The 57,671-nt window shown below is 44.3% G+C and carries 55 protein-coding genes and 1 pseudogene (1 of these 56 running past the window's edge); 30 read left to right on the top strand and 26 right to left on the bottom strand.

What is annotated here, in order from left to right:
• From QWZ07_RS05080 to QWZ07_RS05065, 4 genes are all read left to right on the top strand, one after another.
• Positions 1 to 905, top strand: the 3' portion of a protein-coding gene (locus QWZ07_RS05080; RefSeq protein WP_192853760.1) for an iron-containing alcohol dehydrogenase. The gene continues 301 nt to the left of window position 1, outside the view; the window shows 905 of its 1,206 coding nt (coding positions 302-1,206); its start codon lies off the left edge, out of view; the stop codon is at positions 903 to 905.
• Between the two features lie 160 nt (positions 906 to 1,065).
• A complete protein-coding gene (locus tag QWZ07_RS05075; RefSeq protein WP_192853759.1) occupies positions 1,066 to 1,482 on the top strand; it encodes a tetratricopeptide repeat protein in 417 nt (138 codons plus the stop codon).
• Positions 1,483 to 1,571: 89 nt separating this feature from the next.
• On the top strand, positions 1,572 to 3,317 hold the full coding sequence (locus tag QWZ07_RS05070) for an arylsulfatase (protein ID WP_192853758.1): 1,746 nt from the start codon (positions 1,572 to 1,574) through the stop codon (positions 3,315 to 3,317).
• A gap of 119 nt (positions 3,318 to 3,436) precedes the next feature.
• Complete coding sequence (locus QWZ07_RS05065; protein ID WP_192853757.1) at positions 3,437 to 4,684, top strand: anaerobic sulfatase maturase; 1,248 nt, start codon at positions 3,437 to 3,439, stop codon at positions 4,682 to 4,684.
• Positions 4,685 to 4,810: 126 nt separating this feature from the next.
• On the opposite strand, the gene QWZ07_RS05060 is transcribed toward QWZ07_RS05065, so the two are convergent.
• Positions 4,811 to 5,389 (bottom strand): TetR/AcrR family transcriptional regulator, encoded by a 579-nt coding sequence (locus QWZ07_RS05060; protein WP_192853756.1) that lies wholly within the window; start codon positions 5,387 to 5,389, stop codon positions 4,811 to 4,813.
• A 320-nt stretch (positions 5,390 to 5,709) separates the two neighbouring features.
• Between QWZ07_RS05060 and QWZ07_RS05055 the strand changes: the two genes are divergently transcribed.
• The 9 genes from QWZ07_RS05055 to QWZ07_RS05015 all read left to right on the top strand — a co-directional run bounded on the left by QWZ07_RS05055 (position 5,710) and on the right by QWZ07_RS05015 (position 13,189).
• The gene (locus tag QWZ07_RS05055) at positions 5,710 to 6,366 is read left to right on the top strand and encodes a Qnr family pentapeptide repeat protein (protein ID WP_017111199.1); all 657 of its coding nucleotides are present in this window, start codon (positions 5,710 to 5,712) and stop codon (positions 6,364 to 6,366) included.
• Between the two features lie 119 nt (positions 6,367 to 6,485).
• A complete protein-coding gene (locus QWZ07_RS05050) occupies positions 6,486 to 6,917 on the top strand; it encodes a GNAT family N-acetyltransferase (protein WP_102352001.1) in 432 nt (143 codons plus the stop codon).
• A 536-nt stretch (positions 6,918 to 7,453) separates the two neighbouring features.
• Positions 7,454 to 7,897 carry a PTS sugar transporter subunit IIA gene (locus tag QWZ07_RS05045; protein WP_061021001.1) on the top strand — a complete coding sequence of 148 codons (444 nt, stop codon included), beginning with the start codon at positions 7,454 to 7,456 and terminating at the stop codon, positions 7,895 to 7,897.
• Positions 7,898 to 7,926: 29 nt separating this feature from the next.
• Complete coding sequence (locus QWZ07_RS05040) at positions 7,927 to 9,339, top strand: PTS mannitol transporter subunit IIBC (RefSeq protein WP_020477289.1); 1,413 nt, start codon at positions 7,927 to 7,929, stop codon at positions 9,337 to 9,339.
• 47 nt (positions 9,340 to 9,386) lie between these two features.
• Positions 9,387 to 10,658 carry a zinc-binding dehydrogenase gene (locus tag QWZ07_RS05035; RefSeq protein WP_192853755.1) on the top strand — a complete coding sequence of 424 codons (1,272 nt, stop codon included), beginning with the start codon at positions 9,387 to 9,389 and terminating at the stop codon, positions 10,656 to 10,658.
• A 56-nt stretch (positions 10,659 to 10,714) separates the two neighbouring features.
• Entirely contained in the window at positions 10,715 to 11,233 is a 519-nt protein-coding gene (locus QWZ07_RS05030; RefSeq protein ID WP_192853785.1) for an MltR family transcriptional regulator, read from the top strand.
• Positions 11,234 to 11,241: 8 nt separating this feature from the next.
• Positions 11,242 to 11,976, top strand: coding sequence for a nucleoside/nucleotide kinase family protein (locus QWZ07_RS05025; RefSeq protein WP_192853754.1), 735 nt, complete (start codon positions 11,242 to 11,244; stop codon positions 11,974 to 11,976).
• 18 nt (positions 11,977 to 11,994) lie between these two features.
• A complete protein-coding gene (locus QWZ07_RS05020; RefSeq protein ID WP_192853753.1) occupies positions 11,995 to 12,741 on the top strand; it encodes a phosphatase in 747 nt (248 codons plus the stop codon).
• A 187-nt stretch (positions 12,742 to 12,928) separates the two neighbouring features.
• Entirely contained in the window at positions 12,929 to 13,189 is a 261-nt protein-coding gene (locus QWZ07_RS05015) for a DUF5062 family protein (RefSeq protein WP_004732406.1), read from the top strand.
• Between the two features lie 133 nt (positions 13,190 to 13,322).
• Here QWZ07_RS05015 and melB read toward each other — a convergent pair whose 3' ends face one another.
• Positions 13,323 to 14,750, bottom strand: a complete 1,428-nt coding sequence (gene melB, locus QWZ07_RS05010) for a melibiose:sodium transporter MelB (protein WP_192853752.1) — start codon at positions 14,748 to 14,750, stop codon at positions 13,323 to 13,325.
• A 72-nt stretch (positions 14,751 to 14,822) separates the two neighbouring features.
• Positions 14,823 to 16,175, bottom strand: a complete 1,353-nt coding sequence (locus QWZ07_RS05005) for an alpha-glucosidase/alpha-galactosidase (protein ID WP_192853751.1) — start codon at positions 16,173 to 16,175, stop codon at positions 14,823 to 14,825.
• A 327-nt stretch (positions 16,176 to 16,502) separates the two neighbouring features.
• Here QWZ07_RS05005 and melR point away from each other — a divergent pair, with 327 nt between their 5' ends.
• Positions 16,503 to 17,510: a transcriptional regulator MelR gene (gene melR / locus QWZ07_RS05000; RefSeq protein ID WP_192853750.1), complete on the top strand. Its 1,008-nt coding sequence runs from the start codon at positions 16,503 to 16,505 to the stop codon at positions 17,508 to 17,510.
• A gap of 90 nt (positions 17,511 to 17,600) precedes the next feature.
• Here the strand turns inward: melR and QWZ07_RS04995 are convergent, their stop codons facing one another.
• Entirely contained in the window at positions 17,601 to 19,826 is a 2,226-nt protein-coding gene (locus QWZ07_RS04995) for a hypothetical protein (RefSeq protein WP_290254030.1), read from the bottom strand.
• A 316-nt stretch (positions 19,827 to 20,142) separates the two neighbouring features.
• On the opposite strand from QWZ07_RS04995, the gene QWZ07_RS04990 reads away from it, so the two are divergent.
• Both QWZ07_RS04990 and QWZ07_RS04985 read left to right on the top strand, forming a co-directional pair.
• Positions 20,143 to 20,298: a DUF5993 family protein gene (locus QWZ07_RS04990; protein ID WP_029223582.1), complete on the top strand. Its 156-nt coding sequence runs from the start codon at positions 20,143 to 20,145 to the stop codon at positions 20,296 to 20,298.
• A 9-nt stretch (positions 20,299 to 20,307) separates the two neighbouring features.
• Positions 20,308 to 20,847 carry a disulfide bond formation protein B gene (locus QWZ07_RS04985; protein WP_192853748.1) on the top strand — a complete coding sequence of 180 codons (540 nt, stop codon included), beginning with the start codon at positions 20,308 to 20,310 and terminating at the stop codon, positions 20,845 to 20,847.
• A gap of 119 nt (positions 20,848 to 20,966) precedes the next feature.
• On the opposite strand, the gene QWZ07_RS04980 is transcribed toward QWZ07_RS04985, so the two are convergent.
• From QWZ07_RS04980 to QWZ07_RS04970, 3 genes are all read right to left on the bottom strand, one after another.
• Entirely contained in the window at positions 20,967 to 21,596 is a 630-nt protein-coding gene (locus QWZ07_RS04980; protein ID WP_192853747.1) for a bifunctional 4-hydroxy-2-oxoglutarate aldolase/2-dehydro-3-deoxy-phosphogluconate aldolase, read from the bottom strand.
• A gap of 3 nt (positions 21,597 to 21,599) precedes the next feature.
• Positions 21,600 to 22,568 carry a sugar kinase gene (locus tag QWZ07_RS04975; RefSeq protein ID WP_192853746.1) on the bottom strand — a complete coding sequence of 323 codons (969 nt, stop codon included), beginning with the start codon at positions 22,566 to 22,568 and terminating at the stop codon, positions 21,600 to 21,602.
• A gap of 108 nt (positions 22,569 to 22,676) precedes the next feature.
• Positions 22,677 to 24,110 carry a PTS transporter subunit EIIC gene (locus QWZ07_RS04970; protein ID WP_017111183.1) on the bottom strand — a complete coding sequence of 478 codons (1,434 nt, stop codon included), beginning with the start codon at positions 24,108 to 24,110 and terminating at the stop codon, positions 22,677 to 22,679.
• Between the two features lie 260 nt (positions 24,111 to 24,370).
• Between QWZ07_RS04970 and QWZ07_RS04965 the strand changes: the two genes are divergently transcribed.
• A complete protein-coding gene (locus QWZ07_RS04965; RefSeq protein WP_102559943.1) occupies positions 24,371 to 25,570 on the top strand; it encodes an enolase C-terminal domain-like protein in 1,200 nt (399 codons plus the stop codon).
• A gap of 102 nt (positions 25,571 to 25,672) precedes the next feature.
• Here the strand turns inward: QWZ07_RS04965 and tnpA (QWZ07_RS04960) are convergent, their stop codons facing one another.
• The 3 genes from tnpA (QWZ07_RS04960) to QWZ07_RS04950 form a co-directional block, all read right to left on the bottom strand.
• Positions 25,673 to 26,110, bottom strand: a complete 438-nt coding sequence (gene tnpA, locus QWZ07_RS04960) for an IS200/IS605 family transposase (RefSeq protein ID WP_192854767.1) — start codon at positions 26,108 to 26,110, stop codon at positions 25,673 to 25,675.
• A 131-nt stretch (positions 26,111 to 26,241) separates the two neighbouring features.
• Positions 26,242 to 26,955, bottom strand: coding sequence for a GntR family transcriptional regulator (locus tag QWZ07_RS04955; protein WP_102559942.1), 714 nt, complete (start codon positions 26,953 to 26,955; stop codon positions 26,242 to 26,244).
• 232 nt (positions 26,956 to 27,187) lie between these two features.
• Entirely contained in the window at positions 27,188 to 28,435 is a 1,248-nt protein-coding gene (locus QWZ07_RS04950; protein ID WP_102559941.1) for a membrane dipeptidase, read from the bottom strand.
• A gap of 256 nt (positions 28,436 to 28,691) precedes the next feature.
• Between QWZ07_RS04950 and QWZ07_RS04945 the strand changes: the two genes are divergently transcribed.
• Positions 28,692 to 29,627 (top strand): helix-turn-helix domain-containing protein, encoded by a 936-nt coding sequence (locus QWZ07_RS04945; protein WP_102559940.1) that lies wholly within the window; start codon positions 28,692 to 28,694, stop codon positions 29,625 to 29,627.
• A gap of 213 nt (positions 29,628 to 29,840) precedes the next feature.
• Complete coding sequence (locus QWZ07_RS04940; protein ID WP_102559939.1) at positions 29,841 to 30,680, top strand: hypothetical protein; 840 nt, start codon at positions 29,841 to 29,843, stop codon at positions 30,678 to 30,680.
• A 63-nt stretch (positions 30,681 to 30,743) separates the two neighbouring features.
• Here the strand turns inward: QWZ07_RS04940 and QWZ07_RS04935 are convergent, their stop codons facing one another.
• Both QWZ07_RS04935 and add read right to left on the bottom strand, forming a co-directional pair.
• Positions 30,744 to 31,319 (bottom strand): sugar O-acetyltransferase, encoded by a 576-nt coding sequence (locus QWZ07_RS04935; protein ID WP_102559938.1) that lies wholly within the window; start codon positions 31,317 to 31,319, stop codon positions 30,744 to 30,746.
• A gap of 296 nt (positions 31,320 to 31,615) precedes the next feature.
• Positions 31,616 to 32,614, bottom strand: a complete 999-nt coding sequence (gene add / locus QWZ07_RS04930; protein WP_192854259.1) for an adenosine deaminase — start codon at positions 32,612 to 32,614, stop codon at positions 31,616 to 31,618.
• Positions 32,615 to 32,734: 120 nt separating this feature from the next.
• Here add and QWZ07_RS04925 point away from each other — a divergent pair, with 120 nt between their 5' ends.
• The gene (locus QWZ07_RS04925) at positions 32,735 to 33,670 is read left to right on the top strand and encodes a LysR substrate-binding domain-containing protein (protein ID WP_102559937.1); all 936 of its coding nucleotides are present in this window, start codon (positions 32,735 to 32,737) and stop codon (positions 33,668 to 33,670) included.
• Positions 33,671 to 33,806: 136 nt separating this feature from the next.
• Positions 33,807 to 35,258 carry a glutathione synthase gene (locus QWZ07_RS04920; RefSeq protein WP_192854260.1) on the top strand — a complete coding sequence of 484 codons (1,452 nt, stop codon included), beginning with the start codon at positions 33,807 to 33,809 and terminating at the stop codon, positions 35,256 to 35,258.
• Between the two features lie 116 nt (positions 35,259 to 35,374).
• Here the strand turns inward: QWZ07_RS04920 and QWZ07_RS04915 are convergent, their stop codons facing one another.
• The 7 genes from QWZ07_RS04915 to QWZ07_RS04885 form a co-directional block, all read right to left on the bottom strand.
• On the bottom strand, positions 35,375 to 35,755 hold the full coding sequence (locus tag QWZ07_RS04915) for a hypothetical protein (RefSeq protein ID WP_102327953.1): 381 nt from the start codon (positions 35,753 to 35,755) through the stop codon (positions 35,375 to 35,377).
• Between the two features lie 64 nt (positions 35,756 to 35,819).
• Entirely contained in the window at positions 35,820 to 37,868 is a 2,049-nt protein-coding gene (locus QWZ07_RS04910; RefSeq protein WP_192854261.1) for a glycoside hydrolase family 3 protein, read from the bottom strand.
• A gap of 272 nt (positions 37,869 to 38,140) precedes the next feature.
• Positions 38,141 to 38,644 carry a YgjV family protein gene (locus QWZ07_RS04905; protein ID WP_192854262.1) on the bottom strand — a complete coding sequence of 168 codons (504 nt, stop codon included), beginning with the start codon at positions 38,642 to 38,644 and terminating at the stop codon, positions 38,141 to 38,143.
• Positions 38,645 to 38,772: 128 nt separating this feature from the next.
• Positions 38,773 to 39,396 carry a bifunctional 4-hydroxy-2-oxoglutarate aldolase/2-dehydro-3-deoxy-phosphogluconate aldolase gene (locus tag QWZ07_RS04900; RefSeq protein WP_054545964.1) on the bottom strand — a complete coding sequence of 208 codons (624 nt, stop codon included), beginning with the start codon at positions 39,394 to 39,396 and terminating at the stop codon, positions 38,773 to 38,775.
• A 9-nt stretch (positions 39,397 to 39,405) separates the two neighbouring features.
• Positions 39,406 to 40,398, bottom strand: coding sequence for a sugar kinase (locus tag QWZ07_RS04895; protein ID WP_192854263.1), 993 nt, complete (start codon positions 40,396 to 40,398; stop codon positions 39,406 to 39,408).
• A gap of 3 nt (positions 40,399 to 40,401) precedes the next feature.
• Positions 40,402 to 41,814 (bottom strand): glucuronate isomerase, encoded by a 1,413-nt coding sequence (gene uxaC, locus QWZ07_RS04890; protein ID WP_192854264.1) that lies wholly within the window; start codon positions 41,812 to 41,814, stop codon positions 40,402 to 40,404.
• 12 nt (positions 41,815 to 41,826) lie between these two features.
• Positions 41,827 to 43,290 carry a fructuronate reductase gene (locus QWZ07_RS04885; RefSeq protein WP_192854265.1) on the bottom strand — a complete coding sequence of 488 codons (1,464 nt, stop codon included), beginning with the start codon at positions 43,288 to 43,290 and terminating at the stop codon, positions 41,827 to 41,829.
• Between the two features lie 159 nt (positions 43,291 to 43,449).
• Here QWZ07_RS04885 and tnpA (QWZ07_RS04880) point away from each other — a divergent pair, with 159 nt between their 5' ends.
• The gene (gene tnpA, locus QWZ07_RS04880; RefSeq protein ID WP_192854770.1) at positions 43,450 to 43,887 is read left to right on the top strand and encodes an IS200/IS605 family transposase; all 438 of its coding nucleotides are present in this window, start codon (positions 43,450 to 43,452) and stop codon (positions 43,885 to 43,887) included.
• A 118-nt stretch (positions 43,888 to 44,005) separates the two neighbouring features.
• Here the strand turns inward: tnpA (QWZ07_RS04880) and QWZ07_RS04875 are convergent, their stop codons facing one another.
• On the bottom strand, positions 44,006 to 45,313 hold the full coding sequence (locus QWZ07_RS04875; protein ID WP_054542885.1) for a TRAP transporter large permease: 1,308 nt from the start codon (positions 45,311 to 45,313) through the stop codon (positions 44,006 to 44,008).
• A 15-nt stretch (positions 45,314 to 45,328) separates the two neighbouring features.
• Positions 45,329 to 45,841, bottom strand: coding sequence for a TRAP transporter small permease (locus QWZ07_RS04870; protein ID WP_048609952.1), 513 nt, complete (start codon positions 45,839 to 45,841; stop codon positions 45,329 to 45,331).
• A 299-nt stretch (positions 45,842 to 46,140) separates the two neighbouring features.
• Between QWZ07_RS04870 and QWZ07_RS04865 the strand changes: the two genes are divergently transcribed.
• The 3 genes from QWZ07_RS04865 to uxuA all read left to right on the top strand — a co-directional run bounded on the left by QWZ07_RS04865 (position 46,141) and on the right by uxuA (position 49,410).
• The gene (locus QWZ07_RS04865; RefSeq protein WP_054546316.1) at positions 46,141 to 47,124 is read left to right on the top strand and encodes a TRAP transporter substrate-binding protein; all 984 of its coding nucleotides are present in this window, start codon (positions 46,141 to 46,143) and stop codon (positions 47,122 to 47,124) included.
• 107 nt (positions 47,125 to 47,231) lie between these two features.
• Positions 47,232 to 48,014: an FCD domain-containing protein gene (locus QWZ07_RS04860; RefSeq protein ID WP_050643471.1), complete on the top strand. Its 783-nt coding sequence runs from the start codon at positions 47,232 to 47,234 to the stop codon at positions 48,012 to 48,014.
• A gap of 208 nt (positions 48,015 to 48,222) precedes the next feature.
• Complete coding sequence (uxuA, locus tag QWZ07_RS04855; RefSeq protein ID WP_192854266.1) at positions 48,223 to 49,410, top strand: mannonate dehydratase; 1,188 nt, start codon at positions 48,223 to 48,225, stop codon at positions 49,408 to 49,410.
• Between the two features lie 99 nt (positions 49,411 to 49,509).
• Here uxuA and QWZ07_RS04850 read toward each other — a convergent pair whose 3' ends face one another.
• Positions 49,510 to 50,283 carry an AraC family transcriptional regulator gene (locus QWZ07_RS04850; protein ID WP_192854267.1) on the bottom strand — a complete coding sequence of 258 codons (774 nt, stop codon included), beginning with the start codon at positions 50,281 to 50,283 and terminating at the stop codon, positions 49,510 to 49,512.
• A 97-nt stretch (positions 50,284 to 50,380) separates the two neighbouring features.
• Between QWZ07_RS04850 and QWZ07_RS04845 the strand changes: the two genes are divergently transcribed.
• The 4 genes from QWZ07_RS04845 to QWZ07_RS04830 all read left to right on the top strand — a co-directional run bounded on the left by QWZ07_RS04845 (position 50,381) and on the right by QWZ07_RS04830 (position 54,571).
• On the top strand, positions 50,381 to 51,502 hold the full coding sequence (locus QWZ07_RS04845) for a multidrug effflux MFS transporter (RefSeq protein WP_192854268.1): 1,122 nt from the start codon (positions 50,381 to 50,383) through the stop codon (positions 51,500 to 51,502).
• A 167-nt stretch (positions 51,503 to 51,669) separates the two neighbouring features.
• On the top strand, positions 51,670 to 52,188 hold the full coding sequence (locus tag QWZ07_RS04840) for a TetR/AcrR family transcriptional regulator (protein WP_192854269.1): 519 nt from the start codon (positions 51,670 to 51,672) through the stop codon (positions 52,186 to 52,188).
• A complete protein-coding gene (locus tag QWZ07_RS04835; protein ID WP_192854270.1) occupies positions 52,185 to 53,240 on the top strand; it encodes an alcohol dehydrogenase family protein in 1,056 nt (351 codons plus the stop codon). The genes QWZ07_RS04840 and QWZ07_RS04835 overlap by 4 nt, the downstream gene beginning before the upstream one ends.
• A gap of 236 nt (positions 53,241 to 53,476) precedes the next feature.
• Positions 53,477 to 54,571 (top strand): HDOD domain-containing protein, encoded by a 1,095-nt coding sequence (locus QWZ07_RS04830; RefSeq protein ID WP_192854271.1) that lies wholly within the window; start codon positions 53,477 to 53,479, stop codon positions 54,569 to 54,571.
• Positions 54,572 to 54,716: 145 nt separating this feature from the next.
• Here the strand turns inward: QWZ07_RS04830 and QWZ07_RS04825 are convergent, their stop codons facing one another.
• The 4 genes and pseudogenes from QWZ07_RS04825 to QWZ07_RS26465 all read right to left on the bottom strand — a co-directional run bounded on the left by QWZ07_RS04825 (position 54,717) and on the right by QWZ07_RS26465 (position 56,539).
• Positions 54,717 to 55,115, bottom strand: coding sequence for a DUF1090 domain-containing protein (locus QWZ07_RS04825; RefSeq protein ID WP_192854272.1), 399 nt, complete (start codon positions 55,113 to 55,115; stop codon positions 54,717 to 54,719).
• Positions 55,116 to 55,178: 63 nt separating this feature from the next.
• Entirely contained in the window at positions 55,179 to 56,084 is a 906-nt protein-coding gene (locus tag QWZ07_RS04820; protein WP_192854273.1) for a homocysteine S-methyltransferase family protein, read from the bottom strand.
• A gap of 108 nt (positions 56,085 to 56,192) precedes the next feature.
• Positions 56,193 to 56,342 (bottom strand): annotated as a pseudogene (locus QWZ07_RS26470) (tyrosine-type recombinase/integrase); the annotation flags it as partial.
• Entirely contained in the window at positions 56,321 to 56,539 is a 219-nt protein-coding gene (locus QWZ07_RS26465; RefSeq protein ID WP_435433704.1) for a site-specific integrase, read from the bottom strand. The gene QWZ07_RS26465 and the pseudogene QWZ07_RS26470, both read right to left, overlap by 22 nt.
• 340 nt (positions 56,540 to 56,879) lie before the next feature.
• Here QWZ07_RS26465 and QWZ07_RS04805 point away from each other — a divergent pair, with 340 nt between their 5' ends.
• A complete protein-coding gene (locus QWZ07_RS04805) occupies positions 56,880 to 57,545 on the top strand; it encodes a DUF4145 domain-containing protein (RefSeq protein WP_192854274.1) in 666 nt (221 codons plus the stop codon).
• Positions 57,546 to 57,671 lie beyond the last annotated feature (126 nt).

Raw genomic sequence — 57,671 nt, 5'->3', positions numbered from 1 at the left:
CCGACGCTATTTTGTCTGTCGGTGGAGGCAGTGTGATTGATGCTTCTAAGGGCGTGAAATATGCACTTCATAAGCAGATTGATGATATCCGTACCGTGATTGCTGGCGGTGGCTTCATGGAAGTTTGGCCAAACAATGAAGACATTCGAGTGCCTCATATTGCCGTACCAACAACGGCTGGCACAGGCGCTGAAGCTTCTCCGATTGCGGTTTTTTACAACGAGCATGAAAACATCAAGGCAAGTTTAGTGGCATCTGGTTTGGAGGCTGACATTGCGATTCTTGATCCAACGGTCACCACCAAGCTGCCTGCTCATCTGACTCGCTCAACCGCGATGGATGCACTCACGCACGCCGTTGAGGCCATTGTGTCTCCGATGAGTAATGCGTTCACCGATGCTTATGGCATTCAGGCTGCAAAACTGATTGTTGAAAACTTACCCGTGGCACTTAGAGAACCAGAAAACCTGACGGCACGTGGCAATCTTCTTCAGGCGAGCACGATGGCGATTTCTGCGTTTTATTCATCGCTAGGTGGTATTCCAATTCATAACTGCGCCCATGCCTTTGGTGCGATTAGCCACATTCCACATGGCGATGCCAACACGGTACTGATGCCGGTTGTGATTGAAGCACTGCCGGAATTCTATATGCCGAATGCGGCGAAGTTAGCTCAAGCTTTCTCGGTCGATACTACCGGAACCGATGAGATGGTTTACCTGAGAGTGTTGGATTTCTTAAACAACTTCCAAACCAGTGTCGGTGCGATGAAACGTTTCAGCAGCTGGGACTTTGATGAGCAAGAGAAGAGCAACATTGCAGAAGCGATTGAAAAAGACATCTGTTTTCAGTTCTACCCAATCTCGAAACAAACGATTGAACAGATTATAGAAAAAGCGATTTAGTCGTCTCATTAAGCATTCAAAAACTCACTGTAAATCGAGGACAAATTATGAAGATTGAAAACGTATTGCTATCGAGCTTGTGCATCATCGCGCCATTCCTACTTTTCGCTTAATTCACTCGACAGGGACGTTGTGACCTTTATTCCCGAGGAGGAAATAAATGCTCAATAAACGTTTAACTACCGTGATTCTGACTGGTGCTTTGGCTGTTCTGCTTTTTGCTAAGGCAAGTGTGGGAAGCGAAAGCTCCACGGCTTTATCTGAACAGCATCAAGATGCTGTTCAGCTGTTGGATGAAGCCTATGAAGGACAGTCTGAAGCGCAACTTGCTCTCGCTTATCGGTATTTGAGCGGTGATGGTGTTGAGCAGAATGACGAGAAAGCGGCGGAATGGTTTGAAACCGCAGCCAGTGCAGATAGCCCTGAAGCTCAAACGCAGCTTGGCTTAATGTACTTCTCTGGAAGTGGCGTTCAGGTTAGCCAAGCGGACGCTGTCACCTGGATCGGTTTGGCAGCTGCTCAAGATTATGACCCTGCGCTCGACTTATTACATTGGATGTCCCAAGCCGCGCACTAATTCAGATTCTAACCAAAGTTAATCACAGAAAGGTTAGTCACAGAAAAAGTTAATCACAAAAAATTATTCACAGCTATTGGAGACGTCTTATGCAGACATTCAAGAAATCCCTACTATTCACAGCGATGGCCGCCGCAAGTAGCGCCGCCTTCGCCGCCGAATCAGACAAGCCGAACATCGTTGTTATTGTCGGTGATGATGTTGGCTTTGCTGATACCCAGCCTTATGGCTCAGAAGCCGAAACCCCCAACTTGATGGCGTTGGCTGAAGAGGGGGTTAAATTCACTAACTTCCATGCCTCACCAACCTCATCAGTGACTCGCTCAATGATGTTAACTGGAGCGAACAGCCACGAAGTTGGGCTAGGCACTTTCGATTATGCTGTCTATCCGGGTGCGATTGGCAAGCCGGGCTATGAAGGCTACCTGACCAAGAAGGGCGTAACAGTGGCTACGCTGCTCAAAGAAAATGGCTATAACACGTATTTATCGGGTAAATGGCATTTAGGTCATGATGATGGGTTCCTGCCCGATGACCGAGGTTTTTCGGAAAGTTACGGTATTTTAGCGGGTGGTTCGAATCACTTTAACCGCGACATGATGTTCCCAGCCAAAAACGCGGCTACCGCTGAAGCGCTTCAAAAAGGCGACATTCCCGGCGTTGAAGTTGAGCCTACTTACAGAAACGGTGAAGTCGTTGAGGACAAATACAAAGGCGAATACTCAGACCAAGTTTACACCAACGAACTCATAAAGATGATTGATGGCAAGAAAGACGACGGTAAGCCTTTCTTCGCTTATCTTCCTTTCACTGCGATACACCTTCCGCTGCAAGCACCAGAATCAGCGTATCAAGATAAAGTTGATTACTACGTCGAGCATGGTTGGGATTCGATTCGTGAAGACCGCTTTGAACGTATGAAGGAGATGGACGTCATTCCTAAAGATGCCGATATCTCAAATCGTAATGCATTAAGTCGCCCCTGGGACTCTTTGTCTGAGAAACAACAAGAGTGGTATGGCAAGAAGATGGCGGTGGCGATGGGCATGATGGAGATGCAAGATCAACAAGTCGGTCAGGTTGTCGATTACCTAAAAGAGATCGGTGAGTACGACAATACCTACATTATGTATCTGGCGGACAACGGTCCTGAAGCCGCAGATATTACCGGTGAAAATATCAGTGATTTGATTCGCACATGGACGGCACATCACTTTGACAACTCGACGGAAAATTTAGGGAAAGCTAACTCTAGCGTTTCATTAGGCCCAGAATGGGCAAGCGCATCAACCGGTGGCTTGTCTTGGTATAAAGCGTACACGGCAGAAGGCGGTATTCGAGTGCCGTTTATCGTTAAGCCTGCGAAAGCGCTTTTAGAGGGCGATCAAGCGCTGCAACCCGGCACTCAAACCGATGACTTGTCACAAGTAAAAGACATCGCAGCCACCATTCTTGAAATCGCCGATGTTGAGCACCCAGGAACAGAGTACCAAGGTCGAGAAGTGGCACCAATGAGCGGAGTCAGCTTACTTCCTTACTTTAAGGGCGAAACCACAGAGGTTCACAGTGCCGATAATGCGATTCCATTTGAATTGTTTGGTAGCGGAATTTTGCTCAAAGGGGATTACAAGATCATCCGAATCTCTACAGGCATGGGCGGTGACAGTGAATGGCACCTATACAACACAAAACAGGATCCGGCTGAGCAGCATGACTTAAGAAACCAAAAGCCAGACTTGTTCCTAGAGATGGTCGCTGAGTATCAAGAGTACGAAAAAGATCAAAACATTGTGCCAGTTGATGAAGCGTGGAACCCGTTTGAGAACGTCAAATAGAGGAAACAAACCACTCGGCCAACCTAATGCCATCAGGTTTGGTTGGCCGATGAACACCGTGTAAAGGAATTACGAATTGTTTTGGCTAATACAATAACTTTTACATCGAGGAATTCTTCATGACGACCTTATCACTATCAAACCTGAGTTCGGTTCCGCAGTTTAATGGCAAGGCGCACAGCAAGCTTCAAGCGTTGGCAAAACCCATTGGTGCCGTGTGCAATATCAGCTGTACTTACTGTTATTACTTAGAGAAACAGCAGTTGCTTGAATACCCAAAAGGATCTCAATATGTGATGGATGAAGCGCGGCTAGAGCTCTATATCAAGCAGTATATTGAGGGGCAGAATACGCCGGAGATTATCTTTTCTTGGCATGGTGGAGAGCCAACTCTGCTCGGCATTGAGTACTTTGAAAGGGTCGTGGCGTTACAGAAAAAATACTGCCCTAACCATAGCAAGATCAGCAACGACCTTCAAACCAACGGTACCTTACTGAATGATGCGTGGTGTGAGTTCTTTAAGAACAATGATTTTATCATTGGCGTGAGTATTGATGGCCCCGAGCATCTACATAATCATTACCGTACTAATCGAGCAGGCAAAGGCACTTTTGCTCAAACCATCCGCGGAATCGGTTATTTAAAAAAACATAACGTTGAGTTTGCGACCTTAACCTGTGTGAATGATGTGACGGGCAAATACCCGTTAGAGGTTTATCGTTTTCTGCGTGACGAAGTGGGTTCAAAGCAGCTGCAGTTCATCCCAGTGGTGGATAAGCGCGAGGCTCACACCAACAATCAATGGTTGAGCAACCAACAGGCGATCATTCCGGTCTCTGGCGAAGTGGAGTCGTGGAGTGTCGGTTCAGCGCAATGGGGAGAGTTTCTCTCGACGGTTTTTGATGAGTGGTTCGAACACGATTTTGGCCGAGTGCTTGTACCTTACTTTGAAAACTTCATCGGTGTGTGGATGGGCAGAGAAAGCACCATGTGCACCTTGAGTGAAATCTGTGGAAAGGGGTTAGCGGTTGAGCCAAATGGCGATGTGTATTCGTGCGATCATTACGTCTTTCCTGAGTTTCAGTTGGGCAATATTAATGAGAAGCCGCTATCGACGCTGGCATTTTCACCCGCTCAGCAAACCTTTGGATTCGCGAAGCAAAAGTCGTTGCCAAAGCAGTGCCAAACTTGCGAATTTAAATTTGCTTGTCATGGTGAGTGCCCTAAGAACCGAATTATCAACAGTCGTGATGGTGAAGCCGGGCTAAATTACCTGTGTGAAGGGTGGTTCAAGTTCTTTCAACATATCGACCCGGTACTCAATGCTTTGCTAAAAGCCAATAACCTAGCGCCACGGATGGGATAATCGAATCAATGACGTGATAAGCAAAAGCTTAGGTCGAAAAAGAATAAGCCTAGGTAGAAAACGAACAAGCCTGAAAACAAAAGAGGCTCGCTATATAAAGCGAGCCTCTTAGTGTGTAGGAACAGGTTAATCTTTTGAGCTCATCGCAAGCAATGTCTCTTCCATGGCATTGTTCAAAATCGAACGGTTGCGCTGCATCGCTGCCATTAGCGTAGAGCCTAGCCATAAGCCATAAAGCGTGCGAGATAGTGATTCAGGATCTGCGATATTGAAATCACCGGCCTCATTGCCTTCTTCAAACAGCTTCGCCATACGCAGGATGATCTTTTCAGCGCCTTCTGCCATGGTCGATTGCAACGGATTAGCAGACCCAGACACTTCACCTGCTAGCTTGACCACAAGGCACTGAATATTGAAGTCTTCGGTTAGTTTCGACGCACACCAAAACTCGAAGTACGCTTTAACGCGGTTGCGGCGAGATAGAGTCTCATCACTTAGAAAGTCATCAAGCTTAACTAGGTGCTCATCAAAATAGTCGGCTAGAAGGATCTCGCCAAAGTGCTCTTTGGATTTGAAGTAATGGTAAAAAGAACCTTTAGTCCCTTCGGCTTGGTTGATGATTTTCATCAGGCCAACACCAGCAAATCCGTGTTCATTAATAAGGCTAAACCCTGCATCGAGCATAGCTTGTCGCATGTCTTTCATTGATCTTACTCTTTATGCCGAGAATGATGATTAGTGTAGCGATATGCATACCAACCGTCCAGTCTAGAGCGTTAGGATGTTGTCGATAATTGATTCGTTTCGTCAAAGTGGCTTTATCTTCTATTTATACCTCTAAGCCACAAAACTTTTTTCACGATAAGCGCATGCCATAAAACGAAAATAACAACCTTAAAGGGCTTGTTTGGTGCCTTAAAATGGCCAAATCGTGGCGTTTTAAGTGGCTGTTTTTATTGGTTTTTAATTTAATGTTTTCTTAAGATCACAATGGTAGTCTTAGCTTGATTTCTTTAGGGGGCTAAATGGACACCAATAACAGCACTTATCATCAGCACAGTTTTGCTCAGCAAGATCTATCAGAGCTTACATTTACAGCCTGTACGTTTATCCGATGTGACTTCAGGCGTTCGAACTTGCGTGATGCGACGTTTATTAATTGTAAGTTCATCGAACAAGGTGATATTGAGGGATGCCACTTTGATATTGCAGACTTACGAGATGCAAGTTTCCAGAACTGCCAGTTGGCGATGGCCAATTTTAGTAACGCCAATTGCTATGGGATTGAGCTACGTGAATGTGACTTGAAAGGGGCGAACTTTACTCGTGCGAATTTTGCCAATCAGGTGAGTAATCGCATGTATTTTTGCTCGGCATACATCACGGGTTGCAACCTGTCTTACGCTAATTTTGAACAGGCTTGTTTAGAGAAGTGTGAGTTATTTGAAAACCGCTGGATAGGTACTTATCTTGGCGGAGCGTCATTAAAAGAGTCCGATCTTAGCCGAGGCGTGTTCTCGGAAGATGTATGGGGGCAATTCAGTATGCAAGGGGCGAATTTGTGTCATGCAGAATTAGAAGGGTTAGACCCTCGCAAAGTAGATACAACAGGAATCAAAATTGTGGCTTGGCAGCAAGAGCAACTGCTTGAAAGCATGGGTATTGTGGTGATGCCTGATTGATAGGGCTAGCGAAGTGAGTAAATCGTATAAGCAAGGCCGTTGTTTTGTTTTTCTTACCACTGATAAACTACTAGCTCGCGGCTGCACATGTTTATATTCAGTTTAATCTAGAGAAAATTATGACTATAGAAAATGTACTTCCTGAGAATTACGCAGAAATGCTTAAGGTTTGGGAAAATTCAGTCCGAGCAACTCATGACTTTATTACAGAAGAAGATATTGAGTTTTTTAAACCTATCATCATGGAACATGCGTTCCCTGCGGTTTTTTTGAAATGCGTTAAAAATGAAAGTGGCTCGATTGTTGGCTTCGTGGGTGTCCATGATGCAAAGGTTGAGATGCTTTTCGTTTTGAATGAAGTTCGAGGACAAGGAGTAGGTACTGTGTTGTTGCAACATGCGATTGAGCAGTTAGCAGCCACCAAAGTTGACGTCAATGAGCAAAATCCACAAGCAGTAGGTTTCTATCAGCACATAGGGTTCAAAATTGAATCACGCTCTCCACTTGATGACTTGGGAAAACCATTTCCAATTCTGCATATGACGCTGTAAGCCTCGGTTGTAATCAACCACAGTCGCTAGAAGAAAAGCCCAAAGCTAATAACTTTGGGCTTTTCCGTATCTGGTGTCTCGTCTGACTTTTTTATGCAAGTCGTTTGTATGTCGTAAGCTGGATGAGTGAGTTAGCAGTTTGTTATGTCGTAAAATTTCAGTTGAATGGTGTTTGTATTTCATACGGGATCTTGGTCACTGATTTAAGCGCATCAAACCATTCAAACGCTCAAGTTAAATTCAACCATCATCACAATTAATACTTGGTCAATATGCATAAGTAGATCTTCATCACGCTTGTGCTATTTAAATTTAATTCTTAATTTGATTGTTTTGTCAAATTTACAGTATTGACTTGTTGTTAATAATAAATTTGTAATTAAATTTCATAATAAATATGAGAGGCAGAGAACAACTAATCGTTTGACAGTGAAGTTTAAGTGATAGAAGTCTCATTTTGTTGCCATTTCTCTATTCCTCAACTTCCATTGATAATAATCCCAACAACAACGAACAAAGAATAACTGGGATATATTATGCTTTATGACCTTATTGACCACGACTTAATTGATGTCATTAACCATTCTGAATATAAGTGGGAAGATGCAGTTAAAGAAACGACTCGTTATTTGCAAGACAAAGGTTACGTTACCAATAACTACGCAGACGCGATCATTCAGTCAACGCATGATAATGGACCTTATTATGTTCTTTGTCCAGGCATTGCTATGCCTCATGCCCGTCCAGAAGCAGGTGTACTAAAGACTGGGTTGGGTATCCATGTTTTTTCAACCCCAGTTGATTTCGGTTCAGAAATGGGACCAGCGAATGTCTTATTAACATTAGCTGCAAAGGATTCAGATACACACATCGAGGTTATTCAAGCACTTAGTGAAATGTTAGTTGATGAAGAAAACATTGCCAAGCTGGCTGCTTCATCTTCAAAAGCTGACGTACTTGAAATTATTAAAAGTTACTAAGAATAACCTTTGAAAATAAGGAATATACCGTGTCTACAAATATAAGAGCAAAAGTGCAATCTTTTGGTGGTCATCTGACCGCGATGGTATTGCCAAATATTGGAGCCTTCATCGCATGGGGCTTTATTACTGCATTATTTATTCCAACAGGTTGGATGCCTAACGAATATTTTGGTGAATTAGTGGGTCCGATGATCACTTATTTACTTCCTCTGCTTATTGGTTATACCGGCGGACAAATTGTCGGGGATAAGCGTGGTGCAGTTGCTGGTGCGATAGGTACCATGGGTGTTATCGCTGGCGCTGAGATTCCAATGTTTGTTGGCGCAATGATCATGGGTCCATTGAGTGGCTGGGTGATCGTTCAAATCGATAAACGCTTACAAGACAAGATACCTTCAGGTTTTGAGATGGTGGTAAACAACTTCTCGCTAGGCATCTTCGGCATGTTGATGTGTCTATTTGCTTACGCGATTGTTGGTCCTGCTGTGACTGCTGCGAACCTATTCGTTAAATCGGGTATCGAAGCGCTTGTGGCAACAGGTTTTCTACCGTTACTTGCCATTATTAATGAACCAGCAAAAGTACTGTTTCTAAACAACGCTATCGACCAAGGTATTTACTACCCACTAGGTCTACAAGCGGCGGCGGAAACGGGCAAATCGATCTTTTTTATGGTGGCGTCAAACCCAGGCCCTGGTCTAGGTATGCTTTTGGCTTACGCGAAATTTGGTCAAGGTCTAAGTAAGAAATCAGCACCAAGTGCAATCATAATTCACTTTTTCGGTGGTATCCATGAGCTGTACTTCCCATACGTGCTAATGAAGCCAATCATGATTGTTGCGATGATTGCTGGTGCGGCGACAGGTATTGCCACGTTCAACCTACTTGATGGTGGTCTGGTTGCTGGCCCTAGTCCTGGCTCGATTTTCTCTTACTTAGCACTCACACCAAAAGGTAGCTTCTTCGCAACCATCGCAGGTGTGGCTTCAGCAACGGTTGTGTCTTTCCTTGTCGCAAGTGCAATCCTGAAAGTGAGCAAGAAAGAACAATCAGAAGACGAGTTTGAACAGTCGATAACCGACATGAAAGATATGAAAGCAGAAGGTGTGGTAGCAAAAGCATCAGCTCAGGCTTCAACAGAACAGCCAAAAGAAGTAAAGAACATCAAATTTATTGCCTTTGCATGTGATGCGGGAATGGGCTCAAGCGCCATGGGAGCATCGACTTTCAAACGCAAACTAGAAAAGGCTGGCTACGATGTTCAAGTTAAAAACTTTGCCATCGAAAAAGTCCCAACTGATGCCGATGTGGTGGTGACTCACGAGAGCTTAGAGAATAGAGCAATTAAGGCTACGGGCTTACCAGTGGTCACTATCAAGAACTTCTTACATGACCCTGCATTAGACAACCTAATGAACACCATTGGTCAACAAGCTTAATTTAAATTTTGGGGCCACTCAGTGGTCCCACTTTCGGAGAGAAAATCATGACTCAAACAACTGCTGCTGTTATCCGTGGTGAAAAAGACGTTCAACTTAGAACGTTCGATCTTCCAAAAATTTCTGATGATGAACTATTAGTTAAAAATATCTCAAACAGCATCTGTCTTTCTACTTACAAAGCAGCACTGTTAGGCAGCAACCATAAACGTGTACCGGAAAATATTGCTGAAGTTCCCGTAATGACAGGCCACGAATACGCAGGTGTGATTGTTGAAGTGGGTGCAAACCTGAAAGGTCGTTTTACGGCAGGTGAACCTTTTGTACTGCAGCCAGCAATGGGTCTGCCAACAGGCTACTCGGCAGGTTATAGCTATGAAACGTTCGGTGGCAATGCGACGTACTCAATTATCCCTAAAGTAGCAATCGACTTGGACTGTGTATTGCCTTACAAGAGTTCGTACTACGCTAATGCCTCTTTAGCTGAACCTATGTCATGCATCATTGGTGCGTTCCATGCAAGCTACCATACAACGCCTTACGTATATGAACATCAAATGGGCATTAAAGAGGGTGGCTCTCTTGCATTGTTAGCGTGTGCAGGCCCGATGGGTATTGGTGCCATCGACTACGCGATTAATGGTCCAGTCAAACCAAGTCGAATCGTTGTCACCGATATTGATGAAGCGCGCCTAGAGCGAGCTGAGAGCCTAATTCCTGTATCAAAAGCAGCAGAGAACGGTATCGAACTTTTTTATGTGAATACCGCTAAGTTAGAAGATCCTGTTTTACACCTTAAGCAGCTGAACGGTGGTAATGGGTATGATGATGTCATGGTGTATGCTGCGGTTACACAAGTGCTTGAGCAAGCGGATGAGTTGCTAGGCAATGATGGTTGCTTAAATTTCTTTGCTGGCCCAACGGACAAGCAGTTCAAAGTACCATTCAACTTCTATAACGTTCACTACGAAGCGACTCACATTGTTGGCACTTCCGGTGGCTCTACGGGTGATATGGTCGAGTCTATTGAGCTTTCAGAAGCGAATAAAATCAACCCTTCATTTATGCTGACACACGTTGGTGGTCTAGAAGCGGCACCGCATACGATTCTCAATCAGTTAGATATTCCGGGTGGCAAGAAATTGATTTACCCACATATCGACTTACCGCTGACAGCGATTGACCAATTCCATACATTGGCAGAGCAGTCTCCATTCTTCCTGGAGCTTGATGAAATCTTGAAAGCCAATAATTACGTTTGGAATGAATTGGCAGAAAAAGCGTTACTTGAATTTTATGATGTGAGCTTAACCGTTTAATATGGTTCATTATTGTGGTGGCGAGCTAGCCACCACAGCTTCATGAGGTAATTGATATTTTGTTGCAAGATGAATTATTGGATGCATTGGAACAGTGTGATTCCGCGACGAGTTTGATCGAAGCGTCTAATAAGTTAATAAACCAAAAACTGAAAAAGCTATTACCGAACGTGTTTGTTCAAGATGCTTTGGTGATGGAGTACGCCGTCGTACCTCTTTTAAAAGAAGATGGGCCTCTTGTTACAACCGACGTCGCCTCTAAATTGATGTTTGCGATGGGTAAGATCTCTTTGGAAACCTACGCAGATATTGGCTTATTCGACCAAATGTATGAATACACTAGTAAGCAATCGCAAAAGCTGACATTTGGCGATGACATGGTTTACGACTTCATCAGTAATCAATCAAACCTCTCGAAAGGCAAAGATAGCTTCTACTTAGATTCAATTAACCAATTAAAATTCTCGTCATTCGATTCATTCACTCAAACACGTTACGAATCGCTGATTAAAACAGTGCTGAAACTCTGTTGCGAGAACTTGTTGGAAAATATTGAGAAAGAGATATTAGGATAAGGTTGAACATGAAAGTTTCCTTAAATGTGAGTGGCTTTGAAACCGAAGCGACATTCCCTGATAAAGATATTGAACAGATTCATAAACCACTGGTTGAAAAATTTACGCGACTTTTTGAGCAGAAAAAAGAACGTACGATTATCTTTTTGTGTGCCCCCCCTGGCAGTGGTAAATCGACGTTAGCTGCGTTTTGGGAGCATTTGTCCCATCAACAAACCAACGTTGAGCCACTTCAGGTATTGCCATTTGACGGTTTTCATTACCCCAATGAGATATTGGACTCAAACTATATCGTTCGTGATGAAGAGAAAATTAAACTCCGTACCATCAAAGGCTCTCACGAAACGTTCAATTTAACCTCGTTGATAGATAAGTTGAAACAGCTGAAAGTAAAAAATCCTACATGGCCGTACTACGATAGAAATCTTCATGATCCTCTGGATGACGCAATCTCGGTAGACAAGGACATTGTCGTGATTGAAGGCAACTGGTTGTTACTGAACGAGCCAGTTTGGAATGGATTGCATGAGTTGGCTGATTTCACCATCTTCATAGACACCGACGCTAAGTTCCTCGAAGAGCGCTTAGTAAACCGCAAGGTGCGAGGAGGTACCACCTTAGAAGGGGCGGTCGAGTTCTATAAAAATTCAGACTCAAAAAACGTCGATAAAGTGTTAGACCATTCTATTCCTGCTGACCTAACACTCTTCATGAATCAAGACGGTTCGTTTCAAATCAATTAAACAATTTAGGAGGTCATAATGGAGATTGTTGTCGACAGCCATACTCATACATTGGCAAGTGGCCATGCCTATAGCACCATTATCGAAAATGCGCTGGCATCGAAAAATAAGGGGCTAAAACTCCTTTGTACAACGGATCATGCTCCTGAAATGCCGGGAGCCCCCCACTACTGGTTTTTCAATAACCAAAGGATTTTGCCCCGCTTTCTGCACGATGTAGGTATCTTGCGTGGTGTGGAAGCCAACACGTTGAATACTGCAGGAGAGTTGGATCTTCCTCCTTCTTCTTACCAACATTTAGACTGGGTGATTGCGAGTTTGCATGAGCCAGTTTTCAAGCCATCGACGGAACAAGAACATACACAGGCGTTAATCAACGTCATTAGGAGTGGCAAAGTTGATGTGCTAGGGCACTTAGGGAACCCAAACTACAAGTTCGATATGGAAGCGGTTCTGCTGTGCGCAAAGGAGCACAATGTTGCAATTGAAGTGAACAATACGTCACTGACAGGCAAGAGCCGAAAAGGAAGCGATGTGCGATGCTCAAAAATTGTCGAGATCGGCAAGCGAGTTGGCGTTTACTTTACTACAGGTTCTGATGCGCATTTCTGTGAAGAGATTGCTCATTTGGGTCTTGTAAAAGCATTACTTGAAAAGCACGGTGTGGAAGAAGACAAAATAGTCACTACCTCAACATCCCGTTTTCTGAACTTTTTACTTTTGCGTGGGAAGAGTCGGATCGAAGAGTTTGCAGAGCTCTATTAAGCCTCTGTTTTACTCATCAAGATTGATACTAAAAAGAAAAGCCCAAAGCTAATAACTTTGGGCTTTTCCGTGTCTAGGGGAGTTTGTTATTTATCAAAGCGACTCCTCAAACTGAGATCACAGTAATCTTGTCAGTTGTCGTGTTTGATATACTCATAATTCGTTCGAAAAAGATGACGGAGATGATATGTCGAAAACCGCGAAGATCATTAATGAAGATAAGCTGGTAAAAAAAGCAGTTGAGGTCGGTTTTAAGATGGCAAAACTACAAGGTTTTGATTTGCCACATTCATCCCAACCGATAAAGGTTAAAGCGGTGTATTTGTTCCTTGTAGAGGTAAATCAGATTACACCGTTACCTGATGATAAGCTTGATGGTGCTAACATTAAAAAGCGTTTGGCGCTATGGATTCACAAAGCACTGCCTGATAATGATCCATTGAAGTAAGGGCGCCTTCGCCTTTATCGTCTTCAGTGAAAATTCCTATGTGTTTCTAATTGAAAAAGCCTAGCGATCCCTCGCTAGGCTTTGTTGTTTTTGTATCCTTTTTTATCAATGATAAATTGCTGTTTCTTCTCGTTTACACAGCTTGTACCGGTTCTGCTGGCTTGTGGTTTTCGTCTTTAGTTGAGCCATCGTTGGAGATGTGGTCATACTTTTCAGTGAGGTGATCTTGAATTTTTTGGTGATAAGCACCGTTCAGCTTGTAGAAGCGGAAGTAGATGATTAACGCAATGGCAAAGAAGAAAGCAGGTAGGCCGACCATGATGCATTGCATGCCAAATACGGTTTCAGGGCTTTGTACTACATTAGGTACATAGTCGACGGCAGTGAGCGAGATGCCGATGAAGAAAGCGGCAAATGCAGAGCCTGCTTTTACGACCAAAGTTTGCACAGAGTAAGCAATGCTTTCACAACGAGCACCCAGTTTAAATTCACCGTAATCGACCGTATCGGCAACCATGATTACGTTGAGTACCCAAAACAAGGCAGTACCGATTTGTAGGAACACACCCGCCGTTGAAATCAACAAAATGCTTTGTTTGTCGTACATGCCAACATAGATCAAAACAGCACTGCCTAAAATAGGGAAAGTGGACGCACAAGCCCATAGAGTGCGGCGTGAGAACATTTTTGCGAGTTTAGGAAATAGCACCAGTGTGATGAGGTTCGCGATGCCCGCATAAGCCATGTAGTAAGGGAACAACTCTTCGTTACCTACAACATAGGTGAAGTAGTAAACCGCGAAGGCTGTGATGATGTTAGTCGCCAAGTTGTAAGATAGTGCCATGCATAGAACGCTGGTCAATTGGTCGTTTTTGTAGATAAGTGACAGTAGCTTTTTCAGTGATACTTTTTTTTCAGGCTGTGTGGTGTCGAGGTTCGCGGTTGAATAGCGTTCTTTGACATTACGCAGTGTGATAAACGTCGAGACTAAGAAACAGGCAATCAACAGTAGCGTAAATATTTGAAAACCAAACCCTTTGTCGTCACCACCTACATAGTTGACGAAGGGCATTGCAATGGCAGCGGTTACTATCCACGCGAGGCTGGCAAAGAAGCGAGGGTATGGGACTAACTCTTCGCGTTCGCGTTTATCCAAGGTGAGTGTTGGGACTAACGACCAAAAAGGAATATCCATTAGTGTGTAAGTCATGCCCCACAAAATATAAGTGACAGCGGCGTAGGCGATGAGCCAAGGGCCTTCGATGTAATGCGCACTAAACACCATGAGTAGCACGACAGAGTTGGCGAGCGTGCCGATTAAAATCCAAGGTTTGAATTTGCCCCAACGGGTGCGCGTATTGTTGACCAACCAGCCCATGATTGGGTCGTTGACCGCATCCCAAATACGGGCGACAAGAAAGATGGTTCCGACGGTAGCGGCAGAAATACCGACTACATCCGTGTAGTAAAACATTAGGTACATATAGACGATGGTGATTGCGAAGTCTTTACCAAACGCCCCAAAGCCATAACTTAGCTTGGTATTCATAGAGATACTCATTGCCACTCCTTACGCCTCCTTTGTGAGAAGGCGCTAATATTCACGTTATTGTATTTTTTTATTAGTATGAAATTACTTGTTAACCCACTCTGGTAACCAACCCTCATGAGCCTCAATCAGGTCGTCAACCAGCGCGTAGATTTCTTCTATTCCAAGTACCGCGGCAGTATGTGGGTCTAGCATTGCAGCATGATAAATACGGTCGCGGTTTTCAGTGAGAATGGCTTCCGTTAATAGAGTTTGAACATTGATGTTGGTCTGCATTAATGCGGCTAAGTGGTTAGGTAGGCGACCAGCTTTGATCGGTTGCACACCATTCGCATCAACTAAACAAGCGACCTCAACACAGCAGCCTTGCGGTAAGTTGTCGATCAAGGCTTCATTTTTCACATTGCCGTAAATGACGCTCGGAGTGCCTGTCCAGATAGAATTCATGATGGTGCTGGCGTACTCATGAGACTCATCAACGGTAATTTTGTCAGCTGTTTTAAATTCTTGAAGGTCGCGTTTCCAATCGGCTATTTGCTCGACACAGCGCTTCGGGTACTCATCAAGTGGCACTTTATAACGTTCAATTAAATCTGGGCGATTCGGCTTGATAAAGTAGGGGGTGTATTCCGAAAAATGTTCAGAAGACTCAGTCACAAAGTAGCCTAATTTTTTGAACATCTCGTAGCGAACCAAATTTGTGCAGCGACCATTGTGATAAATACCCGGTTTAGGCGCTTGGCCACTCTCAAAAGCTTCAAGTAGATCCGGATAAATATCGATGTACTCACCACTTTCTGTTTTCTTCTCAAGAGTGAGGTAGTAAGCCATGTGGTTGATGCCAGCGCAGGTATAGCGAAGGTCTGAATAATCTAAGTCCAGGTCGCGCGCTAATTCTTCTGCTGTGCCTTGTACTGAGTGGCATAAACCGACTTGTTTGATGTGCGGGTATTTCTCGTACATCGCCCACGTGTTCATCGCCATAGGGTTGACGTAGTTGAGCATAGTGGCATTCGGACAAACCTCGGTCATATCTTCACACACGATCCAAAGGTGCGGGACCGTGCGTAGCGAACGCATAATACCGCCTGGGCCTAGTGTGTCTGCGATGGTTTGTTCTAGGCCATGGCGTTTACACACCTCGAAATCCGTGACCGTACAAGGTTCATAACCGCCGATTTGGAAAGCGATGACAACGAAGTCTGCATCTTGTAGCGCCTCTTTTTGATTTAAGTGACACGAAATAGAGCCAGTAGCACCAGATGATTCCATGAGTTTACTGACGACTAGGTGTGACTCTTCTAATCGGGTCTCATCAATATCCATCAGGGCGACATGAGCGTTTTGTAGTGCAGAACGATGGAAAACGTCACCAAGAATGTTCTTAACAAAAATGGTTGATCCTGCACCGATGAATGTGATCTTAGGGCTTTGCATAGTGGAATCCTTTATCTCTCTGAGTTCTTTGTTGATACAGACAAATTACACCTAGAACCCACGCCGATTCGTCTCAGATAATCAAATAGCTCTCCCGTTTTCTAATATTTTAAAATCATTGAATGGAAATCTTAGGAAATGGGATAACTTGCTGGCTTTTGAGGAGAGGGGCTGTGCAATGAAGCGAGTTTTGCACTTAAGAGACTGACTCTAATCACATTGTACTGATCTTATGAAATGGGGTATTTTGGCACTATGATCGCCTTCAGAGTTTTATTATCGAGGAACTGCTAAAAGTCATTTATACGATTTCCTAAGGAACGAGATATGCCGCAATCAACCCCTGATACGCTGAGAATTATCACTTTAGATAAGTACTCATCTGAGACCGTGTCGGTAAGCCCGCTTTCTCTCTATTCTTCCTATGAGCAAATCGATATCGAACTTAGAGCTCCTCACTCCATGCCCGGCTATCATTGGCATGGTCAAATTGAGGTGAATATTCCTTTTGGGGACGATGTGGAATACATCATTAACGGCAGCCCAATCGTGGTTAAGAGCGGATCGATTGGCTTGTTTTGGGCATCGGTACCTCATCGACTCACCAATCCCGGCCAAAGCCATAATATGGGGATCATCAACATACCGATTCATCATTTTATGTCGTGGACTCTCAGTCGGGATTTGGTCAATCAGATAACTCACGGCAGTGTGTTGCAATCGAATTCTTGTTCGTTAGTGAGTGAATTTGAAATTGCCCGTTGGGTACAAGAGATAAAGCATTCGTCAGAAAGTCGCCAGCAGTTGGCCATCGATGAAATTGGTTTGATGCTTAAGCGAATCTGCCTTGATGGTTGGCAACAACTGCTCGTAAACCGACAGGACAAATCGACCTCAAAAGGGGTGTCGAAACACTCTCAATTCTATGTCAGTCAAATGTTGGAATACATTGCCACGCATCACAACCAGCCACTAACCGTGAAAGATATCGCAGAACATATTGGATTACATGCCAACTATGCAATGAACGTATTTCAACGAACGATGCAGATGACCATTAAGCAGTACATTACTGCGATGCGCATTAATCATGCTCGTGCTTTACTGAGTGATACGGACAGAACCATTCTCGATATCTCACTCACGGTGGGCTTCAATTCGAGTAGCCGATTCTATGAAACCTTCCAAACGTACATTGGCGCCACGCCGACGCAATATCGAAAAATAGCGAGGGAAGATCATCGGTGGAGCAGCCATGGAGCCAGCCCCGTTTACGACCTTGAGAAAGGCGCGTGTGATGGAAAAAGGCCGCTAACGGTCACCGATGATTTATAGGAAAAGTGCTAAGTGTTTATTCCGTTGCGTAAAGATGGCTAATACTCTGAACTAGAGGTTAAGAGGTTAAGAGGTTAAGAGGTTAAGGAGCTAATAAAGCAGAAATAGCCCTTGATATCCCCCAAGCTTAACTTCGTTTACATAGTCGCCAATATCGCTATTTACATCGACTGGCCTCATTGGTTTTTTTAATGGAATGCTGAGTTTCGGTGCCGAGTAAAAGTCTGAGTTCTGTCCATGAAAGTCGGTGCGATAAAGGACACGGCCATGCTCAAACTCTCTCGCGAGCACCATCTCTTCTGGGCCACCTTCTACCGCGTAGTGATCCGATTGATAAACAAAGTAACTATGAGTTGGCAGTAATTGAACCTTACCGTTCGGCAGATCAGCATGTTCAATGTGGTCTTGGGCTGCGTTTCCAACAATCGTGTAATCGGCTGGTTGTGGGCTACTCGTTGAAAGCATCAAAGGGATGGCTTCAAAACCTTGAGGTATCGAATGAGTAGGGGATCCTAAATCAACGGCGAGTAATGCGGTTGGCCGATAAGCTATGTTCTTTGGTATACCACTTTTCCAGAAGTTGTCTTTGGTTGTATTGTTGCTCCCATATACGTAGCCGCTGTTCCACTGGTTGAAGTAACTGTGTTTGGGGTGGTAGTTGAGGTAAAAAATAGCGAGTGTTGAGTACTGGTCTTGTTTCCAGTTTTCTTCGTTGTTTCCAAAATATTCAACTCGGCCAAAACGCGTGGTTGCTTGAAATATCACATTTTTCTTGCCGTGTGCCAGCGCAGAATTATCCCAAAATTTAGACAGCCCTGCATAACCACTGAATCCTGTCGAAGGGAATAAATAATGCTCTCTCAGATAGACATTTCCCGCGTTGATTAGGTGTGATTGGCCATGCCGACCATAAAGGTTAGCCGTTCCAATATTGAGCCCAACGATCGGATTACTGTCGTGCGCTGTTAGGATCTGTAGGAAGGAGGTGAATTGAGTTTGGTAAACTTGGTCGGCGTCATCTGAACCTACAATCAGCTCCATTTCACTGACTTTTCCACCCATATACACCTCAAACTGATTGCTGCCCATGAGCTTATTGGTGTCGTCGTTATACGCCCCGTGCAGGCCTTGCTGAGCCCAATGTTTGGAATAGTAAGCTTGTACTGCACTTAATAACTGTGGATTAGTTAGGTTGGTCAGCGCCCATGATGAATTTTGATTCCACATTCGTCCAAAAGGAATGACGCGAGATTCCCAACGAAAGCGCGCCGTGGCCGATTTGTTGGTTCGATTCTGATACTCAGAAGGTGATAAGTAGTTATCTTTGTTTAGATCGGCGGCTTGGTCAAAGCCGTGAATTTTCCGCCAATGTTTGGCTTTACCGGATGATTTCGAATCTGTACCTGGAATGGGAAAGGGTAGGTTCTTGATATCGAACTTAGGGAAACTGTCTTTTAATTGAACTTGATTTAAGCGAGGTCGAATATCGCTTGAACTGCCTTGCCAACGGATCCTAACAACGTATAAACGGCCGCCATCTCGCACAAATGTAGAACCAAAATACTGCCCGCCACCGTAGCTCTGGCCGCTGCCATCGTGAGTTGTTGCTCTGACCCAATTCGAGGGCACTCGCCAGCTTAACGCTTGGTTTTGAGTCATATTCTGTGTGTGATCGTTAATTATTTCTAAGCGAGCCCATGTCGTAGATTGGCCTAGATCATTCGTCGATGTTGGATATTCAATATGGAATTCTCCGCCTTGTGCAAAGCGTGAAAATTCGAATGTTAAGCTATCGAACTTCTCCGAATGGTAAACGTAGAGTGCTCCGCCACGTTCGAAATGTTCAAACACATCAGCATCCCACGGCGGCTGCTGATAAAGTGCATAGCCCGCATGTTTTTCGTCTGCGGTATAGCCAACGATCATAGGCTTGCGGCTTAAAAGCGTATTTTCACCGTGCGTTGTATCCAGCTCCGCAAGAATAGTATCTTCTGAAAAGTGTAAGAAGAAGTCTTCGTAATCAATGTTGTTTTTCTCTGCCGTGTTTCTAATTTCGTCTTCCAACGCTCCCGAATTGAGTTCTAACTTTTGGTTGTACATATAGCCGATGCTATTGGCTTTTTCGTTGTCACTTTTATTGCCGTAAGCCCCAAATACTAAATCACTGTTATCTATCTCCCAATCAATCACTTTGTCTGCTGATACAGCTGAGCCTTGCAGGTTCTTCCCTTGCTCATGCTGGCCGGGCAGCACAATGGCGTAGTTGGCTAAACTGGCATTTGGAAGTGCGAGGCTGATAAAGGAGAGGAGTGACAATAACGAGGTACTGTGTTTTTTTCATGAAGCTTCCTAGCTACGATGGGAGTCACCTTGTAGTGGTCAATAAATACCGGAGACTCGCTAAAGCAAAAATAACAAAATGTTCTCTGAGCAATATAAGCGTAGCAAACCCTGTCAATGAACTTATCGTATCTAACTTGACAGCTTAGAGGTTACTAACAACTATTAAGTTGATGATTTTAAATCCGTAATCCATAGATTTACCGAAGTTGCATGATTAAGGGCGTAGGTGTGGATATTTTTATGACGTTCACCTTGAGTGAACTCGATAAATAAGGAGAGGATGCCTCTTATGATGTCTTTATTATTTTTGTTGTTACTTGTGGCGATGGTGTGCGGGTTTTTCGGCAATAAGACCGCCGCGTATGGCTTTTTCGCTGGCTCAGTGATCCTTGGTTTGTATTGGTTTAATCACCATGCGACTGACCCTCTGTCGATCTTATTGTAAGGAGCTAGCATGAATCGAAATCAATTAACTCTCTTGAATACGCTTGGCTTACTGGGTATGACAGCCGTTTTGTTGATCGGCTTCATTCTTCAGTTTGTTCTCAATGAGCTTCCTTGCCCATTGTGTTTACTGCAACGAATTGGCTTTGTGATGGTCGCGTTTGGCTTCATGTTGAATGTGGTTTATGGGCCTCAACCTCGTCACTATGGGATTGTGCTAATTGGCGCTTTGTATGGTGTCGCCACCTCGTTAAGACAAGTTTCCCTACACGTGATTCCGGGTACTCCTGGTTACGGTAGCCCTATATTGGGGATGCATTATTACACTTGGGCCTTCGTGTTGTTCGCTGCAACCATATTGGGTGTTGCCGTGATCTTGATGCTGACCAATAAGGCCGAGTCTCACGAACCCTACAAAATGAGCAACTTTGGACGGATTGTGTGTTTACTAGCAATCGTGGTGGTGGCATTGAATGCTATTGCTACATTTGTCGAATGCGGTCCTTATCAGTGCCCTGATAACCCGGTGAGCTATTGGTTACTTAATTAAGGGGCTGGTGGCTAATTTCTGGATTTGAACAAAAAAAGAGCGAGAGGCCAGCCTCTCGCTCTTTTTGTATGTAACGCATTTCCAAATCTGCGAACAGTTTAGATTAGCTACTTATGTGCTTAGCGATTCACCTGCTCAACAATCTCTCGCGTTAGGCGGGCTATCTCATCCCACTCTCCGTTTTCAACGAGCTTCTTATCCACCATCCAAGTGCCACCGCAGGCTAATACCTGAGGTACAGCCAAGTAATTATCGATGTTTGATGACGTAATGCCGCCTGTAGGCATCAGCCGAATATCGCCGTATGGGCCAACTAACGACTTCACCATACTGATACCGCCCGATGCTTCTGCTGGGAAGAATTTGAGAGTCGTTAATCCCATTTCAAATGCCGCTTCAACGGTGCTTGGATTGTTCACACCTGGGATAATATCAATGCCGATCTCTTGGCATGCTTTAACCGTGTTTGGATTTAATCCCGGAGATACCACAAAGGTTGCCCCCGCTTCTTTCGCGGCCAGTGCTTGTTCACCATTCAAAATTGTTCCGGCACCAATCAGCATGTCAGGCTGAGCTTCTCGTAGCAGTCGAATAGCTTCAACAGCGGCGTCAGAACGAAAAGTAATTTCTGCTGCAGGCAGACCGTTTTCCGCTAAAACTTTACCTAGTGGAATAATATCTTCAGCGTTATCAATCGCGATAACAGGGATAACTTTAAGTGCTTTTAATTGGTCATTAATTGTAGGCATGGTTTACTTCTTAATAGGGTTTGAAAGAGTATCGGTGATGGCTTTTGGAATAATTGCACCGTGGTGTTGAATCACTAGTCTCGCGAGTGCATTACCTTGTTGGCAGGCTTCTGAAACAGAACCTCCAGAGAGGTAACAAGATAAGAAACCACCGTTAAAAGAGTCGCCTGCAGAGGTGCTATCAACTACAGTCTCGACAGGTATCGTTGTGATGTTTACGGGCTCAGTTTCAGCGTTTTCACTGATCAAGCAGCCTTCAGCACCAAGCTTTACGACAACGGTTTTGACGCCGAGTGCATGCAGTCTTTTTATGGTGTCTTGTGGCTGGGCGTCTTGCCATAACAGTTGCTCATCATCAAAGGTAACCAAGGCTATATCTGTCGCTTTATAGGCAAGCTGATAAGCTTCTTTGGTTGCGTCTTGTGAGCCCCACAGCTTTGGTCGGTAGTTACTATCAAAGGCGATGGCCACGCCGCGTTCACGTAGACCTTGGATGATAGTGAGTAACTTTAGCTGATCGCCATGAGGCAAGATCGCCAGAGAGATTCCACTCAAAAACACCATATCGACATCTTCAAGTTGGGCGGTTATTTTGTCGAAATCTGGGTGCTGTACCATGTAGCGAGCAGCCGAGTCATTACGCCAATACAGAAATGTGCGTTCACCAACGTCATCTAATTGAATCAGATACAGGCCTGGCGAGCGCTGCTCGTCAATCAATACGAAATCAGTTGATAGCCCTTCATCTTGCCATCGGTTAAGCATCTGCTTACTGATAGCGTCTGAGCCTAACGCTGTGACATAACTGGTACGAATCATAGGCGCATCTGACGAACGGGAATAGCTGGTGGCACTTCGGTTCAAATAAACAGCGGCGTTGAGCGTATCCCCACCATAGGTCTGTTGCATGGAACCGAATGGAGCGCCGTTCAGTTCTATCATGCACTCGCCGATAATCGCAATGTGGCTCATAGTGTGCCCTTACAGAAAGATTGGTATTGCTAGGTATATAAATGATGGAACGTGGCTACAAGGAAAGTAGCCACGTTGATTCTGTTCCCAATAGGTTGGGAGGAGGTCTTATTTGTTGTCTAGTTTCACGAACAACAGTGTTAATACATAAGACAGTACAAACACACCAACCACACCCATAATCGCTTGGATAAAGTTCTGTGTGCCGCCTGCAAGGTAAGCCGGCAAGCTGAACACAGAAGAAAGGATGTAGCTGGTTAAGTGAGTATCTATCGTTACCGAGATAGCACCGAACACACCGGCAGCCAAACTTGCCGTCATCATCGCTTTGGTGTATTTCGTTAGGACACCAAATAGAGCTGGCTCCGTGATGCCTAAGATAGCGGTAACGCTTGAGCCCATAGTAATTGAAGATTGCTCTTTAGAAACTGTCTTACGCTGCTTGTGCCAGATTGCCATTGTCGCACCAGCAATTGCCATGTTACCTAAGCACATGATCGGCATAAGTAAATCCTTACCATACAGTGCAAAGTTGTTCAGGCTAATCGGCGTCATGCTGTGGTGGATACCAAATACGATGGTAATCGGGCGAGTCAGACCGAAAACAAAGCCTGTTAACGTCGGAGAGATTTCCAGTAGTGAACTCATTACCCAACCCGCGCCATTACTTAGCCAGATACCCGCAGGGCCAACAAATGATAGTGTGATGGTTGAAGTTACCGTAAAGGCAAGCAACGGTGTAAATACTGGTTTTGCTGAAGAGGGTACCAGTCGGTCAACTAACGGAGTCACTTTTGATAGTAACCAGATAGCGAGAATAGCCGGAACAATCGCGCCGCCGTAGTTAAGCAGTTCAATCGGTACTACGCCTAGCACCGTCAGTTCAGGTGCAGCGCCAGCATCTTTTAGCATCACCGCTTTATCTACTAGCTTGGGTGCTAACATTGCAGAGGAAACAGCAAGCGCAATGTATTCGTTCACCTTAAATACTTTGGCTGCAGAGAAAGAGACCAGCATAGGTAAGAAGAAGAACACAGCAACAGAGATAGAGCGGAAGAAATAAACCGTGTCTGAGGTTTCAGAGATAACATTGGTTGCGATAAGGCCAGAAAGTAAGCCCATCAACATACCTGCACCGGCAATAGCAGGAACTACAGGGCCGAAGATACCCGCGACAATACGCATCACGCCTTGGAACAGTTTGCCTTTCTCTAGCTCATCAGCCGGATTAGCGTCAGCTTGTTGAGTGTTTGATAGCGCGTTAAACCACTTCTCTACTTCAACACCGATGATGACTTGAGTTTGACCTTGTTGAAGTACCACACCTTTCACATCAGCGATCTGCTTGATCGCTTCTTCGTCTACCAGAGACTCGTCTGCCAATTTGAATCGCAGCCTTGTCATACAGTGTGTGATACTCACGATGTTGTCTTCACCACCAAGTGCAGTGACTAATAACTGTATATTTTCTTTGAAATTTTTCTTTTTCGATGATGACTTCGAGTTATTAATAACGGCATCACTCTTTTCTACCATTTGCATACTACACCTGTTATTGGAATATATTTAACTCGAGTAATCATAACGACAACCAATTTAATTCCAACGCAGTAAAAAGAGATCTCAATCACACTTGAAATTCGAAAAATTATTTTTTCACCATTTTCGGCCAATTGGTATGTTTTGTTAATCAAAAAAAAACACTTAACGTACCAATTATTTTTACCGAAAATTAGCGCTTGAAATGTGGTTTTTAAAGCGGTTAGATAATAGGAGTTGACTTAAGTTTAGGTTATTTAATTGTGAAAGAAACTATTATATCTGATATCCATTGTATTATTACTAAACCAGACAGACACAATCTCATTACCGTGGTAGTTGAAACGAATGAAGGCGTGACTGGGTTTGGTTGTGCGACATTCCAACAACGACCGCTTGCTGTAAAAACAATGGTCGATGAATATTTAAAACCTATTCTTATTGGTAAAAACGCCAATAATATTGAAGACTTATGGCAAATGATGATGGTCAACGCTTATTGGCGAAATGGTCCTGTTATCAATAATGCAATTTCCGGTGTTGATATGGCACTGTGGGATATTAAAGCCAAATTAGCGGGTATGCCATTACATCAATTATTTGGTGGTAAGTCTCGTGATGCTATTCCTGTATACACACACGCGACTAGCGATACGATGGAAGGTATTTATGAGCTGGTGGAATCTTTCCTAGACAAAGGTTACAAGCATATTCGTTGTCAGCTTGGTTTCTATGGCGGTGTTCCAACCGATTTGCATACCACTCAAAACCCGACTGAAGGTTCGTATTACGACCAAGATCAGTATATGGACAATACACTAACGATGTTTAAGTCGCTGAGAGAGAAATATGGTAATAAATTCCATATTCTTCATGATGTTCATGAGCGCCTTTTCCCAAATCAAGCAATACAATTTGCCAAAGAAGTTGAGCAATATAAGCCTTACTTCATTGAAGATATTCTGCCACCAAATCAAACGGAATGGCTAGACAATATTCGTAGCCAAAGCTCGGTTTCATTAGGTTTAGGCGAATTGTTTAATAACCCTGAAGAGTGGAAATCTCTGATTGCTAACCGTCGTATCGACTTTATCCGTTGCCATGTTTCACAGATTGGTGGCATTACCCCGGCTCTGAAACTAGGTCATCTATGTCAGAACTTCGGTGTTCGTATTGCATGGCATTGCCCACCAGATATGACGCCAATTGGTGCAGCGGTAAACACGCATTTGAATGTGCATTTACACAATGCCGCCATTCAAGAGCATGTCGAGTACAACGAGAATACACATAAGGTGTTCCCGAATGCGGCAGAGCCAATCAATGGTTACTTATACGCTTCTGAAATCGCAGGTATTGGTGTCGAGATTGACCGAGAAATTGCCGCTGAATTTCCTGTAATGTATCGCCCCCACGAGTGGACTCAAAGTCGCCTTCCTGATGGCGCGATTCACACTCCATAACTCAAACAGTACCTATTCGGTTACTGAGTAACGCAAAAAAATATCCGCCTTCTTAGAAGGCGGTTTTGCTTTATAACCCCCTAAAAGGGGGCGTCCGCGCTATCAGTTCTTCAATAACTGTAATTGTTGTTCATACTCTATGTCCTGCTTATCTTGGTGTCGTACATATCGCCGAATGACTTCTTCATTCACACCGACCGTATCTACAAAATACCCTCTAGCCCAAAAGTGATTTCCCCATAATTTCTTACGTATATGTGGGAATCTATTGAAAAGTCGAATTGCTGTTCGGCCTTTTAAAACTCCTAACAAACTCGATACTGATAACTTGGGAGGAATAATGACAACAAGATGAACATGATCTGGTTGAACATTTAATTCTAAAACTTCGCAGTCTTTCATATTGCACAAAATATAGATTGAACGATAAAGCTCCTTTCCTACCTTATCTTTCAAAATCTTATATCTGTACTTTGGAGTCCAAACTATATGGTATTTGCAACGCCAATAGACATGTGATGAACTTCTGTAATCGCCCATGTGGTTGTTTCCTCTTACTTGTGGTGAATAAGAGGTTACTTCTAACATGGGCACTTCTTCAGGCTATAGCCTCAAGGAACAATCACCACCGCCCTAGGCGGTGGTTTTGAGGAGCCAATAAAATAGCCGCACTAGCGGCTATTTTTATCTCTGAAATTCATGCTCTCACTGTTAAAAGGCGTGTGATACGTGCATTGGTAGTTGATGTCGATGATATCGCTGACAATGAACAGTTCGCCAGAGGTTAAGAACCCTCGGTTGGTGATATTCATTGCTGCCGCATTCTTTTTGCAACCCAGAAGGTCAGCGTCATCTTTGGATACGTTGATCGCTTGATAGGTAGTGAGGTAACTATCGATCTCTAAATCGTGTGCTAACGCGTATTTTTGAATAGAGTTTTCAATGATCTCTGTATTCATTTCAGGGAAGATACTGACAGGTATCTTTGCTCCTTCAATCTGAACGACTTTATTATTTATTAACCTCAGTCGTCTAATTTTCCAAATATACTCATCATCAGATAACGAAAATATTTGTTGTTCATGTTGGTTTGGTAGCGTTTTATTTAATTGAATCTTTTTATAAGATATTTCTTCAAAGCTGTTTTCAGTGATTGAGTTATAGACTAAGGGAGTACCAATTAAAGAAGTATTAACAAAATACCCAGACCCAATTTTCGATTTTACCATTCCAATCGCCTCTAACTTTGCGAGTGCCTTTCGAATGGTGAAACGAGATAACCCATATATTTCAGAGAGTTCTCTTTCAGCTGGCAGTTTGTGATTAATACTGTTTTGGCAGATCTTGCTCACAATATCTTGAACAACTAATTCGTACTTTTTCATAGGCCAATAACTTTTAAAGTGTATTCACAGTGATTAAAGAATTATGAACTAAATCAGGGATTCAGCACGCTCTTAATGGCTTGAAATTATAACATAGAAGGCCATATAGGTGATGGTATTAACGGTTTGTTAGGCACGTTATCGAGTTCGTTCAAACAAAAAAGCACGCCATCATTGGCGTGCTTTTAGTCAGTTGTGTTTGCTCAATTCTCAGTAAGCTAACGAGTTACAACTACTGCTTCGCTAAGTTTTCATTTCTTAGCTTGGTTAACTCTTTCAGGCGTTTTGCATACTCTTTTTGGAATTCGTCAGGGTCAACATTTTCAGACTCTTGAGCGAAAACTCGCATCTTGTTGCCGCCGTAGATCTTGGCAAGGTCGTCGTTACTGTAGCCACGCTTCCAAAGCTCATCTGTGATCGCGGCAAGGATCTTCGCTAATTCTCCATTGCCCGTCGCCCCTTTGTTAAAGGCTTCAATCATGTAACCGCCATCGTCGTACATTTTGGCATTTTTGGTTGCGAAATCGACTACCATGTCCGTTGAGAACATATCATCCGTTGCGATACCGACATGGTCTACGCCTACCAGTTTCACATAGTAATCAATCATATCTGCGGCTTGGACTGGAGAAATATCTTCCGGCCAAACACCGTCCATCATCCACTCGGTAAATGTCGGGGCGATGTAGCCTCCTGATTTCGCTGCGCGTATCGCTTCATCATCAGGAATGGCACGGTAACAACCTTTTGGCGTTGCATTTGGCTCACTCTTATAAAGGCCAGCAGGCACTGAGTGCGTGTAAACAAATGGCGTTCCAGGATAATTTGTTTCCATGTAATCCATCGCATCATTGGCTGTCTTAGAACCCGTATGACTGAGATCGAGGATCACATCGTATTGAACCATTGAGTCGATAACGGATTTTCCCCATGGGGTGAGGCCTATATCTCGACCATTGTAGGCCGCTAATTGCCCTGAACCGGTTCTGAAAATGTCGTTATAAGCCAAGATCATGCTTTTTAGACCCATGTCCTTCAGGATCGCCATTTTGGTGACATCTTCGTCCAAGATAGTAGCGGTTTGACTATTCCAAAGAACCGCAGTTTTTCCTTCTGTGTGAGCTTTCTCAATATCGTGGTTTGAATGCGCTATGATGAAATTCTCAGGCTGCTTAGCCATGGCTGAACGATGCTTGTGATGGTGGAATAGGAAATCATCAAAGTTATGGTCAGCCGCGGTTACCGTGTACTCATGCCCTGTGATGCCCGCGTCGCGTGCGCCTTGAAAGTAGTCCAATAGCTGTTGGTCATCCTTCCAACCTGCACCGTACGGGCTCGCGAGCATACCAATCACGATAGTATCTTGAACGAATGTTTTGGCTTTGTCTGATGCTGGCCAAGTTTTGCTTTCGATACTCGCTTGGGCAACACCACAACTCATTGCAATGCTCGCCGCGACTAACGTTATCTTTTTAAACATGAAAACCTCTCAATTACTGGCTTAAGTCCATTTATATTTATGCCTAAATTTAATAGTAGACCCTGACGGTATCGTGGAGTTATTTAAAATTGATAACCCTGTCATATTTCGAAATCAAATCTGTTTTGTTAGATATGTATTTCACTTTATTGATGAAAACTCTAGTTAAGGCTTGTTAACTTGAGTCTGTTGTAGCTAAGCTGAAAATGATAAATGTGCATTTAGCGACATGGGTAAATTAGAAGAGGAAGGGTAAATGGGTCTTGATATTCCGTTGATAGATAAGCGCGTGGTGCATCACTTTCAACAAGGCTTGCAAGAAAAAAAATGGCTTGTTCTGAGTAACTCATCGCCAGCAAAATTGGCTTCAGATGTTAACTTGCCATTCAGCATGGATACGTCATCAGCGAGGTATGTGCCATTTAATGTATTTGCGCTTTTCTTGAGGAGTTTAAAGGGTCACCTGAGCCCCTCTGCGTTTACTTCTTTACTGTTAGAGAGTGCAGACCACGCAGCTCAAGAACTGCAATTCTCCGAACTTTCCATACAAGATTTTTTACTTCAATTTCCAGTTGGTAACTTGCTTGTAAAGCAGGGTTCAGGAGGCTTGTCGATTTCATTCAAAATGACAACGAGCGTGGCAAGCCATGTTGAGTCTGAGTTGTTTCTTATCGTTTATACCCACGCTTACTTTAAATCGCATTATGCCGATTTAGGAAAACCGATCCGTTATGACCTAGTTACGCGAAGTTCAGAACAACTGAGTGAGCTAAAAATCCAAACGGACACACCACAGTATTTAGGTCAGGCGAATACATGTATTCAGTACCCTCCACTGGCGAAGGAATGTGCCTTGGAAGTGCAAGCCCAGTCGATGACAGATACCAGTAAAGTCGCTGAAGCGCTGTCTCCATACATTGGGCGAATGGACCTCGACTTGGATACATTTTGCGACTTAAATTCGCTCGGGAAACGCACCATTCAACGAGCGCTTTCACAAGAAAACACGACCTTTAGAGAGGTTAAAGAGTCATTGGCCTTTGATTTTGCAAAGCGTGTACTTGCCGATCAAGCGTACTCGATAGCAGATGTTGCTCAGCACTTAGGGTATGCCGATGCGTCGCAATTTATTCGAGCTTTCAAACGAGCCAATGGCATCACGCCGTACCAATGGAAAAAGCAGAACTCGTGAAGCGGCATCACTTCATTTTTAACGGATTGTTCCACTTGCGAATATTGAGAAGGCCATCGAAATGATGGTCTTTTTTGAGCTCAATTGATTGTATCTCATACGAGAGGTCATTATTTTATCAGTATTAATCATGAATCTTGATGTGCGGCATTTTGTGTCAATCTGAAACACTGACACTCGATCGACTAATGTTTTCGTTTGAGGATGTAGAAAATGAAAAGATACCCGTCTAAATCAATCGTTACATTCTTGATTTTAACGTTATCAACACTGGTTTTATTGGTTGCGGCAGCATTTCAAATTCGCGGAGAACCAACGTGTGTTGATTGCTACGAATCAGACAAAGGGCAGTTCAAATATGTTCTCTATGATGGAACGTCGCCCTCTGTTATTCCAAGCATCCATAATACCTTATTGATTAACCGCACTCCCTTAATGAAAACGTTCGAGCTTGATTCTATGCCGCCAGTCACCGTTAGGGTTTGGCGAAACCAAAAAGCCTATTTGGATGAGCAGGAGCGGAGCATAGGGTATCGATATGCTTTCTCTACGGGGTATATTGATCCTAAAAGCAATGAAATTAGGCTGCTCTATTTTGGTGGTGAGATCCATAAAACCGCATTGCATGAGTTCGTACATTTGCTGACTCTGCAAGTGAACCCTAACTTCGCGAATAACCCGCGTTGGTTATGGGAAGCTATCGCTATCTACAAATCTGAAGACTATTGGTTTCACCTGAGTAACAGGCATGCCATCAGTCGCCGTTTCGATGGGCTAGTTCAGGATTTATACCACAAGCCAAACAGTAGCTCGGCTGTTTATGAGCTTGGGTATACGGTCGGTGAGTTTATTGAACGTTCATGGGGAGAGGGGGCGTTTGTTGATCTCATTAAAAGCAATGGGGATCCATCACAGTTTACCGACCAGCCAATAGAATCGCTGTTTTCTGATTGGAAAAAATTCGTCAAAACAACGTACTTGAGTGGCCCGAAAAGTGAGTATGAAAAGGCCATGGAACGAAATCCATTCGATAGAAGAGACACGTCTAACTAATCAAAAAAAGAGGTGATGTTTTATATGAACATCGCCTCTTTTCTATTTATTCTTTAATTAGCTTTATTGTTCGGTATTCAGATGTCGAATCAACTTCGCTGGTGTACCACCGTATAGGCAGTCTGGCGGTACATCACTGTTGACTACTGAGTTCGCTGCAATAACTGAACGAGCCCCAATTGTCACGCCTTGATTGATCACTGAGTTACCGCCAACCCACACATCATCTTCGATTGTTATTGGTAAACAAAAGGTTTCCCATTTACGGCGGCTACGATAATCAAGGGAGTGTGATGGCGTATAGAATTGCGCACTTGGTCCAATTAAAACATTGTTACCGATTTTGATGTTCGCACCATCTAGCATTACTGCGTTCATGTTAATGAAGGTATCGTCGCCAATCTCGATGGTTTTACCAAACTCACAATGAATAGGGGGCTGGATTAAGCTGCTACTACCAACCTTACCAAATAGCTGCTCTTGCAATGTGTGTTGCTGGTCTGGGTCTTGGTGGTTGTTGAAAGCCATTAGCGCCTTTCTGGCATTGGAACGCATGGTATCAATTTCTTGGTCTGCACCATCATACACTTGCCCAGATAGCATCTTTTCTAGTTCAGTTTTAACGTTTGTATTACTCATGCTTGCCCACTTTCCGAGAGTCTCGGTTTAATACCAATCGTAGTAAATAACTGGTCATCCTAGCTGGTTAAAACGCTCAATAACTGCGTTAGAAATTTTGATTGTAGAATAACTACTTATCGAAAATTTCTGCCTTGTTCTTAAGCCTTTTTCCTGCGCTATTTATGATCACTTACTTACTGTGATTGGTATAAATGACGAATACTGCAAGATTAGCGATTTTCGGGCATAAAAAAAGAGAAAAGCCTCAGCCTTTCTCTTCCTATTTTTCTACTTAGCAATCAAGATTGCTTAAATTAGATTTGCTCAACGAAACCCATTAGGTGCTGTTTCACTTCGTCTGAAGCAAAAGCGCTCTCTACAGAGTATTTGTAGATCTCTACGTAGTCTTCTTTTGTTAGGCCGAATGTTTCACACACACGCTTCACTTCGTTGGTCATGGTTGTGTTCGACACAGTACGGTTGTCTGTGTTGATCGTAACAACGATGCCGTCTTTCTTGAATTCAGCAATTGGGTGGTCGCTGAATTTGTGAATACATTTAGTTTGAACGTTACTTGTTGGGCAAGTTTCAAGCGCAACTTGCTTCTCTTTAACGATGTTGTACGCGTCCTCGTTACCTTGGATGTGAACACCGTGGCCGATACGTTCAGCGTCAAGCTTTGTCACAGCATCGTAAACGTTTTGACCGTGCCATTGCTCCCCAGCGTGTACGGTAATGCGGTAGCCTTTTTCAAGAGCGTATTGCGTGTACTCAGGGAATTCAGCACAGAAGCCTGGCTTTTCGCCACCTGCGATATCAAACGCCACAACACCTTTACCTAGGTAGGGTTGGCCTGCGTCGATTACGTCTTTGATAGAGTCTTTAGGGAACATACGAAGCACAGACATGATGTAGTTGCCTTTGATGTCGTATTTCTCTTCAGCGCGCTTCATGCCTTTTACTGCACTTGCAATGATCGTATCAAGAGACAGACCTTTATTTACGTGCAGGATTGGTGCGAAGCGAACTTCTAGGTACTTAACGTTTTCTAGTGCAGCGTCTTCGTAAAGCTCGAAAGAGATACGTTCAATCGCTTCTTCAGTCTGCATTACTTGTAGTGGCAGGCTGAAACAAGCCAGATACTCATCTAGGTTTTTGCAATCTTCTGGCACCGTTAGAGATTGAACAACCGCGTCGCGATCTTCAGGTAGTTCGATATTGTACTGTTTTGCTAGGTCAATAATCGTATCTGGGCGAACACTTCCGTCTAGGTGGCAGTGTAAATCAATCTTTGGTAGTGCTAGAAAATCCATGAGTATTCCTTAATTCTATTATTATTTGAGCGTGTTAACTCACATGCGCTAAATTTACCAAGACAATGATATGATTTAAAGTGACAATTAATCATCATTAACCTGAATTTAGGGAATATCATGGTAGATGTTAAAAGCTTACTTAAATGCGATATGAATTTGCTGCTTTGCCTACACGTTCTCATTGAAGAGCGAAGCGTGAGCAAAACCGCAGAGCGACTTTTTTTGAGCCAATCTGCGGTAAGTAAACAGCTCACCAAACTCAGAGCTTTGTTTGATGATCCGCTGTTTGAGCGAGAATCCAAAGGGCTATTCCCCACACCCAAAGCACTCGCGTTAGCGCCTAAGATTCACCAAATTCTACTGCAGATCGAAAAGCTGACCGTTCCCGAAGTTTTCGATCCTAAAGACAGTGAGCGTACTTTCACTATAGACCTTGTTGAAACCGCCTACACAGCGATCTATCCGCACTTTATGCCGACAGCACTTGCCGATGCGCCGCACATTACCATCAACAGTTCGACGTGGAGCAGCGACAGCTTCAAGCGTTTACTGAAACGTGAGGTGGATTTTGGTATCGGTATATTTGAGCTAGATGAGCGCGCTTCTACCCACGTGCAATGTATTCCTGACGAGTTGGATTTCGTGGAACTGTGCTTGGATTATTCTGTATGTTTGATGCGCAATGACCACCCTGCCTTGCAAGAAGAGTGGAACCTAGACACCTTCTTGAAGTATCGACACATACAGTTGGTGACGGGTGGAGCGGGTGACTGGTTATTGATGGAAGTGCTTAACTCAAAGCAGCTTGAAATCAACAAAGCCGCTAATGTTTCAGACATCACCAGTGCCATTAAGCTGTGTAAGCAGAGCGATTTGCTTATGTGTTACCCATACAACTCAGTACGCGATTACATTGATAGCGGAGAGTTGGTGATGAAGCCCGTACCTGTTGATTTGGTGCCGGGAGGCTTGTTCCTTCTATGGCACAAATATTTCGATTCAGAACCGAGCCATAAATGGTTGCGCGATCTGATCATCGAGCAGACTCGATAGTTGAGATGTATAATCTATTCAAGCTTTTGAAAGATAAGATAAACGTAATTGTTTGATAAAAAATTCAGTTTTATTTCGTCTTTTGGAATTAAGCTTCGTCTTATTCTGGGTGCTATTTTTATTTGGAAGATGAGAGATGACAATTCCACGGTTACCACAACAAATTATTGAAGACGCGTGTGAGTGGGCGATCATGCACGGTGTTGCGTTTCGCCAGCCAGATAATACCGCTAGGCATTGTCCTTTCAGCATTGCTCCTATGACTATGGAGCGTGAGGTTTTTGAACACTTGTTGAAGGTAACACCGCTGATCACCAAGTTAATCAGCAATGTTTCCGAAGATCATGATTTCTTGCAGTCATCACTGAGTGATATGGCCAAAGCTGATCCGTTTTTTGGCCGTTTGATGGAGCTGCATCAACAAGCGCATGGCGAGGTGTCTCATCGTCTTTATCCTGCTCGCCAACCGTTGTTATTAATGCGTACTGACTTCATGGACGATCGTCAACATGGCGCGAAAGTGATCGAGTTTAATGGCATTGCTGCAGGTATGGCTCCATTCGGGCAAAAGGCCACAGAGTTCCATGATTACATGCACAATCAATGGCCTGAGACTTATCGGAGCTGGCTTGAAGATAAATCTGCCACACCTGCTGAAAACCAAGGCTTAAAGCAACTGGCTTATGGTATTGCGACTTCAGCAAGAAAAGTGCGAGCTGACTTTAATGATTCAGATAAGCCAACATTCTTGATGGTAGTACAGAAGAACGAAGACAACGTGTATGACCAACACCTACTTGAAATTGAACTGCAAAAGCAGGGTGTGCGTACGGTTCGTCGCACCTTTGAACAATTGAGCTGTCAGCTTTCATCGGGTGATAACCAACGCTTGTTACTGCAAGATGTCGGCGCGGTTGATGTGGTTTACCTAAGAGCGGGCTATCAGTATTCAGATTACTGGGCACCAGAACTCAACGAATCGGTTTGTTGTCATACACTAAGCCAAACGCGCGTGTTTATGGAACAGCACCATGTTGCAATGAACGCGACTATCAGCCAACAATTAGCGACCAGTAAAACCATGCAAATGCTGCTGACCATGATGCCTGCATCTGAATACGCACGTTGGGGTTTAACGCGAGAAGAAGCGGAATTGGTGAAGAGTGTTTTAGCAGATATGAAGCCAATCACCAGTGAATCGATTGAATGGTTTAACACACAAGCTAACAAGCAAGAGTGGGTGCTAAAAAACCAAGGTGAGGGCGGTGGCCATTGTGTCTTTGGTGACGACATCAGCGAACAATTGAGCCAACTTAAGCCAGAAGAGTACGATGCGTGGGCATTGATGCAGCGCTTGTACCCACACGAACGTGACGTGCCAACCATTGCGGTGCGTGACACTCAACAAACGCTAGTGACAGATTTAGTCAGCGAAGTGGGTTTGTTCACCGCGTATTATCAAGGTGAACCAGTTACAGAGTTCGGCGGCTACGCGGGATATCTTATTCGTAGCAAACCTGCGAGTGAGAATGAAGGCGGGATCCACAGCGGAAAGGGGATTCTCGATTCATTGGTGTTGATTGATTAGTGCTTAATTCTGAACAGTGACAGATAGCAGTAAGGCCAACGTGTATACGCTGGCCTTTTTTATGGCTCTTCGCAGATTAGCGCCAAGTTGGATAAGCGACTCAGCTTGTCGTTGCGTTATGCTGGAACCTTAAAACAAGAATCTTGATTGCTGTATTTTGGTACGAAGCACAATTTGTCTGCCGACATTTTTAAGCCGTTTTGCATCTGGATATGTGTTACCGCCCAGATCACGCAGCCGTGAGGTAAATTGAATAGCGAGCGAGTTTGAGTGAACAACACGCCGTCATCATAGGCCGGTGTAATGTTCGTCGCTTTGCCTTGCCACGCCTTATTAGTGGTTTGCACATCAATATTTGGAACAATCAGTGAGAGCATTTCTGGCTCAACGTCTTTTACGACTTTCAAGCAGATACGACACCCATCGTAGTATTGTTCTATCCAGATTTTATGTGGAATAGCGTGATCATCCCAACCCAGTTGTAAGATATGTTCCATGACTTTGTCCTTGGTATCTAAGAAGGAAAGGCAGTGCTCAACACTGCCTGAATTAGCTCAAATATTATTCGTAATTTAAACCATGTCCGAACGGGTAAAGGGTGTCGGCTTGATCATACCCAGGATAATCTGAGTCTTGGTTTTGAATGGCTTGGGCACTGTTCGCTAAAGCAAATGGCAGTTTTCCTTGAGGTGTAAAGTTGCCTGAAAGTACTTCCATTAGGTTGCTGTCCGAGACACCAAATGTCGCTATTACCGCGCCGGCCTGCTTAAGGTTACTTTGATCGTCCAATACGAAGGGTTGTCTAAAGTTGATAGACAAGACCGTTTTGTCAGAGCCCACTTCGTTCATAACGGCTTGGATATCACTTAGGCTTGGTTCAATATGCCAAGATGCAGCTGTAGCCATTTCACTGAACGCAAGAATATCGAGTTCATCTGGGTTCGCACCACCAAAGATAAGATCAGGATCTGAACCTTCGTTAGATACGCGAACACGAATAACCGCATAGTCCGTATCGGCTGGTACTGGTGGACGCGTTTCTCCCGCTTCGTAATCACCAGAAGTCACGGTAAAGTTGTACTTGTCGTCTCCAGCAATATTTTCATCCATTCCCATGACATACAGAGCAACAGGAGCTTGTGCGGTTGATTCAGCTAAAGGTAGAGTCTTATTGGTATTTTGAAGTAAGACGACAGACTTTTTCTGTGCGTAATCAGCGCGTTCTTGGTACTTGTCATTGCCTAAAACCTCTCGGGCTTTTTTCTCGTCAACGTAAGTGTTTTCGAAAAGGCCAAGCTTGAATTGTTCTTCAAGTAAGCGTGTTACTGATAGGTCGACACGCTCTTCGGTGAGCAGATCCTTTTCGACCAGTTTCACGATGACTTCTTTATCATGGAAGCCTGAAAGAACATCGACTCCAGCTTCGACCGCCATTGCAACCTGCTCATCAATCGTTTTGTGTTCCACACCCCATGCTCGCTCACCAATAATGCCGGTATCTGAGTTCACGTTACCTGTGTAACCTAATTCGTCTCTAAGCAGGTCGGTGACAATACCTTTTGAAAAGGACATACCAACATCGTTTGGCATCCATTTTTGATCTACCGGAATGCCGTAGTAAGGCATTATTGAAGAAGCGCCAGCTTCAATCGCGGCAATAAACGGTTTTAGGTGGTAGTCAAAATTGTTCTTGGGATAGACTTGGTTCTTACCAAAGTCATAGTGTGGGTCACCGCCGTTTTCTTGTGGACCGCCGCCAGGGAAGTGTTTGATGGTTAGCGCGATACTGTCTTCGTTGACTTCACCGCCATCCTGTAACCCTTTGATCAGTGAACGCATAATGTCAGACGCTAAATCTGCATCTTCGGTAAAGGTTTCGTGTACTCGATACCAGCGAGGTTCTGTCGCCAAATCCATCATGTATCCGTACATACTGCGCAGGCCAATTGAAGACCACTCGTCATTCATGATACCAGCAAATTCAGTGATCAAATCCATGTCGCGAGTGGCTGCTAAACCTGCCTCTTTAGGCCAAGCAGAAAAGGCACCTGAAGAAACGTTGATCCCTGCTTTAGCTGATGGATCAATATGGTTACGAGCATTGGACTTGAATAGAGCGGGGATACCCATTCGAGTTTGTTCACGCAGTTCTTGAACACTATTCATGAACTGGGCCGCTTCTGTTGGGGTTATCTGACAACCTGAACGTCCTGCATCGCAATCCGGTACATTAGTTGGGGTTTCAACTACGCTGTTACGAAAGATAAAGCGAGTCATTTGGGCATCGGCAATCATGTCTTGCCCTTTACTGCTAACAAGCCCACCTTCGGATGAGTTTAAGGTGTCAATGAGCATCATGCCGGCTTTCTCGTCTAGTGTCATTCGGCTAACCAAGTCTGCTGCTCGCTCTTCAGGAGATAATCGCCAGTCTTCAAAGGGTTCCAGTGTTCCACTGCCGTTAGAATCTCGGAATTGGTAACCATCAACGTTCAATACATCATGAACACGAGAGTTAACTTGGGGCTGTTGGAGGTTATTGTCGCTATCAGATGAGTTGCATCCTGCAAGAAGCAACGCGATTGCTATAGGTGTCAGGGTAAGACGCTTCATGGTCACGGTCCTATTGTTGGTATAATAATAAGTACATGACCAATTTTAATAATTAACGGAATATTGGTTAACCAAAATAAATCAAACTAAAGATTTGGATCACCATATAAATTTAATTGGTGATTTGATTCAATTTAGTATTGGAAATATATTGACGACGTTTAAATAACGTAAACTTAATTAGATTTACTTTTTTGATATCCAATTAACTTTTCATTTAATTAATGGTGTATTACTTCCATATTTTAAATCTAGAATAAAAAATGTATTGCCTATTTTATAGTTAACAATCTGCGTTGATGTAAACGGTAGATTGTGACTAAATTTGTGACAATAAAGGTGACTTCGACAAAAGATCCGCCAATAGAACCAATCCAAATATTGTGACTAGCCCAACAGAAAGAATTGAATAATATTAAGGTTCTCAGCGTGATACCTTGTCGAGAGAAGAGTGCCCATGTCGCTACGGATGAACCAACAACCGTAATAAACTCAAAGAAATGATTCATGTTAGGTAATGTCATTACCCACATTAAACCAATGAAAAACCACATCACTTTGCGGGATTGAGTTTTTATTGATACGTAACTTCGAATAGCATTGATAATTACGCCAATGGCGGCAACTATAGCGCCCATTAATATAAAATGGATACTCATAACAAAACAAAAGATCATCATTTGATAGCGAAATTTCATATCATCTTTTTGCCAAAAGGCCATTACGCCGATAAAGAAAGCGAGACCTCCAACTCCCTGTGTTACCCAGTTTTCCATATTTAGCCTTTATTTTTAGATGCTATCGATCACGATTAAATATTAACTTTGAAGGAATAATGCTCAACCATAAAATAACCCTCCAAAAGGAGGGTTAGATATAACGTTAAAGTGTTATTGCATTAGGTTTAATTGACTAGCTTAACGGCTTCACGAGTTAAATGAGCCAATTCTTCCCAATTGCCTTCTTCAATCAGCTTCTTATCCACCATCCAAGTACCGCCACATGCGAGTACTCTAGGTATCGCTAGATAGTCTTTAATGTTGTTAGGGTTAATGCCACCTGTCGGCATGATCTCAATATCGGTGTAAGGCGCAAGAAGTGACTTAACCATGTTGATGCCACCCGATGCTTCAGCTGGGAAGAACTTCAATGTGGTTAAGCCCATTTCTAGAGCGGCTTCTACTGTACTTGGGTTGTTGACCCCAGGAATGATGTCAATACCAATCTCCTGACAAGCTCGGACAGTATTTGGATTAAAGCCAGGAGAGACGACGAACGTTGCGCCCGCTTCTTTAGCCGCGATCGCTTGCTCACGATTGAGTACAGTGCCTGCGCCGATCAACATATCTGGTTGTGATTCACGAAGTAGACGAATAGCTTCGACAGCAGCCTCAGAACGGAACGTAATTTCTGCTGCAGGTAAACCATTTTCAGCTAACACTTTACCCAGAGGGATGATGTCTTCAGCGTTGTCGATAGCGATCACAGGGATAACTTTCAGTGTTTTTAGTTGTTGTTTGATGTTCATTGGTATTCCTTAAATGGCTGTGATGGCCGCTTGAGTAAGTTCTTTTGCAATAATGGCACCGCGATGTTGGATAACGACGCCTGCCATGGTATTGCCACGCTGGCATGACGTTGTTAAGTCTTCGCCAGCAAGGTAAGCAGATAAAAACCCGCCATTGAATGAGTCTCCTGCCGAGGTCGTATCAACGACATGTTCAACAGGTAGGGTCGGCACCGCCCGTGGAGCCGAAGCGGTACCAGAGTTTAGATTTATGTCACTTTGAATTGTGGCATCTTGAATGAGGCAGCCATCTGCACCCAGTTTGACGATGCATCGCTTAACACCCAGCGCAGTTAGACGTTCGATAGTTTGTTCTGGAGAGCTATCTCCCCAAATTAACTGTTCATCATCGAATGTCACCAATGCTAAATCCGTCAATGTATACATGGCTTGGTAGCTGTTTTTGACGGTTTGGTTTTCGTCCTGTGGCCAAAGGGTAGGGCGGAAGTTACTGTCGAAGGCGATTTCAACGCCTTGTGTCTTCAATTCAACCAAGATGTTCAATAGTTCGATACGATCTTGCTCAGGCAAAATTGCTAATGTGATGCCGCTGAGAAATACCATATCGACGTTGCGCAAAGCTTGTTTTATCTGGCTAAAATCTGGATGTTGCAACAGGTACCGTGCTGCTGACTGATTACGCCAGTATAAGAAGGTACGCTCACCTGCGTCATCAAGCTGAATCAGGTATAGACCTGGGGTACGTTGACTGTCTTGTAGAACTAGGTCCGTCGACAGCCCTTCTTGTTGCCAGCGTTCTAACATTCCCTTGCTAATCGGGTCTGCGCCCAAAGCCGTGACGTAGGACACTTTGATGTCATTTGGATTGAGGTTGGCCTCGCAGCCGCGGTTTAGATAGACCGCAGCATTGAGAGTGTCTCCGCCAAACGTTTGATGCATTGAGCCGAACGGTTTGCCGTTAAGCTCGATCATGCACTCACCAATAATGGCGATATGTTTCATGGGTTACGCCCTCTCTTCGAAGTAGCGTTTTGCGTTACCAAAGCAGATGTCTTCGACCATAGGGCCAAGCAGTGACATGTCGTTTGGCACCTCGCCGTTTTCAGCCCAACGACCAAGCATGTCACACAGAATTCTGCGGAAGTATTCGTGGCGTGTGTACGACAAGAAGCTACGAGAGTCAGTCAGCATGCCGACAAACTGGCTAAGCAGACCAAGCTGAGATAGCTGCTCCATTTGGCGTTGCATGCCGTCTTTCTGATCGTTGAACCACCAACCAGAACCAAACTGAACTTTGCCCGCGATACCGCCACCTTGGAAATTACCAATCATGGTGCCCATCATCTCGTTATCGCGAGGGTTTAAGCAGTAAAGGATGGTGCGAGGCAACTCGTTGCTTTGATCCATTTCGTCCAACAGATGAGCCAGCTCGAAGGCAAATGTCTTGTCGCTGATCGAATCAAACCCTGCATCTGCGCCTAACAGTTGGAACATACGCGTGTTGTTATTGCGTTGAGCACCAATGTGAAGCTGCATTACCCAACCCATTGCGGCGTAGCGCTTACCTAACCACACTTGAACGGCTGTTGAGAACTGTGCATATTCTAAATCGGTGAGCGTTTCGCCGTTGAGGCGTCGAGTTAACAGAGCATCCAAATCGGATTCTGATGGAATCGGCGCGTAGCGAACCACTTCGATACCATGGTCTGCTGCACGGCAACCATGATCGTTGAAATGCGCTAGGCGGCTGTCTAAAGCACTCAATAGATGATGGAAGTGTGTGATCTCAATATCAGCAACCATGCTTAACTTTTGCAGGTAATCAGCAAAGCCATCAAGTTCAATTTTGAACGCTTTATCTGGGCGCCAGCTTGGTAGAACCTTCACATCAAATGAATTGTCTTGAGCGATCGCTTTATGGTGTTCAAGAGAATCAATTGGATCGTCTGTCGTGCCGGCCATCACCACATTCATTTGCTTCATGATGCCGCGAGCACTAAATTCCGGTGTCGCTAATAGCTCGTTGCCTTCGTGCCAAATTTGGTCAGCTGTTTCTGGGCTCAATAGAGTGCCAGTCATACCAAATGGGCGACGAAGTTCTAAGTGAGTCCAGTGGTAAAGAGGATTACCTAAGGTTTGAGGGACGGTTCTAGCCCATGCCATGAACTTATCATAATCGCTTGCGCCTCCAGTAATCAGACGTTCGTCGATCCCTGCTGAACGCATGCCACGCCATTTGTAATGGTCACCCTCAAGCCAAATCTTAGACATGTTTTCGAACTGACGATCTTGAGCCACTTCTGCTGGGTTTAGATGGCAGTGATAGTCATAAATCGGCTGGTGGCTTGCGTGTTCGTGGTACAAACGGCGTGCAGTCTCATTCGACAGTAAAAAGTCTTCACATAAGAAATTCTTCATTGTTTGTACTCCTTATAACGCAGCCACGGTCGCAACAGCACCATGTTCAATTAATGATTGGTACGCTGAACTTACCGCATCAATCACCTGTGGGTTTTGACCTAGTTCGGCAGGGAAAATCGCTTCAACCGCAAGCAACGCCGGAACCACAGATACATTGAGTCCATGCTGGTCGCAGATCTGGCGAAGTGTATCTACCATTGGGTCGCGAACATCGATCTCATTGCCTTGCTCATCAACACCCGATACATAGCGCATCCAGCCAGCGATGGCCGTCGCAAGCCATGAGAAGTCTGAGCCTTGCTCTAAATGGAATCGCAAGCTGCCACCCATACGCTGAGGGATCTTCTGACTACCATCCATCGCAATCTGCCATGTCTTATGTTTCAAACTTGGGTTGGTGAAGCGGTTGATCAGCAAGGTTGCGTAACCTTCCAAATCAGTCCCTTCAGGCATAGTTAGTGAAGGTGCTTGGGATTTCATCATCATGTCAAAAGCGGCTTTGCGGTAGCCTGCATCTGTCATGGTGTCGGAAATATGGTCGTAACCACCAAGGTATCCAAGGTAAGCAAGGAAAGAGTGACTGCCATTGAGCATACGCAGTTTCATCTCTTCGTAAGGCACCACATCTTCTACGAACTCTGCGCCAGCAATATTCCAGTCTGGGCGGCCTGCCACAAAGTTATCTTCAATCACCCATTGGCGGAATGGTTCACAGGCGATGCCACACGGGTCTTCACAACCAAGCAGTTCTGCAATTTCTGTCAGTGTCTCTTCGGTTGCTGCGGGTACGATGCGGTCAACCATGGTGCATGGGAAGGTGACATTAGTTTCAATCCAATCACGTAATTCTGGGTCAAGCAGTTGAGCGAACTCAATGATTGCTGCTTTTGCCACATGACCGTTCTCTTGCACGTTGTCGCAAGACATGACCGTGAATGGTTTTAAGCCACGTTCGCGGCGAATTTTTAGGGCTTGGACAATGTAACCTAATGCTGATTTAGGTTGAGTTGGGTTAGCTAGGTCAGCGATGACTAATGGGTTATTTTTGTCGAGTTTGCCGGTCGCTGGGTCAGCGCAGTAGCCTTTCTCTGTGATCGTCATCGACACGATCGCCACTTGAGGCTCAGCCATTTTTTCTAAAACAGCTTCGATACCGTCTAGGTTTGGATGCAGTGATTCAGTCACTGAGCCGATTACTTTAACGTCTGTGGATTCAGCGCCTTTTTCAGCAACGGTGTAAAGGTGGTCTTGCGCGCGAAGTGATTCAATCAAATCTTCGCCGCCGAATAGGTTAATTTCGCAAATACCCCAATCAGTGTTGGTTTTGCTTAGCATTTCATTGGTGAATAGCGCTTGGTGCGCTCGGTGAAATGCACCGAAACCAAGGTGCACAATACGGCTTTGGAGTGCTGAACGGTCGTAGTCAGGTCGTAATACAGTGTTTGGCAGCGTAGAGTTAGCAACAGTCTTCATTATTCAGTTCCTTTTCCCGCCAGCGAACCAGCGGGATTTTATTGGCTCCTCAAAACCACCGCCTAGGGCGGTGGTGATTGTTCCTCTAGGCTATAGCCTGAAGAAGTGCCCATGTTAGAAGTAACCTCTTATTCACCACAAGTAAGAGGAAACAACCACATGGGCGATTACAGAAGTTCATCACATGTCTATTGGCGTTGCAAATACCATATAGTTTGGACTCCAAAGTATAGATATAAGATTTTGAAAGATAAGGTTGGAAAGGAGCTTTATCGTTCAATTTATATTTTGTGCAATATGAAAGACTGCGAGGTTTTAGAGTTAAATGTTCAACCAGATCATGTTCATCTTGTTGTCATTATTCCTCCCAAGTTGTCGATCTCGAGTTTGTTAGGAGTTTTAAAGGGCCGGACAGCAATTAGACTTTTCAATAAATTTCCACATATACGTAAGAAACTATGGGGAAATCACTTTTGGGCTAGAGGGTATTTTGTAGATACGGTCGGTGTGAATGAAGAAGTCATTCGACGATATGTCCGACACCAAGATAAACAGGACATAGAGTATGAACAACAACTGCAGTTATTGAAGAACTGATAGCGTGGACGCCCCCTTCTAGGGGGTTATAAAGCAAAACCGCCTTCTAAGAAGGCGGATATTTTTTTTGATAAAGCGTTTGAGTGTTTAGCAGTCTTAGAATCTATCTGTGACCAAATTACGAACCGTAGCCCAGTACCAATTCAGGTAGGAACAAGCTCAGCTCAGGGATGAAAGTAACGGCCATTAGGGCTGCAATCAGTGCTGCATAGAATGGCAGCAAAGGTTTGATGACTTTGTCGATGGCAATGTTGGCAACCGAACAACCGATGAATAGCGCACTACCTACTGGCGGCGTACAGATACCGATAGCTAGGTTGAAGGTCATCATGATGCCGAAGTGCACAGGGTCGATGCCTAGGTCTAGCGCGATTGGTAGGAAGATTGGTGTGAAGATCAGTACCGCAGGTGTCATATCCATGAAGATACCCACAATCAGCAGAATCACGTTGATAATCAGTAGGATCATTAGCGGGTTATCAGAAACCGCCAGTAATGCATCAGCAATCATGTAAGGCACATCGGCGTTCGCCATTGCCCAAGACATCCCCATTGATGCGCCAACAAGTAATAGAACGATAGAAGTTGTTACTGCAGACTCAAGGATGATCTTTGGAATATCACGCCATTTTACTTCACGGTAGATAAGCACGGCTAAAACAAACGTGTATACCACGGCAATCGCAGAAGCTTCAGTTGCAGTAAAGATACCGCCAATGATGCCACCCATGATGATGCCGATCAGTGCCAGAGAAGGCGCTGCTTTTAGGAAGGTATCCCAAACCATTGATAGTGAAGGACGCGCTGCAACAGGGTAACCACGACGTTTTGCAATAATACCCGCCACAATCATGATACTTAGCCCCATGATGAGACCTGGGATGTAACCCGCTAAGAACAATGCCGCGATTGAAGTACCACCAGAAACCAAAGAGAAAACGATCAGCGTGTTACTTGGTGGAATCAATAGACCAGTAGGACACGAAGTAATGTTAACCGCCGCAGAGAAGTTTTCGTCGTAGCCGTCTTTCTTTTGCAGAGGAGACATGGTGCCACCAACTGCAGCTGCCGATGCTACCGCTGATCCTGAGATAGAGCCAAACATCATGTTTGCCATCACGTTTACGTGTGCCAATGAACCCGGCAGACGACCACCCAACACTTTCGCGAAGTTGATCAGACGCAGCGCAATGCCGCCTTGGTTCATGATGTTACCCGCCAAAATGAAGAACGGGATTGCCAGTAATGCAAAGTTATCAAGGCCAGCGGCCATGCGTTGAGCAACCACCGCGATAGCCGGCTCAAGCGGTAAGCTCATTAAGATGGTTGCTAGTGACGATAAACCAATCGCAAAAGAGACCGGTACACCGATTGTAAGCAGTACAGCGAAACTACCGAATAAGGTCAGTATTACTTGCCATTCCATTGTGAAATCCTTCTATCAATCAAGTTGTGAGTCGGTGATCAAATCGTCACCTGACATTAATTGTTTAACGCGTTCGTAAGTAAATACGACGGAGTAAAAAATCATCAAAGCGCCACTGATAGGCAAGCAGAAGTAGATGTAGCCCATTTCTAAACCTAGAGCGGGAGTCAGCTGTCCCATCGCAAGCGTTTTAGCAGCAAGTTGGCTTCCACCGTGCACCAGAACGATATAAGAGAAAGAAGCGATGGCTATTTGGATAACGATTTCGTTGATTAATTTACGTTTGCCAGTCAGCTTCATCGTAAGCAGGTCGATGGCAAGATGGCGTTTCAGACCCGTTGTATAGGCGGCACCAATTAAGGCTACCCACATAAAGAGATAACGCGCGAGCTCGTCGGTAACAGTACTTGGTTTGCCAATAACATAGCGGGATAAAACCTGCCATATCACACATAGCACTAAGAAAGACGATAGAGACACTGTAAAGGCGGCCAACCCTCTATTTATGTAACTGACCAATTTATTCATGTTTATTTCCTTTCAACAAAATTGCGTATCTCATAACAATTGGTTTACCAATGTAAGAAACTGTTTCTATGTAGGGATAGTATGTTCAAAAATCTGGCTGAATCATAAGCTATTCATTTTTTGGTTGGCGTGAGCAACTTCACAAATGATTTTGGTTGACCAATTTATGGGTTTTTATTGTGATATTGGTCAATCAATTTTAATTTCAGCTTTGACGGTTCCTTTTTTGAGCCCCAATATGAGCCCATAACAAAAAACACCCTACATTTTGGATAACCAATCCACGGAGAATAAGAATGATGATGACGCGTAAAACTTTGATTAGTGCGGTTGTCGGTGCTGCTTTCACTTTTGGAGCAACAGCTTCTGCTTATGCAGCGACAACATTGAAACTGAGCCATAACCACCCTCGTGACCATGCAGTACATGAAGCGATGACGTTTATGGCGAAAGAAGTACGTGAATTGACTGATGGTGAGGTGCGTATTCGTATTTACCCTGACGCTCAATTGGGTACACAGCGTGAATCTATGGAGCTGATGCAGAACGGCGCTTTAGATATGGTGAAAAGCAATGCTGCTGAGCTAGAAGCTTTTTCTCCTGCTTATTCATCATTCAACATGCCTTACTTATTCCGCGATCAAGCGCACTACTACAGTGTGACTGATGGTGAAGTGGGCCGTGACATTCTTAACTCTTCTCGTGATAGCGGCTTTATTGGTGTGACTTACTACGACGCTGGTGCGCGTAGCTTCTATACCAATAAGCCAATTAACACGCCAGAAGATCTGAAAGGTTTGAAAGTTCGTGTTCAACCAAGCCCATCAGCAATTGCGATGGTGAAAGCGTTAGGCGGTAACCCAACGCCACTAGCTTACGGTGAGTTGTACACAGCACTGCAGCAAGGTGTAGTGGATGCGGCTGAAAATAACATTCCTTCTTTCAGCTTGAGCCGTCACAGTGAAGTGTCTAAATACTTCAGCTTAGATGAGCACACGATGGTTCCGGATGTGTTAGTTATCTCAACCAGAGCATACGATAAACTGACTACAGAACAACAAGATGCGCTAATGAAAGCGGCAAGTGATTCATCTGAATTGATGAAAAAATTGTGGGCTGAATCGGAAGCAAAAGAGCGTGCTAAAGCCGAGGAAATGGGCGTTACTTTTGTGGAACCAGACAAGGCTGCGTTCGCACTCGCGGTTCAACCTATGTATGACGCGCTAGATAAAACGGATCCAGAATTGAGCGCATTGATTGATCGTATTCAGTCTGTTGAATAACGAACAAATATAGAAAAAATAGTAATACAAAAACAAGGTGTTACTGCATTTTAGGATATAGAGGTTGACCAATTATATTTGGTCATTATGATGGCGAGAGAAATACAATGGAAAGAAGTGACAATATCATCATGATGCCTTTCGAGCCGAAAAGACCTTATCAGGAGATAGGGTTAGTACTAAGAAGAGAACTGATTGAAGGCCTGTATAAGGTTGGAGATCGATTACCTCCAGAACGCGATATTGCTGATCGTCTAGATGTAAGCCGCACAGTGGTGCGTGAAGCGATCATCATGCTGGAGCTTGAAAACTTAGTTGAGGTGAAAAAAGGGTCGGGTGTTTATGTCCTGAACATTCCAACTCATTCTCGCGAGAATGTGGTCAGCGATGATGCTGGTCCATTCGAGATGCTGCAGGCCCGCCAATTACTGGAAAGTAATATCGCGGAGTTTGCGGCAACTCAGGTCACTCCGGGCGACATCATTAAGATGCGCTCTGCACTCGAACTCGAGCGCGAAGAGCTTGCAAGCGGCACCACCGATTGCAGCGGAGATGAAAGATTTCACATGTGTATTGCAGAGGCCACTCAAAACTCTGTTCTGGTAGATATGCTGAAACAATCCTGGGATCGACGCGAAAAGAGTCCAATGTGGAATAAACTCCACTCTCACATCAGTGGTCAAGATTACCGTGAAGAATGGTTAGATGATCACGCTCGTATCCTCGCCGCCTTACAGCGCAAAGATCCTGTCGCTGCTAAGAACGCAATGTGGCAACACCTTGAGAATGTTAAACAGCGTTTGTTAGCGCTGTCAGACATTGATGACCCAAACTTTGATGGCTACTTATTTAGTTCCAACCCAGTGGTGCTGCTTAGCACAGAAAGTTAGTTCTGAAAGCTAACGTTGAATTCAGCGACAAGGCTCCTCTTGAAAGCTGATTCATTCACTAGGTTGTAGATAAGTAATCGTCTTTAGACCGGCGTAGACCGGTGCTATCTCGGGCAGTAATTGTCATTGCTGCCATTAAGAAGTCGTTATTGCATTTAGCTTGATTAATTCGAGCCGGCTAAGTGCGTCTTAAAGAAAGGTAAGTCTCATGGAACAAACGTGGCGTTGGTACGGCCCTAATGATCAAGTTTCGCTAGACGATATTCGTCAAGCGGGCGCAACTGGTATTGTGAATGCACTGCATCATATTCCAAATGGTGAAGTTTGGACAAAAGAAGAAATCCTTAAGCGTAAAGCCATTATCGAAGAGAAAGGTTTAACGTGGTCGGTCGTAGAAAGCGTGCCGGTGCACGAAGAGATCAAAACTCAAACTGGCAACTACCTGCAGTGGATTGATAACTATAAGCAAACTCTGTCTAACCTTGCTGAGTGTGGCATTGACACGGTTTGTTATAACTTCATGCCTGTGTTGGACTGGACACGTACTGATTTAGAATTTGAAATGCCAGATGGCTCTCGCGCACTGCGTTTTGACCAAATTGCGTTTGCGGCATTTGAGCTGCATATCTTGAAGCGTCCGGGTGCAGAATCGGACTATTCAGAGTCAGAGCAAGCGCAAGCGTTGGATTACTTCAACAACATGACGCCTGAGCAAATTCAGCAACTGACCAACAACATTATCGCCGGTTTGCCGGGCGCTGAAGAAGGCTACACACTTGAAGCGTTTCAAGCACAGCTAGACCGCTATGCGGGCATCGACAAAGATAAACTACGTGAGCACATGTCTCATTTCCTTGCTGAGCTGATGCCTATCTGTGATGCAAATGGTTTGAAGATGGCGGTTCATCCTGACGATCCACCGCGTCCAATTTTAGGCTTGCCTCGCATCGTTTCAACGATCGAAGACATTGATTGGTTGACCGAGCATGTGCCAAGCAAAATGAATGGCTTGACGATGTGCACGGGCTCATACGGTGTACGTGGCGACAATGATTTGGTCAATATGATCAAAAAGCACGGTGACCGAATTTACTTTACGCACCTGCGTTCTACTAAGCGCGAAGAGAGCAACCCAATGACATTCCACGAAGCAGCGCACCTAGATGGTGATGTGGACATGTATAACGTTGTAATGGCAATTTTGGATGAAGAAAATCGTCGTGCAGAAGTGGGCGATCACCGTTTAATTCCAATGCGTCCGGATCACGGTCATCAAATGCTGGATGACCTGAAGAAAACCACTAACCCAGGTTATTCGGCGATTGGTCGATTGAAAGGCTTGGCTGAAGTTCGCGGCTTAGAAATGGCATTGAAACGTGCTTTCTATACTAAGTAACGACGGCATCGAGTTTTAAAATACTCCTAAAAACCAGAACTCATGTTCTGGTTTTTTTGTATCTGCTCTTAACAAAGCCATGAATTGATAGCACAACAATCACGTTCCCAACTTGGTAAAAGCCAGTGGTGTTTGTCCGGTTTGTTGTTTGAAAAAGGCAATGAAAGCGCTGTTCGAAGAGAACTCTAAATAGTGTGCTGTGTCGGTAACGGTTCGGTTTTGAGCAAGTAGCTCGATCGCCTTAATCAAACGCCATTGTTGACGCCAATCTTGATAGGTCATGCCTGCTTCGGCTTTAAATAGACGAGTGATGGTTTTACTACTCGCTCCAACGGATGATGCCAATACATTCAACGGAGGGACGATAAAATCGGCTTTGTTGACTTGTGTGCAGAAACGCGCCAATCGTCGGTCTGTTGGGAGTGGAAGCATTAAGGTTTGGTGCGTTAAGGAATGGAATTCTTCCCAAAAAAGCGCAGACGTATTGAGTGTCTTGTGCTCCGCGATATCCCATTCCCATAATGCGATCTTATTGATCAGCGCTTTCAGTAAATCGTTAACTTTAATCGTTGTGATCTCTTCTGGGCACTCAAATACATCGGTATCAAAATACAGAGAACGATACGCGACCACGTTGGTCATTTGTGCTCGGTGTGGAACATGTGGCGGGATCCACACAGCCTTAGTTGGAGGCAGAATACACAAAGCATTATTCAGTGTTAAGGTAATGCACCCTTGCGGCGCGTAAAGTAATTGCCCTTTGCGATGCTGATGAATACCTGAATCATGCTGTCCTAGCTCTGCCGCTATTCCCACTACGCTTGCTTCAATGCTATCGGCGTCAAAAGCACAGCTGTCATCGATAAATGCCATTTGTCTCAATCTTGTTGTTTTTGGTTTTAATGTTGTTAACGAGCCAAGGTTAGTTTCCTCTAGACTTCCCGTCAAGTTCACTGGTCTTGGAAAAATGATGAAAACAAAACCTTCTTTATGGCAAATGGTACTGCTGTTGATGTTCCCTCAAATCGCAGAAACCATCTATAGCCCGACTCTGGATTCTATATCGAAATCCTTTGATGTGAGTTACACACAAGCGGCACAAACCCTCTCGATCTACTTTTCAGCGTTTGCGTTGGGTGTGGTGGTATGGGGCGTGTTAGCGGATAAATGGGGACGTCGCCCTACCATGTTATTGGGTATGGGGCTATTCGCCTGTTCGGCACTCATTGCTATGCAAACCAATAGCTTTACGTGGTTGATGATAGCAAGAGCGATGGGCGCTTTCGGGCTTGCGGTTGGCTCTGTCGTCACCCAAACCATATTACGAGATGCCTTTAGTGGTAGTGAGTTGGCCAAGGTGTTTGGTTACATGGGCATGGGGCTGTCGATTAGCCCAATCATCGGGTTATTACTAGGTGGCCAATTGAGCAAGGCGGGTGGGCATCAATATGTGTTTACTGCCTTGTTAATCATGGTGTTGGCGCTGCTAGTACACAGTTTATGGTCTTTGCCGGAAACGCAGCAGTCTAAGCAGCCGTTGCAATTAAAATCGCTCAGTATCCACATGATCAAAGACGGCGATATTTGGCTATCGGCACTGCTTGTCGCGTCGTTCAATATTGCGCTGTTTTCGTATTACCAACTGGGTTCATTCACCTTCTTACAGCTTGGATTCGGTATCGAGCAGTTTGGTTATAGTGGAGTCGTGCTTGGGTTCGGAACCTTGTTGGGAAGCTTGGTTAATAAGGCGCTATTGAAGCGACAAGTTTCATCTATCTCTTTGATTAGCTTAGCGGCAGGGCTTCAAACGGTAGGCGCAGTGGGTGTGTACTTTTTACAACACACGATCTGGTTCTTGCTTCCGATGATGTTGGTGGTTATGGCATTCGGTATTGCGATTCCTAATGTCTTGAGCCGAGCATTGGTGCGTTACCAATCTCAAGCTGGAAGCACAGGTGCACTGTTTGGTTTGATGTATTACACCTTGATTGGTTCAGGGCTCGCTTTAGCGGGAATGATTCAAGACTTAGGTGTGGTGTTGGTATTTTGTGGTGTGTTATCTGTGTTGGTGACGATACGCAGCCGACTCTAGATTTAACGGTAAGTCTCTCATTCATATTGATAAATTCCGCGTCTTATTTGATGCGGGATTTATCATTTTATCCCTTCGTAAATTTGGATATTGACATGAGTAGAATGATCGCTCTACCATATGTGTAGAACAATCATTCTACCTTTAGTCAGGTATAAGAGATCCGCATGTTAAGAGAACAAATTGCAGAGAGCCTTGAGGTTGCGTTTAGTCAATATGGTTTTGCAGAGCCGAGTGTGGCTCAGCTAAAGACGGCGTGTAATGTCAGCCTTCGCACGCTGTATAAGCATTACCCATCGAAAGAAGCGATGATCGTGGGCGCCTTAGAGCACCGTCATCACCGTTACCTAAATTTCCTATTGGAGAGTGCGCCTGATGATGGCCTAGCATCCATGCTTGATATCTTCGACAAGTTACAACAGTGGATGAAAGAGTATGCACCACACGGTTGTATGTCGATGAATGCGATGGCGGCTTTTCCTGACAACGAGATAATTAATCAAGCTGTTACTGAACATAAACGAGAAGTAAAAGCACTTCTGGGTAAGCAGAGTCAACGAGACGATCTGGCTTCAGAGCTTTTTCTACTTCATGAAGGTGTATCAAGCGCGTGGCCAGTATTAGGCGAAGAAGCGGTGACATCAGCACAGAATATGGTGACAAAATTACTCAAGGAAACACGATGAAATTCGAACTACCGAAAACAATGAAAGGCGTAGAGATGTTGGGTCACGGCGGAGCAGACATGCTTGGCTACCGTGAAGATATCGCGGTTCCTCAAATTGAACCTAATGAAGTGCTGATCAAGGTGATGGCCGCAGGCGTGAACAACACCGACATCAACACACGAATCGGTTGGTACTCTAAAAGTGATGACTCAGACGACGCAAGTTGGTCGGGTGAAGCGTTGAAGTTCCCTCGTATTCAAGGTGCTGACGTGTGTGGTTTTATCGTGGCAGTCGGCAATGAAGTCTCTGCTGATCGTATTGGTGAGCGTGTTCTTATCGAACCTTGTCTGACTGAAGTGTGCGGACGAGATTTACCACAACCATGGTATTTCGGTTCTGAGTGCGATGGTGGCTTTGCTGAATACACCAAAGTCGCAGCGAAACATGCTTATGCGGTGAACAGCACAATGTCGGATGTTGAGCTAGCGTCATTCCCATGTTCTTACTCAACAGCAGAGAACATGCTGACTCGCGCTAATGTGGCTGAAGGTGATCGCGTGCTTATCTCTGGCGCATCAGGTGGCGTGGGCTCGGCGGCGATTCAACTGGCGAAAGCTCGCGGTGCTTACGTGATTGCGATTACTAGCCCAAGCAAAAACCAGCAGTTATTGGAACTGGGTGCTGATGAGGTGATTGCTCGTGATGCTGATTTAGTTGAGGCTTTAAGCACAAACAGTGTGAATGTAGTTATCGACTTAGTCGCCGGTGATAAGTGGCCGGAATTCCTTGAAGTGCTGAAACCACACGGTCGTTATGCCGTATCAGGCGCGATTGGTGGAGCTATGGTTGAGCTTGATGTGCGTACTCTGTATCTCAAAGACCTTAGCTTTTTTGGTTGTACAGTGCTAGAGCCTGAAGTGTTCCAAAGCTTGGTTAACCGAATTGAGAAACAGCAGATTGTCGCGATTGTCGCGGAGTCGTTCCCATTGGCAGGTATTCATACAGCACAAGATGAATTCTTGAAGAAAAAGCACGTCGGTAAGATCGTACTGGAAGTTGCTAAGCGCTAGTTTTAGTCAGCTTCACGATTCAAATCTGCGAAAGAGTGAGCAAGCGTTATTTGCTCACTCTTTTTGTTTCTGGCCAATACAGGCGAGCCTAGTCTTGTCTTCTGCCGAGTAACAGATCCTATACAGCGAAGAAATAAGTGATTCATTTATCATTGTATGGTTTATGAATTGTGTGTGCGATAATCGCCGCCGTTCTATATCCCGATCTATGTTGTATTCATCTAGGAGCCGTATTGATGTTTAAAAGGGTATTGCAGGCACTATTTTCGCCTTTTGTTGATTCAAAAAACAAACCCTCTGCAGAGCCTGTCCAAAAAGAGCAACAACAAACCGTTGCTACTGATTCTGTTCAGTCTTCAATCTTTGTTCCGCCTTCGTCCGTCCAGCCATCATCACTCATTGTCGATAAAGTAATAAGCCTTCACGATGGTGAGTTTCTTGATTATCTGTTTGGCGAATCCCGTCTGAGAACGGAGTCAGACCCGTTTAGCGATTTTGTCGCCTGCCAAATCGAGCGCTTGATTCGCTCTCCAAAAGCTTTGCTTAATGAACTGCCAGTGATGCCAGCCTCTGTGACCACGTTAATGGCCGAATTACAGAGTGACGAATTTGATGTCGATGCATTGCTAAAAGTGATTGAACGCGAGCCAAGCATGGCTGCCGATGTGATAAAACTGGCTAACAGTGCTTTCTATAAGCGTGGTGAAAAACAGGTTACTGACCTAAAAACAGCATTTCTAAATATGGGTTCTCAAGGGCTTGTAGAAGGGGTAGTGAATAGCTACATGAAGAACTTCACGCCGGGCAACAATATTTACTGGCGTCATTTCGGTGAGAAAATTTGGAATCACAGTGTCCAAACCGCCTCTTTTTCTAAGGAGTTGATGAAAGGCTCTTCATCCCAAGAAGATCAAGCCGCGGCATACTTTGTTGGGTTGATTCGTAACTTGGGCAAGATGATCATTTTCCAGATGATGGTGGAAGCATTTAAGCATGTTGACCCTTCAGTGCCGCCTAACTCGTTGGCATTGAAGCGATTGATGAACAGCTATTCTATTCGTCTGACATACACCATTGCTAAGTTTTGGGAGCTGCCAGAATCTGTACTGACCGCGATTGGTTACCAAGAATCGAGTCGATACGAATGTACACCACTTGGGCAAGCGGTGTTTGAGGCGAACTACTTAAGTGAGCTGCAATATCTGCTGGAAGTCAAAATGATTACGGCTGAAAATTTTGAAACCAGATGCCAACAAACGATAGCTACGCCTGCCGCCAACCTCGTGGCTAATCGTTTACTGAAAGAGTCCGAGCTAGCGCTTGTTGATTAGGTGAATCTGACTAAGAGATAAAGAAAATCGCCTCTCGAATTGAGAGGCGATAGATTTGAAGTTTGCTTAAGTAGACAAGCGAAGCAGGTGCGTGAAGCTAGGCTGACAAGTATAAAGTAGACGTATCAATGTAGCGTCGCGATGCTTATTGGATCTCAGCCAGCTCTTTCACTAAACGGTCACGTTCTGCAATTTCGTCTTCGATTTTACGTTGGTACTTTTTCACCTTCTGAGTCTTACCAGACTGTTTCGCTTCTTCGAGATCTTCTCGGTATTCTGCGAGATCTTCTTCACTCGATTCTATTTTTTCAGCGATTTTGTCTTTCAAGCCGTCATTGGTGCAGTTAGCTTTCACTTCTTTCAGTGCTTTGGTTAAGCCATCAACTTTGTGTTGATTGCCGTATTCCTTTGCTTTGTCTATTTGATACTCGATTTCACAGCTCTTTCTTTCACAGCCGGATAAGTCTTCACACTGCGAACTCGCAAAACTATGGAATGATAGAACGCATAGAGACAGTATTGAGCTCTTTAGAAGTAGTTTCATGCTTTAACCGTTTGATTTATAAATTGAGTTTAAGTGGTGCGATGTTATCAACAACACGAATAATTAGTTTGGCTCAACGTCTCTTAATTTCCAGTCCGCCAAAGCTCTAATGTGTTTCGGCCCGATGCCACAACAGCCACCGATAATATTCGCGCCAAGTGCGTGCCAGCGTTTTGCGTAAACTAGGTAACCTTGGCCATCCAGCTCACGCATCTCTTGAAGCATGTCATTGGCTTCATGTTCATTGCTGATCGGCGCAAAGTTATTGGCATAGACCCCAATTTCTAAATCACTGCCTAGCTCTTCAATTACTTTTTTAGCATCGATGATGGCTTGATCCATCACTTCAGGCACAGAGCAGTTAAACATGATACCTGTCGCGTTGGATTGGCAAGCCAGTTTGATGGCGTCTGTTACGCTTTCGCCAGAACGAATGTTGGCTGAATCGCCCGTGGTGTCTTCCAAACTGAATGCGTAATAACACGGTTTGTTTGATTGCTTGAGTACCGCATGAATGGATTCGAATTCTTGCAGGCTACAGATCGTTTCCGCGATCCAAAGGTCGATGTTTGGGTCTTGTGCATCGTAAAGGGTTTGGATGATTGGTGCCGCTGCTTCTACTTTGAATAAGTCAGGTCGGTAGCTGCCAAATGGCGGTGGAATCGCGCCCGCTACTTTCACTGTATGGGAAGCATTGTCGGCAGCCGCTTTAGCCAGCTCACCAGACAGTGCGGCTAGTTCAAAACCTTGTTGTTTGAATAGCTCTTCACCCAAGTGAAAAGGTACACAGGCATAGCTATTGGTGATCAGGATTTCAGCACCAGCATCGACAAAGTTTTGATGCGCTTGGCTGACAAATTCGGGTGCTTCAATCAGCGCTTGAGCACTCCAAAGCGGTTGAGAAAATGGCGCGCCAATTTCTTTGAGTTCTCGGCCCATGCCGCCATCAAGTATGGTTAGTGTTTTCATATTCAATACTATCTAAACAATTGCTGAAGTTCTGCCGTCACCATATCAGACAACTTTGCTAGACAGAAGCCATCAAGCCAAGGTTCAACTATCGATGAGGGAGTTTCGTTATAGGCCGTCTAGCGGGCTAGTCGTGCCACTAAAGTGTTGCCCAATAACGTGAGTGTATATCTGAGTTGTCTTAACATCACTGTGCCCCAGTTGCTCTTGAACCGTTCTGATATCGGAGCCTGACTTTAGAAGTTGTTTATAAATTGATTGTACAGATAGGCTAGAGCATTGAGGGCAACCTTTTGAGTATTGATGGCGACTTTTTGTTGATTAGCTAAATGAGAAAGAAAGGAGACAACTTCAGCGGCATGCATTTGTTCAGGGTGTTTAAGCTTATGAAAATGAATGTAGTACTTAATCCAATAACAGTAGGCTTTGATTGCCTTGCGACTATAGCCTCGCATCGTCATATGTTCGCAAATTGCCTGCATGAATTGACTCGCCATATATCCCCCTCACAAAATCTGTACATACAGACAGTTTATTGCTTGTTGAATAATTAATGACTTAAAAAAGAGTGGTTTTTAACTCTGATTGAGCACGAATTTAACGAGAGGTTTGTTTTAAGTTGTTGATTAATTTGAAGATTTGTGAGTGGTTAAGAGTGAGGCCGAGCGTTACATAGTCGACAATATGTGCTTGCACGTTTTCACACTTAATGTTTAGACCCACTTTATATTAAATGCATAGCATTCAGTTGGTTATGAGCGACCTTTTTGATATGTTAAGCGGATGGATTCGTGCTTGCACGATATCAAAATGTTAGCTTTTCATTCGAAACTTGGTGGAAAAATGGATGATTTAGATTTAACGGACGTTTGTCTGACTTGCGAGGCAACTGTGATTTTTAAAACTATTTACGAATATAACTATGTAGATAAGTATGAAGGTTCACCTGAAGAATATACTTTTTGTCATTGCTCGATTTGTGGTACTCCAGCTCTATTTTACCGTGAAGATCCTGAGTTTTTTGTGCAGTTCAAACCTGATGGAATATACGAAAAACAAAAAATTTGGCCAAATAAAGATAGCAAGGGGCTAGGTTTTGCTGTTCCGCAGCAAGTTCAATTATCAAGGGCTGAAGCTGTAGCATCAATTGAAAGTAACTTGTATTTAGCTGCTAGTGTGATGATCGGTAGGGCATTGGAAGCAACGTGCATTGATTATGATTCTAATGCGAAAACTATCTACACTGGCCTGAATAAAATGAAATCTGACGGTGTGTTGAGTTCAGAAATGTACGAATGGGCGACAGAGTTACGTTTACTTAGAAATCAAGGAGCGCACGCAAATGATATTTTATTTCAAGCGTCAGATGTAGAAGATGGGCTGGATTTCTTAGATGCGATATTGGAGTTAATCTATGATATACGTCCAAAATTTGAGCGTTTTAAGAGTAGAAAAAGCTAACAAAAAATTCAAGCAGACCAAAACCGCATGGCATTTTCAGTTTGCATTGAGCACCGTGTTTACGGTGGTTTTCATAAACTACGTGTGTGCGTTTTTGGCAGCTTAATTTGGCGTTGATATGACCCC

Origin of the sequence: Vibrio lentus, assembly GCF_030409755.1 — a bacterium.
Classification (GTDB): domain Bacteria; phylum Pseudomonadota; class Gammaproteobacteria; order Enterobacterales; family Vibrionaceae; genus Vibrio; species Vibrio lentus.
The sequence above is the reverse complement of the archived record's forward strand: the minus strand, read 5'-3'. Positions and strand labels throughout refer to the sequence as shown.

Coding starts and splice junctions, on each gene's coding strand:
- add (WP_192854259.1), bottom strand. CDS start 32,614: ATGGATTTTCTAGCACTACCAAAGATTGATTTACACTGCCACCTAGAC.
- QWZ07_RS04860 (WP_050643471.1), top strand. CDS start 47,232: ATGGAAAGAAGTGACAATATCATCATGATGCCTTTCGAGCCGAAAAGA.
- QWZ07_RS05075 (WP_192853759.1), top strand. CDS start 1,066: ATGCTCAATAAACGTTTAACTACCGTGATTCTGACTGGTGCTTTGGCT.
- melB (WP_192853752.1), bottom strand. CDS start 14,750: ATGAGTATCTCTATGAATACCAAGCTAAGTTATGGCTTTGGGGCGTTT.
- QWZ07_RS04980 (WP_192853747.1), bottom strand. CDS start 21,596: ATGCCTACAATTAATGACCAATTAAAAGCACTTAAAGTTATCCCTGTT.
- QWZ07_RS05070 (WP_192853758.1), top strand. CDS start 1,572: ATGCAGACATTCAAGAAATCCCTACTATTCACAGCGATGGCCGCCGCA.
- QWZ07_RS04830 (WP_192854271.1), top strand. CDS start 53,477: ATGTTTAAAAGGGTATTGCAGGCACTATTTTCGCCTTTTGTTGATTCA.
- QWZ07_RS04945 (WP_102559940.1), top strand. CDS start 28,692: ATGGGTCTTGATATTCCGTTGATAGATAAGCGCGTGGTGCATCACTTT.
- QWZ07_RS05015 (WP_004732406.1), top strand. CDS start 12,929: ATGTCGAAAACCGCGAAGATCATTAATGAAGATAAGCTGGTAAAAAAA.
- QWZ07_RS05005 (WP_192853751.1), bottom strand. CDS start 16,175: ATGCAAAGCCCTAAGATCACATTCATCGGTGCAGGATCAACCATTTTT.
- QWZ07_RS04850 (WP_192854267.1), bottom strand. CDS start 50,283: ATGGCATTTATCGATGACAGCTGTGCTTTTGACGCCGATAGCATTGAA.
- QWZ07_RS04950 (WP_102559941.1), bottom strand. CDS start 28,435: ATGTTTAAAAAGATAACGTTAGTCGCGGCGAGCATTGCAATGAGTTGT.
- QWZ07_RS04865 (WP_054546316.1), top strand. CDS start 46,141: ATGATGACGCGTAAAACTTTGATTAGTGCGGTTGTCGGTGCTGCTTTC.
- QWZ07_RS26465 (WP_435433704.1), bottom strand. CDS start 56,539: ATGCGAGGCTATAGTCGCAAGGCAATCAAAGCCTACTGTTATTGGATT.
- QWZ07_RS05045 (WP_061021001.1), top strand. CDS start 7,454: ATGCTTTATGACCTTATTGACCACGACTTAATTGATGTCATTAACCAT.
- QWZ07_RS04910 (WP_192854261.1), bottom strand. CDS start 37,868: ATGAAGCGTCTTACCCTGACACCTATAGCAATCGCGTTGCTTCTTGCA.
- uxuA (WP_192854266.1), top strand. CDS start 48,223: ATGGAACAAACGTGGCGTTGGTACGGCCCTAATGATCAAGTTTCGCTA.
- QWZ07_RS04875 (WP_054542885.1), bottom strand. CDS start 45,313: ATGGAATGGCAAGTAATACTGACCTTATTCGGTAGTTTCGCTGTACTG.
- uxaC (WP_192854264.1), bottom strand. CDS start 41,814: ATGAAGAATTTCTTATGTGAAGACTTTTTACTGTCGAATGAGACTGCA.
- QWZ07_RS04940 (WP_102559939.1), top strand. CDS start 29,841: ATGAAAAGATACCCGTCTAAATCAATCGTTACATTCTTGATTTTAACG.
- QWZ07_RS04915 (WP_102327953.1), bottom strand. CDS start 35,755: ATGGAACATATCTTACAACTGGGTTGGGATGATCACGCTATTCCACAT.
- QWZ07_RS04920 (WP_192854260.1), top strand. CDS start 33,807: ATGACAATTCCACGGTTACCACAACAAATTATTGAAGACGCGTGTGAG.
- QWZ07_RS04845 (WP_192854268.1), top strand. CDS start 50,381: ATGAAAACAAAACCTTCTTTATGGCAAATGGTACTGCTGTTGATGTTC.
- QWZ07_RS04900 (WP_054545964.1), bottom strand. CDS start 39,396: ATGAACATCAAACAACAACTAAAAACACTGAAAGTTATCCCTGTGATC.
- QWZ07_RS05025 (WP_192853754.1), top strand. CDS start 11,242: ATGAAAGTTTCCTTAAATGTGAGTGGCTTTGAAACCGAAGCGACATTC.
- QWZ07_RS04825 (WP_192854272.1), bottom strand. CDS start 55,115: ATGAAACTACTTCTAAAGAGCTCAATACTGTCTCTATGCGTTCTATCA.
- QWZ07_RS04905 (WP_192854262.1), bottom strand. CDS start 38,644: ATGGAAAACTGGGTAACACAGGGAGTTGGAGGTCTCGCTTTCTTTATC.
- QWZ07_RS05065 (WP_192853757.1), top strand. CDS start 3,437: ATGACGACCTTATCACTATCAAACCTGAGTTCGGTTCCGCAGTTTAAT.
- QWZ07_RS05020 (WP_192853753.1), top strand. CDS start 11,995: ATGGAGATTGTTGTCGACAGCCATACTCATACATTGGCAAGTGGCCAT.
- QWZ07_RS04985 (WP_192853748.1), top strand. CDS start 20,308: ATGAATCGAAATCAATTAACTCTCTTGAATACGCTTGGCTTACTGGGT.
- QWZ07_RS04970 (WP_017111183.1), bottom strand. CDS start 24,110: ATGCAAATGGTAGAAAAGAGTGATGCCGTTATTAATAACTCGAAGTCA.
- QWZ07_RS05055 (WP_017111199.1), top strand. CDS start 5,710: ATGGACACCAATAACAGCACTTATCATCAGCACAGTTTTGCTCAGCAA.
- melR (WP_192853750.1), top strand. CDS start 16,503: ATGCCGCAATCAACCCCTGATACGCTGAGAATTATCACTTTAGATAAG.
- tnpA (WP_192854767.1), bottom strand. CDS start 26,110: ATGGGCGATTACAGAAGTTCATCACATGTCTATTGGCGTTGCAAATAC.
- QWZ07_RS04935 (WP_102559938.1), bottom strand. CDS start 31,319: ATGAGTAATACAAACGTTAAAACTGAACTAGAAAAGATGCTATCTGGG.
- QWZ07_RS04870 (WP_048609952.1), bottom strand. CDS start 45,841: ATGAATAAATTGGTCAGTTACATAAATAGAGGGTTGGCCGCCTTTACA.
- QWZ07_RS05060 (WP_192853756.1), bottom strand. CDS start 5,389: ATGAAAGACATGCGACAAGCTATGCTCGATGCAGGGTTTAGCCTTATT.
- QWZ07_RS04840 (WP_192854269.1), top strand. CDS start 51,670: ATGTTAAGAGAACAAATTGCAGAGAGCCTTGAGGTTGCGTTTAGTCAA.
- QWZ07_RS04820 (WP_192854273.1), bottom strand. CDS start 56,084: ATGAAAACACTAACCATACTTGATGGCGGCATGGGCCGAGAACTCAAA.
- QWZ07_RS04835 (WP_192854270.1), top strand. CDS start 52,185: ATGAAATTCGAACTACCGAAAACAATGAAAGGCGTAGAGATGTTGGGT.
- QWZ07_RS04955 (WP_102559942.1), bottom strand. CDS start 26,955: ATGAAAAAGTACGAATTAGTTGTTCAAGATATTGTGAGCAAGATCTGC.
- QWZ07_RS04895 (WP_192854263.1), bottom strand. CDS start 40,398: ATGAAACATATCGCCATTATTGGTGAGTGCATGATCGAGCTTAACGGC.
- QWZ07_RS05035 (WP_192853755.1), top strand. CDS start 9,387: ATGACTCAAACAACTGCTGCTGTTATCCGTGGTGAAAAAGACGTTCAA.
- QWZ07_RS04975 (WP_192853746.1), bottom strand. CDS start 22,568: ATGAGCCACATTGCGATTATCGGCGAGTGCATGATAGAACTGAACGGC.
- QWZ07_RS05050 (WP_102352001.1), top strand. CDS start 6,486: ATGACTATAGAAAATGTACTTCCTGAGAATTACGCAGAAATGCTTAAG.
- QWZ07_RS04925 (WP_102559937.1), top strand. CDS start 32,735: ATGGTAGATGTTAAAAGCTTACTTAAATGCGATATGAATTTGCTGCTT.
- QWZ07_RS04885 (WP_192854265.1), bottom strand. CDS start 43,290: ATGAAGACTGTTGCTAACTCTACGCTGCCAAACACTGTATTACGACCT.
- tnpA (WP_192854770.1), top strand. CDS start 43,450: ATGGGCGATTACAGAAGTTCATCACATGTCTATTGGCGTTGCAAATAC.
- QWZ07_RS04990 (WP_029223582.1), top strand. CDS start 20,143: ATGATGTCTTTATTATTTTTGTTGTTACTTGTGGCGATGGTGTGCGGG.